This window comes from Shinella lacus (assembly GCF_010994755.1).
GTDB classification, from domain to species: Bacteria; Pseudomonadota; Alphaproteobacteria; order Rhizobiales; family Rhizobiaceae; genus Shinella; species Shinella lacus.
The window spans coordinates 1-52,629 of sequence record NZ_WHSB02000025.1 but is presented as its reverse complement, the minus strand read 5'-3'; the positions used below and the strand labels follow the sequence as shown (position 1 = coordinate 52,629).

The following is a 52,629-nucleotide window of genomic DNA, read 5'->3' as shown; positions in this document are numbered from 1 at the left end:
GATGGCCGGCCTTGCTGCCGCGCTTGATCAGATCGACACCACCACAGCCCGGGCAATCCATCACCTGCCTCCACGCAAATCACCCCCATAGCAGAATCTCAAAAGCGTTCAATGTAAACACTCCCCTCAAGGGGGGAGATTGGATGGGGTAACCGTTTTGCCAATCATTGACGTCGCAGTGTGAGCAATGCTTCTCCGCTTGCCGATCTCCCCCCTTGAGGGGGAGATGCCCGGCAGGGCAGAGGGGGGAGCGGCGTTCTCCGGCTATGATGCCCTTCGGCGCTTGTACTTCAGCGTCTCGAATCTTGCAGCAAGCCCGTCATAGAGCATCAGGCGGCCGACCAGGGGCTCGCCGGCGCCGGTGACGAGCTTGATCACCTCCATCGCCATCAGCGTGCCGACGACGCCCGTCAGGGCGCCGACGATGCCGGCCTCGGCGCAGGCGGGCACGACGCCCGGGGGCGGGGCGGACGGGAAGAGGTCGCGGTAGCCGGGGTTGAGCGTGCCGTCCGGGCCGGGCTCGTAGGGTTTCAGCACAGTCAGCGAGCCATCGAAACGGCCGACGGCACCGGTGACCAGCGGGATGCGCGCGACTTCAGCGGCGTCCGCCGAGGCGTAACGCGTGTCGAAATTGTCCGAGCCGTCGACGAGCATGTCATAACCGGCGAGCAACGAAGCGGCGTTGTCCGCGCTCAGCCGCTCCGCGATGCCGGAAAAGCGCACATGCGGGTTGAGGCGGGCGACGGCGGCTTCGGCGCTGGCGATCTTCTGCGTGCCAAGGCCGGCGGTGTCGTGGATCACCTGGCGCTGGAGATTGGAGAGAGAGACCGTGTCATCGTCCAGCACGCCGATATGGCCGATGCCGGCGGCGGCGAGGTACTGGATGACGGGTGCGCCGAGGCCACCGGCGCCGATGATCAGCACGTTGGCCTGTTTCAGCTTCTGCTGGCCCGCACCGCCGATTTCCGCCAGCACGATATGGCGGCGGTAGCGGTCGATCTCTTCAGGGCTGAGCGGATCGGTCATGTCACGATGCCTCCGTTCGAGACGGTGAGAAACTGGGCGCGATCGCCGAGCGCGTCGAACATCGCACGGTCGGTGCCGGTCATGAAGGCCTGGCCGCCGAGCGCATCGACCCGGTCGAAGAGGGCGGCGCGGCGGCCCTCGTCGAGATGGGCGGCGATTTCGTCGAGCAGCAGCACCGGCGCATGGCCGGTCATGCTGGCGACGAGGCCGGCGTGGGCGAGGATGAGGCCGACGAGCAGCGCCTTCTGCTCGCCCGTCGAGCAACGCTCGGCCTCCATGTCTTTCTCGCGATGGCGGATCAAAAGATCGGCGCGGTGCGGGCCGTCCAGCGTGCGGCCGGCGGCGGCGTCGCGGTAGCGGCCATCCTGCAGCATGCCGAGATAGATCTCCTCGATCTCATAGGCGGGGCGCTGCCATTCCCCGTCGAGGAAGCCGGAGAGCCGCATGGTGGCGGATGGAAACGGGCCGTCGTCGCGCGCGGCTTCCACGAGGCCGGAGATGAGGCCGACGAGCTCGTGGCGGGCGTGCGCCATGGCGATGCCGAGTTCGGCCATCTGCTTTTCCAACGCCGTCAGCCAGGCGGGATCCTGCCGCGGCTCGGAGAGCAGACGGTTGCGGCCGCGCATAGCCTTTTCGAAATCCACCGCGCGGCGGCCGTGTTCGGGATCGAGCGACAGGACAAGCCGGTCGAGGAAGCGGCGACGGTCCGCGGAGGGGCCGGTGAAGAGCCCGTCCATTGCGGGCGTCAGCCAGAGCACGCGAAGGTGATCGAGCAATTCATCGACGGTGCGGGCCGGCGTGCCGTTCAGCCGGAGTTTTCGCGTCTGGCCTTCGTCGCCGCCCTCCGTGCCGGTGCCGATATCCACCTCGTCCAGCATGCCGTCAAGCGTTGCGAAGACGGAGAAGCCGGCCTCGGCCCCCGCGCGCGCGACATCGCCATAGGCCGCCCGGCGCAGGCCTCGGCCGGGCGAGAGGAAGGAGACGGCTTCCATGAGGTTGGTCTTGCCGGCGCCGTTCTGCCCCGTCAGCACGACATGCCGGCCGTCGAGCGCTAGCGACAGGCCCGCATAGTTGCGGAAATCCGTGAGCTTGAGGCGGGAGAGGGAAACCTTATGCGGCATGGGGTGAGAGCTAGAGCATTTTTTGCGCGAGTGGAATCACTTGAAGCCGCATAAATGCGGCAACAACAGAAAGATCGAACGCCGATCGTCGGCTCGTCCCCTAGATAGGGTTTTGCCGGACCGATGCAAAGGACTGCGCACACGATGGCGTGAGGGCGGTTGCCTGTCCGGGCGCAAGGGGGTAATCGAAAGGCCCGCCCATGCGTTGCATCCTCCCCTCCCAGCTCCCACAGGTTTTCGCCTTGCCCTCTTCCGCCCGTCCCGTCTTCGATCGCCCGTTTTCCGCCTTCCTGTTCGACATGGACGGCACGATCATCAACTCCATCCCGGCGACGGAGCGGGTCTGGACCCGGTGGGCGCTGAAACACGGCCTAGACGTCGCGACCTTCCTGCCGATCATGCACGGCGTGCGCGGCATCGACACGATCACCCGCCTCGGCCTGCCGGGCGTCGATCCCGTCGCTGAGGCCAAGGAGGTCGAGCGCGAGGAGATGGAGGATGTCGACGGCGTCGTCGCGATTCCCGGCGCGATCGCCTTCCTGACCTCGCTGCCGGCCGGACGCTGGGGCATCGTCACCTCGGCACCGGTGGCGCTCGCCCGCCGTCGTCTCGCGGCCGCCGGCATCCCGCTGCCCGAGGTGATCGTGACGGCGGACGACGTGACGAAGGGCAAGCCGGCGCCGGATGGCTACAAGCTGGGCGCCTCGCGCCTCGGCGTCGATCCGGCCGATTGCCTGGTCTTCGAAGATGTGCCCGCGGGCATTCTTGCCGGTGAGAGTGCCGGCGCCGGCGTCGTGGTCATCACCGCGACGCACCACCACCCGATCGAAACGAGCCATCCGTTGCTGAACAGCTATGAAGGCGTCGCGGCCAAACAGGATGGCGACGGCAAGTTGACGCTGGTCCGCATCGCGAACTGACGGCTGACGGCGGCTCAGGCCGCCGGTTTCGTCAGGATACCGCCAATCACCGTATCGACGACAGCCTCGACCTCGGCTTCGGAAACATCCAGCCGCTCGGTCAACAGCCGGCCCCAGGCGAAGCTCGACAGGATTTCCGTGACGAGTTCGGCTTTGACGTCCGGGCGAACCTCGCCTCGCTCCTGCGCCTTCTCTACGATCTTGCCGCTCTGGCAGCGGCGGTCCGCCATATAGGCCGAGAGGGCCGCGAGCGCTGCCGGCTCTTCCTGCGCTCTTGCCACCACGCAGCGGAAGACTTCGCCGCTCGTGCCATCCCGCCAGGTCTTTAGAATGCCGGTGAGATAGGCGCGCAGGTCATCGCGGATATTGCCCCGGTCGGGGAAGATGAAATTGATCCGCTTGTGGCTGTGGTAGACGTCGAGCAGCAGGGCTGCCTGCGACGGCCACCAGCGATAGATCGTCGGCTTGCCGGCGCGCGCGCGCCGCGCCACCGCCTCGATGGAAAAGCCGGCGAGCCCGTTTTCCAGCAGCACCGCCTCCGCCGCCGCCAGGATCGCCTCCTGGCTCGCGGGATTGCGCGTGGCGCCGATCGAGCGGCGGGCGGGCTTCAACTCTGCCTCGGTCATCTGGCTTTTCCTTTTTTCGTTCTTCTAGCACGGAAGGCACTTGAACGGAACGTATCGTTTCTATATAAACGAAACGTTCCGTTCTATAAAGGCTCCTCCCAATGACCACGCCCGCTCCTGCCCGCAAACTCTCGAAACTGCACTTCGCGCTCGCCATGCTGGTGCCCGTCTATCCGCTGATCACCACGATCCTCTACATCGTGCTGCCGCTCACCGAAGGCTGGACCATCTGGCAGCGCACGGCGGTGATCGCGCCGATCATGGTGTTCGCCATCGTCTTCTTCGTCTCGCCCTTCGTGCAGAAGCGGTTTTCGAACTTCATCCTGCGCGCCGCATAAAAAAAGCCGGGGTGTTTCCACCCCGGCTTTTGACAGGTTTCGCCCCCTCGCGCGTCATCCTCGGGCTTGACCCGAGGATCCATCGGCGGGGTGTGGCGTGGATGGTCGGGTCAAGCCCGACCATGACGGAGGAGAGGTCCGAAGTCTTCCGTGCAAGCTATCAGCCCTCGAAGAATTCCTTCATCCGCGCGAAGAAGCCCGCGGATTCCGGGTTGTTTTCCTTCGAGGAAATCTCCTCGAATTCCTTGAGCAGTTCGCGCTGGCGCTTGGTCAGCTTCTGCGGCGTCTCGATCTGGATCTGGATGTAGAGATCGCCGACCTGCGCGGAGCGCAGCACCGGCATGCCCTTGCCCTTCAGCCGGAACTGGCGGCCGGCCTGCGTGCCTTCCGGCACCGTCACGCGCGACTTGGTGGCATCGAGCGTCGCCACGTCGAAGGTGCCGCCGAGGGCGGCCGTCGTCATCGAGATCGGCACGGTGCAATAGAGGTCCGCGCCGTCGCGCTGGAAGAACTCGTGCGGCTTCACCGACAGGAAGATGTAGAGATCGCCCGCCGGTCCACCACGTACGCCCGCCTCACCTTCGCCGGACAGCCGGATACGCGTGCCGTCCTCGATACCGGCCGGAATGTTGACCGAGAGCGAACGCTCTTCCGTCACGCGGCCATGGCCGTGGCACTTAGTGCAGGGATCGCTGATCGTCTGGCCGCGGCCGTGGCAGGTCGGGCAGGTGCGCTCGATCGAGAAGAAGCCCTGTGCGGCGCGCACGCGGCCGGAACCCTGGCAGGTGGCGCAGGTCTTCGGGCTGGTGCCGGGTTTCGCGCCCGAGCCGGAACAGACGTCGCAGGTGATCGACGTCGGCACGCGGATCTGCGCGGTCTTGCCGGCATAGGCCTCTTCCAGCGAGATTTCCATGTTGTAGCGCAGATCGCCGCCGCGCTCGCGCCCGCCGGAGGACCGCCGCTGGCGCCCGCCGCCCATCATCTCGCCAAAGATGTCTTCGAAGATGTCGGAGAAGCCGCCGCCCTGGAAGCCGGCACCGCCACCACCGCCCATGCCGCCCTGCTCGAAGGCAGCGTGGCCGTAACGGTCGTAGGCCGCGCGCTTCTGCGGGTCCTTCAGCGTCTCATAGGCCTCGTTGACGTTCTTGAACGTCTGCTCGGCCGTGGCATCGCCAGGATTCTTGTCCGGGTGATACTTCATCGCCATCTTGCGGAAGGCGCTCTTCAGCTCCTTCTCGTCGGCGGTCTTGGAGACACCCAGCGTCTCGTAAAAATCAGCTTTAGCCATTCGGGTTCACGTCCGTTTCAGTGGAACGGTCTTCTTGTTATGGATGAACAAGCTTGCCTTCAGCCTGCACTGGAAACCGGACACGCAAAAAGGCGGGAGCCGGAGCGAAGGAAAGACCAGGACATCGTCACCGCTTGCAACGGGAGTGATCATCTTGGCCTTGTTCCCTTCGCGCTGACTTCCGCCCTTTTGCTATCCGTTGCACCGGCCGCTTGTGGCGGCCGGTTTTTCAGGAGGCTCAGGCCGACTTCTTGCGGTCGTCCTCGTCCTTGACTTCTTCGTAGTCCGCATCGACGACATTGTCGCCGGCTTCACCGGAAGACGCGTTCTCTTCGGCCTGCTGGGCCTCGTAGATTGCCTGACCGAGCTTCATGGAGACTTCCATGAGCGTGTTGGTCTTCGCCTTGATGTCGTCGGCATCGGGCTCCGAGGCTTCGACGGCGGTCTTCAGCGAGGCGATGGCGTCCTCGATGGCCTTGCGGTCGGTTTCCGTGACCTTGTCGCCATATTCCTTGAGCGACTTTTCCGACGAATGGATCAGGCTTTCGGCCTGGTTCTTCGCCTCGACGCCTTCACGGCGCTTCTTGTCGGCTTCGGCATTGGCTTCGGCGTCCTTCACCATCTTCTCGATGTCGGCGTCGGAGAGGCCACCGGAGGCCTGGATGCGAATCTGGTGCTCCTTGCCGGTGCCCTTGTCCTTAGCCGAAACCTGCACGATGCCGTTGGCGTCGATGTCGAAGGTGACTTCGATCTGCGGCATGCCGCGCGGTGCCGGCGGAATGCCGACGAGGTCGAATTGGCCGAGCAGCTTGTTGTCCGCAGCCATTTCGCGCTCGCCCTGCGAGACGCGGATGGTCACGGCCGACTGGTTGTCTTCGGCAGTCGAGAAGGTCTGCGACTTCTTCGTCGGGATCGTCGTGTTGCGCTCGATCAGACGGGTGAAGACGCCACCCAGCGTTTCGATGCCGAGAGACAGCGGGGTCACGTCGAGGAGCAGGACGTCCTTGACGTCGCCCTGGAGAACGCCGGCCTGGATGGCGGCGCCCATGGCGACCACTTCATCCGGGTTGACGCCCTTGTGCGGCTCCTTGCCGAACAGCTGCTTGACGACTTCCTGCACCTTCGGCATGCGGCTCATGCCGCCGACGAGAACGACTTCGTCGATCTCGGCCGCCGTGACGCCGGCATCCTTGAGGGCTGCCTTGCAGGGCGCGACGGTGCGCTGGACGAGATCGTCGACCAGGCTTTCGAACTTGGCGCGCGACAGCTTCATCGTCAGATGCTTCGGGCCGGAGGCATCCGCCGTGATGAACGGCAGGTTGATTTCGGTCTGCTGCGAGGAGGACAGCTCGATCTTGGCCTTTTCGGCGGCTTCCTTGAGGCGCTGAAGGGCGAGCTTGTCGTTCTTCAGGTCGATGCCCTGGTCCTTCTTGAACTCGGCTGCGAGATATTCGACGAGACGCATGTCGAAGTCTTCACCGCCGAGGAAGGTGTCGCCGTTGGTCGACTTCACTTCGAAGACGCCGTCGCCGATTTCCAGGACCGAGATGTCGAACGTGCCGCCGCCAAGGTCGTAGACGGCGATGGTCTTGCCGTCCTTCTTGTCGAGGCCGTAGGCGAGTGCCGCAGCCGTCGGCTCGTTGATGATGCGCAGGACTTCAAGGCCCGCGATCTTGCCGGCATCCTTGGTTGCCTGGCGCTGCGCGTCGTTGAAGTAGGCGGGAACCGTGATGACGGCCTGCGTGACCTTTTCACCAAGGTAGGATTCGGCGGTTTCCTTCATCTTCTGAAGGATCATCGCGGAGATCTGCGAGGGGGAATAGCCGGTGCCATGGGCCTGGACCCACGCGTCGCCATTGTCGCCCTTGACGATCTTGTAGGGAACGAGACCCTTGTCCTTCTCGACGAGCTTGTCGTCGTAGCGGCGGCCGATGAGGCGCTTCACTGCGAACAGGGTGTTTTCCGGGTTGGTGACGGCCTGGCGCTTTGCCGGCTGGCCGGTCAGGCGCTCGCCATCATCGTTGAAGGCGACGATCGACGGGGTCGTGCGCGCGCCTTCGGCATTCTCGATCACTTTCGCGTCCTTGCCGTCCATGACGGAAACGCAGGAATTGGTCGTTCCGAGGTCGATACCGATTACTTTAGCCATGTCATTCTCTCCTTGAAGCGAACTGCCGGAACCCATTCAGGCATTCTTTTGGCAGCCCCTAATGGTATGGTCTTCTCGAAAGCTTGAGCCTGAGCCGAAGCCTTGCGGCGTATATAAGGAGCAGTCCAGACGACTGCAAGACATCGTGCGGCCGCAAAGCTCGCAAAATCAGCGCCATGAGAAGGGTGAACCGTCTGTAAGACGCAATGTGGTGAGGTTCCTTGCGGGCGTCAAGCCAAAGGGCGCGATCAACCGCCGGTGAGGATGTCGAGAAGCGTCGTGCGCCTTGTGCCCGTCTGCTGCTGCTGGCCGACATCGGCAGGCGGCACGAGCCCGTCGTCGAGCGGCACGGCGCCCGTCTGTTCACTCGCGATCGCCTGCCCGTCATTGCCGGAGCCGCGATCGGTGCCGAGCGTGCGGGAGATGATGTCGAAGAGCTGGTCGCCGCCTTCTTCGGGGACGGGCTGCGTGCCGTCCACCACCGGCTGGTCGCCGCCGGCCGTGCCGAAGAGCGGGGACGGGCTGAGGCCCTCGTGGGCTGCGGTCATGAAGCTGCTCCAGGCTTTGGCGGGGAGCCCGCCGCCCGTGACCTTCTTCATCGACTTGCCGTCGTCATTGCCGAACCAGACGCCGGTCGTGAGGTTGCTTGTGTAGCCGACGAAGAGCGCGTCGCGGAAGGACTGGGTCGTGCCGGACTTGCCGGCGGCCTGCCAGCCGGGAATGCGGGCGTTCTTGCCGGTGCCCTCGGTGATGACGCGCATCATCATGCCGTTCATCATGGAGACGATGTTCGGCTCCAGCACGCGGGGCGGGTTGTCATAGGTGTTTTCGTAGAGCACCCGGCCGTCGGCGGTCGAGATGCGGCGGATGATATGCGGTGTGGCCTTGTAGCCGCCGTTCATGAAGGGGGCGTAGGCGGCCGTCAGCTCGACGAGCGTCACTTCCGACGTGCCGAGCGCGATCGAGGCATTCGATTGTAGCTCCGATTCGATGCCGAGCCTGCGGGCGAGTTTGATCACCTCGTCCGGGCCGACTTCCATGACGAGCTGGGCGGCGATCGTGTTCAGCGAATTGGCGAGCGCGGAGGACAGCGTTACCTCGCCGCGATATTTCTGGTCGTAGTTCTCCGGCGTCCATTTGCCGATCCGCACCGGCGCGTCGTTGCGCACCGAGAGCGGCGAGCGGCCGGCCTCAAGCGCTGCGGCGTAGACGAAGGGCTTGAAGGCGGAGCCGGGCTGGCGCTTGGCCTTGGAAGCGCGGTCGAACTGGCTTTCCGCATAGTCGCGCCCGCCGACCAATGCGCGGATCGCGCCCGTGCCGTCGATCGAGACGAGAGCGGCCTGCGAGGCGGCGGATTTCGCGCCTTCCTTGTCGAGAAGCGTGGTGAGGGCCTCGTCGGCCTTCTTTTCGAGGTCGAGGTCGATCGTCGTGTCGATGACGAGGTCTTCGGTAATGTCGCCAATCATGCCGGGAAGCTGCGCCATGACCATGTCGGCGGCGTAGTGCTGGGCACCCGACCAATAGCTCTTTGCGCGCGCCGGCGTTTGCGACATCGCGGTCTTGATCTCGGTGTCGGTGACGAAACCTTCTTCGCGCATGGCGCCGAGCACGACCTGGGCGCGGGCTTCCGCCGCTTCCGGATCACGCGCCGGCGAAAGGCGCGAGGGCGCCTTCAGCAGACCAGCGAGAAGGGCGGCCTCGCCGAGGTTCACATCGCGCGCCGACTTGTTGAAGTAGCGCCGCGAGGCCGCCTCGACGCCGTAGGAATTCGAGCCGAAGAACACGCGGTTGAGATACATCGCAAGGATCTGGTCCTTGGAATATTTGTGCTCCAGCCAGAAGGCGAGCAGCACTTCCTGCACCTTGCGCTCCAGCGTGCGCTCCGGCGAGAGGAACATGTTCTTCGCGAGCTGCTGCGTCAGCGTCGAGCCGCCCTGCACCATGCGGCCGGTGGTGACATTGGTGAACATCGCCCGGGCAAGGCCGAGCGGATCGATGCCGAAATGCGAATAGAAGCGCCGGTCCTCGATGGCGATGACGGCCTGCGGGATATAGGGCGACATGTTTTCGAGCGACAGCGCCTCGCCGCCGGTGAGGCCGCGATTGGCGATGGCATCGCCGCTGACGGCGAGGATCTTGATGTTCGGAGGCCGGTCGGGGATCGACCAGCTGGTGGCGCTCGGCATGCGCGCGCCGTAATAGAGCACGAGCCCGCCGACGCCGATGGCGCCCCAGATGCCGAGCACGACGCACCAGTAGAAGAGCCTGCGGAACAGACCGAAGATGCCGCCGCCGGAGGCCTGCCGGCGCCCGCGCGCACCACGCCGCGGCCGCTCGGCCTTTGGCGGCTTGCCGCGACCCTTGCGGCCGCCGCTACCCACCACGCGATCCCCCGCGCCGACGTGAAAATCGTCGTCGTCGTTGCGGCCACCCGACCCTTGAAAGGACGGTTCGATGCGCTGGGATTTGCGATTGGCTGCCATAAGCGGTCGGGTACACCCTCAAAAATATCGCCGTCGGGTGAACCTTAAATGCGGCGATTTAAGGGGTGGTTAAGAAATCGGAAACGGAAAGCCCCAATTTCTCAATCGTTTGCGCGGGGCATGGGGTGCAGTGCCGCCGGGGTTGTCATGCCGCCATCGGCGGTTACAACTAACGCCCGTCACAGAAGGTGGAGTGCCAGATGGCCGAATTTGCGGAAGCCTCGTCGACGGAAAGCCCCCGCAAGAAGCGCGAAGCCGTGCGCACATTCCTCGTCGCGGACCGGACCCCGATGTGGTTCACGACGCTTGCGCTCATGGTCGGCGGCATCGGCACCTATTATTTGGCCCCCCAGGTGAACGCCACCTTCGAGGAGCAGAAGATCAAGACGGATTTCGTGATCCGCAACTACAGCGACCTGCGCCAGAAAATGGAGGACTTCCAGGGTCTCTACGCGGTCGTCACGCAAAAGCAGGCGGCCGGGCTTGATATCCAGGACCAGGTGTTCAAGCTGCAGGAGATCGTGAGCCGCGTCAGCGCGCAGAACCTGTCGATGATGCCCATGTTCACCACGGCGGAAGGCCCGAAGGCGGCCGCGCAGGTGAATGCCGCCATGAACGGGATGATCGTCATGATCTTCGCCAATGCGGGCAAGACGATCGAGGCGGAGGCGGACGTCAAGGCCTATAACGAGGCGGTCGCCAAGGCGTCGCAAGCCCTCGTTCCGCCGCTGCTGCAACTCTATGTGAGCATCGGCGAGGTCGGCCGCCTTCGCCCTACCGCCGTGACGACGGATCTGCCGGAGAAGTAACAGCCGAAAAGACTTCGAGCGGCCCTTTGGACCGCCCGAGAAAAGGCCTCAATAGTAAGGCGAGAGGCACTGGCGGCGGCCGCCATAGTTCGGCTGGTACGTGTTGTCGTAATCACGATACGAGCGATAGCGCGCATAGCACCATTCGGTGTGGCGCGGGTTGATGCCTTCGTAGCGCGGCTGGGAATAGCCGTCATTGGCGATCGCGCCACCGATGATCGCACCGGCGCCGAAGGCAGCCAGCGGATACCACCAGCCATCCGAATGACGGCGATAGCCGCGGCGCTCGTAACGATAGCCGCGATGGCCGCCGTACCAGCCACGGCGTTCGCGGCGATATTGAACCTGTTCGACGTCGGATGCCTGCGACGCGCCGACCTTCGGCATCGGCATGGCGAAGGCCGGCGCCGTTACGAAGGTCGTGGCAAACATGGCGACGGCCATGGCAGCGGCAATGCCGCCCTTGATCGTTGTCTTCATGTCGGTCTCCCTTGGATAGTCACTGTTGTACAGTGATCAAGACGGATGACAGCATGAAACAATTCGACTGAATACGAGATGAACCGAAACTCTCCGCCGCTTCAATCGTCGCCATTGCTCGGGCGGGCCAGAAAACGCTGCCTTTCGAAGATGAGCACGACCACCAGCGCCATGATGAACGGGATGATCAGGTAGAACAGCCGGAAGACCGCAAGGGCCGCCAGCACCGTTGCCGGGTCCATGTCCGGCAGGCCGGCGATGAAGACCAGTTCCAGCACGCCGATGCCGCCCGGCGCATGCGAAAGCAGCGCCACGGAGAAGGAGGCGAGGAAGATGCCGAGCACGACGAAGAAGCCCGGATTGCCTTCCGCCGGCAGCACGAAATAGATGATCGCGGCCGCCCCAATGAGCTCGATCGGCGCGATGAAGAGCTGGCGGAACACCAGCGAGGGTTTGGGATATTCCAGCCGCAGCCAGCGTGTATGGACCGGCCGGAAGCCGACGAGGCTTCCAACGACATAGAGCGCCACCAGTGCGAGGATCAGCCAGCCGGTCGACAGCGCCGCCTCGATCGGCAGGAACGCGGCGAAACGCTCGATGATCGCGGGTTCCAGCACCAGCACCAGCCCGAACAGCATGAAGGTGCCGAGCGCGAAGGTGAAGGAGCAGAAGGCGACGAGGACGCCCACCTCCGACCCGGTCAGGCCCTTCGACGTATAGGCGCGGTAGCGCACCAGCGCGCCGGAAAACACCGAGGCGCCGATCGTGTGCGACAGGGCATAGGTGGTGAACGAGGTGATGGTGATGAACCACAGCGAGATGCGGTGGCCGAGATGTTCCAGCGCCAGGTGATCGTAAGCGGCCAGCGCCGCATAGGCGACGAGCGTAGCGACGCTCGCGAGGATCCAGCCGGAAACCGGAATGGCATGAACGCTCGCCATGAACTCCGCAAGCGACAGGCCGCGCAGGTCCTTGTAGAGGATGTAGATCGACAGGATGATCGCGGCGGTGCTGACGAGCGGCCAGAAGAATTTTTTCAGCCGCTTCATCCTGCCTTATCCCCTGCCCCCGGCGCCCCATCGCCTGAGCAGCAAGGCTCTCTCGCAATCCATCCGTCTACCGCCATTCCGTTCCTTCCCCATTGTGTGGACCTGTCATCGCCTGTCCGCGATGCGGTCCTTGTTTAACCAGTTGACCAGCATATCCGTTCCGTCCGGTTAACGCCGGTCAACCGTGCCATCACATCTTGGTCAGCGCGCCGCGAGCGCCGAGAGGATGCGCACCCAGGAGCGGATGCCCTTCTCGAAAGAGCGCAGCTCGTATTTCTCGTTCGGCGAATGGATGCGGTCGTCCGACAGCGCAAAGCCGACGAGCAAGGATTCCATGCCGAGCATTTTTTGGAAATCGCCAACGATCGGGATGGAGCCGCCCATGCCGATGACGACGGCGGGCTTCGGCCATTCGTCGGAAAGCGCGTTTTTCGCCTTGCCGAGCAGCGCGGAATCATAGGGAAGCTGGATCGCCGGCGAGCCGCCATGGGCATGGAACGCCACCGAGCAATCGGCCGGGATTTTTGCCCGCACATAGGCGCGGAAGGCGTCGCGGATCTTTGCCGGGTCCTGCTTGCCGACCAGACGGAAGGAGACCTTCGCCGAGGCTTCCGCCGCGATGACCGTCTTGAAACCCTCGCCGGTGTAGCCGCCGGTGATGCCGTTCACTTCCGCGGTCGGACGTGCCCAGGTGAGTTCCAGCACCGAGCGGCCCTTTTCGCCCGACGGGATCGACAGGCCGATCTCGCCCAAAAAGCTTTCGGAGGAGCTGCCGAGCTTTTCCCAGGCTGCCTTGATCTGCGTCGGGGTCTCCTCGACGCCATCGTAAAAACCGTCCAGCGTCACGCGGCCGGTCTCGTCGTGCAGGCCGGCGAGGATGTTCGAAAGGATATGGATGGGGTTTGCGGCGGCACCGCCGAAATAGCCGGAATGCAGGTCGCGATCGGCTGCCTTGACCACCACTTCCTCGCCGACGAGGCCGCGCAGGCCCGCGGAAATCGCCGGCGTATCGGCGTCCCACATGCTGGTATCGCAGACGAGGGCGAAATCCGCCTTGAGCTCCGCCGCATTGGCTTCGAGGAAGGGTTTCAGCGAGGGCGAACCGGATTCCTCCTCGCCTTCGAAGAGGATGGTGACGCGGCAGGGCAGCGCGCCCGCCGTTTCCTTGTAGGCGCGGCAGGCTTCCACGAAGGTCAGGAGCTGGCCCTTGTCGTCGGAGGTGCCGCGGCCGGTGATGATGCGGCGCCCGCCGCCGGCATCACGCACGGCGGGCTCGAAGGGATCGTGGTCCCACAGGTTCAGCGGATCGACCGGCTGGACGTCGTAGTGACCATAGAACAGCACATGCGGCGCATCGGGCTTCGCGCCGTCATGATGGGCGACGACCATCGGATGGCCGGGCGTATCGCGCACCGTCGCGTCGAAGCCGAGCGTGCGCAGCTCCGTCACCAGCCATTCGGCCGCCCGGCGGCACTCCGCCTTGTAGGCCGGATCGGTGGAGATGGACTTGATGCGCACGAGTTCGAACATGCGTTCGAGGCTCGCCGGAATGCCGGCGCTGGCGTGGTCGAGGACGGGCAGAATATTGGTCATGGTCGAATCCTTGCGAAACTCGGCGCGACATTAGACCGATCGCGTCGGGGAGGGCAAATCGTATGACGATTCTGGTGTTCTCAGATCCGCGGTTCGCGGCCGAGATTGGCCAGCACCATGCGCATATATTCCAGCAGCAGCTCCCGCTCGAAGCGGCGGAAGCCGTGGAAGAGCGCGTCTTCCGTGGCGCTTGCCGCCTCCATCGCCGTCTCGCGCAGCGCCTTGCCGCGCTCGGTCAGGAAGACCAGTTGCGCGCGCCTGTCCTTGGGATGGCGGCGGCGTGAGATGAGGCCGTCGCGCTGCATGCGGGCGAGCGTGTTGGCCATCGTCGCCTGTTCGATGTCGAGGCGGTCGAGAAGTTCGCGCTGAGTGAGGCCGTCGCCGTTCCAAAGCTCCAGCAGGACCGGGAACTGGCCGGGCGCAAAGCCGGCCCCGTCCGCCCGCGCCTGAAGGGTGCGGGACGCCGCCTTCGCCAGGAGATTGGCGAGATATGCTGCCGACTCCGTCCGGTCAAAGTCCATGACCGGAAGCTATGCCGGTTTTCAACGGAAGACAATCAAGGATCACGGGCAAGACAATTGCCTGAAACCGAGAAGCCGCCGACGACAGGAGGCTTGTCGCGGCGGCTTCTTCGAATGATGGACAAAGGCCCGGAGAGGGGGATAAGGCCTTTGTCCTTTGTCTGGCGCGGCGGGGGACAGGCCGGTTGCCAGACAACGGCTTGATCAGGTGCCGTTGGATAATATTTGTGGGTCCGAATGTGGCTTTTCAAGGGTTTCAGGCGGCAGCGAAAATTACAAATTGGTAACGTTCGCGTGACCCTTTCCGACGCCTTGAAACGCCCCGGAAACCGCAATGAGAGATAGACGCGGAAAGCCGCCCGCGCTATCCATTCACCCCATGAAAAAAGGTGATCATCTCTTCCTCGTCGACGGCTCCGGCTTCATCTTCCGCGCCTTCCACGCCATCCCGCCGCTCAACCGCAAATCGGACGGGTTGCCGGTCAATGCCGTCTCCGGTTTCTGCAACATGCTGTGGAAGCTGCTCAAGGATGCGCGCAACACCGACGTGGGCGTGACGCCGACCCATTTTGCCGTCATCTTCGACTATTCCTCGAAGACCTTCCGCAACGAGCTCTACGATCTCTACAAGGCGAACCGCACCGCGCCGCCGGAAGACCTGATCCCGCAGTTCGGCCTGATCCGCCATGCGACCCGCGCCTTCAACCTGCCCTGCATCGAGAAGGAAGGCTATGAGGCGGACGACCTGATCGCCACCTATGCCCGCCTTGCGGAAGCCGACGGTGCCGACGTCACCATCGTCTCCTCCGACAAGGACCTCATGCAGCTCGTGACGGCCAATGTCTCGATGTATGACAGCATGAAGGACAAGCAGATCTCCATTCCCGAGGTCATCGAGAAATGGGGCGTGCCGCCGGAAAAGATGATCGACCTCCAGTCGCTGACCGGGGACAGCACCGACAACGTGCCGGGCGTTCCCGGCATCGGCCCCAAGACCGCCGCGCAGCTTCTCGAAGAGTATGGCGACCTCGATACGCTGCTCGCCCGCGCGGACGAGATCAAGCAGGTCAAGCGCCGCGAGAACATCGTGGCGAACCGCGAGCTCGTGCTGCTTTCCCGCCAGCTTGTGACGCTCAAGACCGACACGCCGCTCGACACGGTGCTGGACGAGCTGGTGCTGCATCCGCAGGACGGGCCGAAGCTGATCGCCTTCCTCAAGGCCATGGAATTCACCACGCTGACGCGGCGCGTCGCCGAAGCCTGCAACTGCGATGCCGGCGCCATCGACGCCGCTGACGTTCCCGTCGAATGGGGCGCGGAAGCGCGCGGCCCGGACCTCGACAAGGGCGAGGTGGCCGGTCCCGCGCTCGTGCTCGACGGCGGCGAGACGGCGGCGGAGGCGGCCTCCACGCTGCTGCCCACAGCCAGCCCCGGCGACGCCACGCCGGCCGCACTCGCGAGAGCCCGGGCGGAGCGCTTCTCAGCCGCGCCGATCGACCATTCCACCTACGAGACGGTGCGCGACCTGGATGCGCTCGACCGCTGGATTGCGGATGCCCGCGAGACCGGCCTTGTCGGCTTCGACACGGAGACGACCTCGCTCGATCCCATGCAGGCGGAGCTTTGCGGCTTCTCGCTGGCGATCGCGAGCAATGCCAAAGACCCGACGGGCACCACCATCCGCGCCTGCTACGTGCCGCTGAACCACAAGACCGGCGTCGGCGACCTTCTGGGCGGCGGGCTTGCCGAGGGGCAGATCCCGATCCGCACCGCGCTGGAAAGGCTGAAAGGCCTGCTGGAAGACCCTTCCGTCCTGAAGGTCGCGCAGAACCTCAAATACGACTATCTCGTCATGCGCCGCCACGGCATCACCGTGCAAGGTTTCGACGATACGATGCTGATGTCCTATGCGCTCGACGCGGGCGCCGGCACGCACGGCATGGACACGCTGTCCGAGCGCTGGCTCGGACACAAGCCGATCTCCTATAAAGACGTCGCCGGCTCCGGCAAGGGCGCGCAGACCTTCGACATGGTCGATATCTCCCGCGCCACGGCCTATGCGGCGGAAGATGCCGACGTGACGCTGCGGCTCTGGCATGTGCTGAAGCCTCGGCTTGCCGCCAATCGCATGACCACCGTCTATGAGCGGCTGGAGCGCCCGCTGGTGCCGGTGCTCGCGCGCATGGAAGAGCGCGGCATCACCATCGACCGGCAGGTGCTCTCGCGCCTTTCCGGCGAACTGGCGCAGGGTGCCGCCGGCCTCGAAGAGGAAATCTACGAGCTTGCCGGCGAGCGCTTCAACATCGGCTCGCCGAAGCAGCTCGGCGATATCCTGTTCGGCAAGATGGGCCTGCCCGGCGCCTCGAAGACCAAGACCGGCCAATGGTCGACCTCCGCGCAGGTGCTGGAGGACCTCGCCGCGCAGGGCCTTCCGCTGCCCCGGAAAATCGTCGACTGGCGCCAGCTCACCAAGCTGAAATCCACCTATACCGACGCGCTACCCGGCTTCGTGCATCCGGAGACGAAACGCGTGCACACGTCCTACGCGCTCGCCGCCACGACGACCGGCCGCCTTTCCTCCTCCGACCCGAACCTGCAAAACATTCCGGTGCGCACGGCGGAAGGCCGCAAGATCCGCACGGCCTTCATCTCGACGCCCGGCAACAAGCTGGTCTCGGCCGACTACAGCCAGATCGAGCTGCGCGTGCTCGCCCATGTCGCCGACATCCCGCAGCTGAAACAGGCCTTTGCCGACGGCGTCGACATCCACGCGATGACGGCGTCCGAAATGTTCGGCGTGCCGGTGGAAGGCATGCCGTCGGAAGTGCGCCGCCGCGCCAAGGCGATCAACTTCGGCATCATCTACGGCATCTCCGCCTTCGGCCTCGCCAACCAGCTCTCCATCGAGCGTTCGGAAGCCGGCGACTACATCAGGAAATATTTCGAGCGCTTCCCGGGCATCAAGGACTACATGGATTCCACCAAGGCCTTTGCCCGCGAGAACGGCTATGTCGAAACCATCTTCGGCCGCCGCGCGCATTACCCGGAAATCAAGTCGTCCAACCCGTCGGTGCGCGCCTTCAACGAACGCGCCTCGATCAACGCGCCGATCCAAGGCTCCGCCGCCGACATCATCCGCCGCGCCATGATCAAGATCGAACCGGCGCTGGAAGAAGCCGGCCTCTCCGCCCGCATGCTGCTGCAGGTGCATGACGAACTGATCTTCGAGGTCGAGGACGGCGAAGTGGAGAAAGCGATCCCGCTCATCGTCGACATCATGGAGAATGCATCCATGCCGGCGCTCTCGATGAAGGTGCCGCTGAAGGTGGATGCGCGGGCCGCGCACAATTGGGACGAGGCGCACTGAAGATTGGGCGTCCAGCCCCCTCATCCGCCCTTCGGGCACCTTCTCCCCGCTGGGGAGAAGAAATGTTGCACCGGCTTTCCTTCAACAGGCGGATGGTGAGGGAGGACTGAGCAACCCCCTTCTCCCCAGCAGGGAGAAGGTGCCCGAAGGGCGGATGAGCGGGTCTGTCCTTGAGAATTCAGACCGTCTCGTTCATCTCCGCATGCCCCGTCTGGATATTCCACAGCGTGCGGTAAAGCCCCGGGCACTCCACCAGCCTGTCATGCGACCCGGACTGGATGATCCGCCCCGCCTCCATCACATGGATCGCATCGGCATGCACGACCGTGCTGAGCCGGTGGGCGACGAGGATCACGGTGCGCTTGCCCTTCATTTTCGCCAGCGAGCGCTGGATCGCCGCTTCCGTCTCGTTGTCCACCGCGCTCGTCGCCTCGTCGAGGATGAGGATCGCGGGGTCGATCAGCAGTGCGCGAGCAAGCGCGATGCGCTGGCGCTGGCCGCCGGAGAGTTTTTGGCCGTATTCGCCGATCTGGCTTTCATAACCGTCCGGCAGCTCGCGGATGAAGCCATCGGCCTCCGCCATGCGCGCGGCCGCCTCGATCTCGTCGCGGCTGGCACCCGGCCGGCCATAGGCGATGTTGTCGGCGATCGAGCCGGAAAACAGCGTCACCTCCTGCGGCACCCAGGCCATGTTCTTCCTCAGACACTCGCCCGACCAGTCGGCGAGCGGCACATTGTCGAGCAGGATGCGGCCCTTCTGCGGACGGATAAAGAGGCCGAGCAGTTTGATGAGCGTCGACTTGCCGCTGCCGGTCGGGCCGACCAGCGCGACCGTCTCGCCCGCCCTTATGGCGAGGTTGATGTCGGTCACGCCGCCGGGGCTTGTCGCGTAGCGGAAGCCGACATGGTCGATCTCGAAGCGGCCGGAGACCTTGGCCTCATGGGTGCCGTGCGGTTCGCCGCGCGGCTCGTCAAGCAGGCGCAGGATGCGGCGCGTCGAGGCCATGGCACGCTCGTAGAGGTCGGCGATCTCGGCAAGGCCCGTCATCGGCCAGAGCAGGCGCTGCGTCAGGAAGACGAGCAGGCCGTAGGCGCCGACCTGCATCTGGCCGGTCAGCGTCAGCCAGCCGCCGATGAGGAACGTGGCGAGAAAACCCGACAGGATCGCCATGCGGATGATCGGGATGAAGGCGGAGGAGACGCGGATCGCCGCCCGGTTCGCCTCGACATAGCCCAAACTTTCCTTGGTCAGCGCCGCCGTCTCGCGCGCCTCGGCCCCGAAGGCGCGAATGGTCTGGAGGCCTTGCAGGTTGGTCGTGAGCCGCGCGCCCAGACCGCCCGCCCGCGCCCGCACCGCGTCATAGCGGGCCTGCGCGCGGCGCTGGAACCAGAAGGCGCCGGCAATGATCGCCGGCACAGGCGTGAAGGCGATGACCGCGATCAACGGGCTGACGATGAAGAACACCGCGCCGACGAGAATGACGGCGGCGAAGGTCTGGATCAGCTCGTTGGCGCCGCGATCCAGAAACCGTTCGAGCTGGTTGATGTCGTCGTTCAGCACCGCGACGAGATCGCCGGAGCGGTTTTCCTCATAAAAACTCGTCGGAAGGTGCTGGGCGTGGTCATAACAGAGGATGCGCAGGCGGTGCTGCACGTCCTGCGCCAGGCCGCGCCAGAGGATCTGGTAGAAATATTCGAAGAGGGATTCGCCGAACCAGATGAGGAAGGTCGCGATGCCGAGCAAAGTGAGCTGGTGCACCGGATCGGTGATGCCGACCTGCGCCACGAAGGAATCCTTGCCGCGCACCACCACGTCGAGCGCGATGCCGATCAGGATTTCCGGCATGACATCGAAGATCTTGTTGATGATCGACGAGGCGACCGCCCGCACCACGCGGCCCTTCTCTTCGCGCACGAGAGAAAACAGCACCCGCAGCGGATGGCGGGTGCCGGCGGAATGAGGAGCGGATTGTTCGGACGCAGTCATGAAACGGGACCTGTTGTCGGACCGGGAGAGGCCAGCGGGCATTGCCTTCGCCTCTAGCCGGGTGGACCAGCGCTTGCAATCTCTTAATCCTGTTCGCCAAAGAAGCGCTGCCTTAACGCTGCCTTAAGATCGTCGGAGTCTTGATCGGCGCGAATGGGCGCAACGCCCTATCGCGGGACGAACCGGTGCGACAGCCGGCACGGAGACAAGGCATGCGATCCTCATCCGGCGCGGTAATATTTTTTCGGGCGGTGGCGGCCATGGTGGCGATAGCGGTTCCCGTTACGGCGAGCGCGGGCTGCCTGCGCGGCGTCAATCTCGCCGGCGCCGAATTCGGCGAGGGGCGCGGCACCTTCGACAAGGACTATACCTATCCCTCGAAGGAGACGATCGCCTATTTCGCCGGCAAAGGATTCAATGCGGTGCGCCTGCCCTTCAAGTGGGAACGGCTGCAACCGCGCCTCAACCGCGGCTTCGACAAGGCGGAGCGCAAGCGGCTGGCCGGCACTGTGAAGGCCCTGCGCGCTGCCGGCATGACCGTCATCCTCGACCCGCACAACTATGCTTATTACGGCGACAAGCAGATCGGCTCGACCGAGGTGCCGGACAGCGCGTTTGCCGATTTCTGGCAGCGGCTTGCCGAGGACTACAAGGATGACGACGGCGTGCAGTTCGGCCTGATGAACGAACCGCACGACGTGCCGGCCACGCAATGGCTCGCCTCCGCCAATGCCGCCGTCGCCGCCATCCGCGAGACAGGCGCGAAAAACCTCGTGCTGGTGCCCGGCACGGCCTGGACCGGCGCACACAGCTGGGAGGAAGAGCGCGAGGGCGGCGCGAACGGCACCGTCATGCTTGGCATCGCGGACCCGGCTGATAACCACGCCTACGAGGTGCACCAGTACCTGGACGGCGACTTTTCCGGAAAAGCAACGACCTGCGAACGCGCCGACGATGCCGTGAAAGCGCTGGAGCGCTTTACGGACTGGCTGAAGCGCAACGGCAAGCGCGGCTTCCTCGGCGAGTTCGGCGGCTCGGCCGACCAGACCTGCCTGGATGGCCTTGCCCGAATGACGGCGCTTGTCGGCAAGGAACAGGACGTCTGGACCGGCTGGACCTATTGGGCCGGCGGCGACTGGTGGCCGGCCACCGAGCCGCTCAACATCCAGCCGACCGCCGACGGCGACCGTCCGCAGCTTGCGGCCCTTGTCGCCGGCGGCGAACTGCCGGCCAAGCCCGGAAGCTGCCCTGCGCTGCCCTGACCCATTCCGCCAGCCTGAATTTCGCCTTGTCCCACACGCTTTGCGATTATGGCTAACAGAGCTTCAACAGCGCCGAAGCGTGCCGTTCTAGAACACCGCCCCTCCCGCGCAATGCACTGCAAAACCGGGGCTCTTCGATCTTCCTTCATGAAGCTTCACAATGGGTCGCCTCACCTTGATGCAGCCCTCCGGCGCGCTTCACGAAATCTTATCCATGTCCTTTCAGCCGATATTATCAACCGTCGGTTATGCCTTTTGGGAAGAATACGCCAAGAGCCCGCTGTCCGGCCGGCACATGAAAACGATGGAGAAAGCGACATGAAGCAGAAGATCCGTGACATCCTGGCAAAACACGGCGCCCTCCCGGTTCCGGTCGATCAGCTTGCGGAAGATTCCGATCTCTATGCGGCCGGCCTTTCCTCCTTCGCTTCCGTGCAGGTGATGCTCGGCATCGAGGAAGCCTTCGACGTCGAGTTCCCCGACAATCTCCTGAACCGCAAGTCCTTCCAGAGCATCGCCGCGATCACGCGGGCGGTCGAAGGCCTGACCGGCAGCGCGGAGGCCGCCGAATGACCATGACCGTCGGTACGAGCTTCGCGGAACGCGCCCAGCGGGTCTCCGCCGTGGCCGCAGTGCATGCCGACGACGTGGACGCCAGGGGCCGCTTCCCGCGGGAAGCCGTCGACGCGATGATCGCCGAACGGCTGCTGTCGATCCAGATCCCTACCAGCCTCGGCGGCGAGGATGCGAGCGTCTCCGAGATCGCCGAGGCCTGTTCGCTTCTCGGCCAGAGCTGCTCGGCCGCCGCCATGGTTTTCGCCATGCACCACATCAAGCTTTCGAGCCTCGTCACGCATGGCGCCGACAGCGCCTGGCATTCCGCCTTCATGCGCCGCGTCGCGGACGAACAGCTGCTGCTCGCCTCGGCGACGACCGAAGGCGGCATCGGCGGCAATCTGCGCAACAGCATCTGCGCCATCGAGATAGACGGCGACACCTGCCGGCTCACCAAGGACGCGACCGTCATCTCCTATGGTGCACATGCCGACGCGATCCTCATCACGTCGCGCGCCCATGCCGACGCCGCCTCGACCGATCAGGTCATGACCGTCTTCACGAAGGACCAGTATACGCTGGAGCAGACCCATGTCTGGGACACGCTCGGCATGCGCGGCACCTGCTCGGACGGCTGGCTGTTCAAGGGCGAGGCGCCGAAAGAACAGATCCTTCCCAAACCCTTTGCCGAGATCGCCGCGCAGTCGATGCTCGCCACATCGCACCTGTTGTGGAGCGGTGTGTGGTACGGCATCGCGGTCAACGCCGTCGCCCGCGCTCAGGCCTTCGTGCGTGCCGCCGCCCGCAAGAGCCCCGGTGTGGCACCGCCCGGCGCATTACGCCTTGCGGAAGCCTCGAACCTGCTCCAGCTCGTCAAGTCGAACACGATCGCCGGGCTCAAGGAATATGAAGCCGCCAAGGCCGATCCGGACAAGCTGTCCTCCATGGGCTTTGCGGTGGCGATGAACAACGTGAAGATCGCCTCTTCGGAAACGGTCCTCACGATCATCAACCAGGCGATGCTGATCTGCGGCATCATGGGCTACAAAAACGGTACGCCCTTCAGCCTCGGCCGGCACCTGCGCGATGCGCATTCGGCCCAGCTCATGATCTCCAACGACCGCATTCTCGGCAATACGTCGAACCTGCTGCTCGTTCACAAACAAGACACCAGCCTGACGGGGTGAAACCGATGGACATGCAAACCTCTCTTCTCGACAGGCTCTTCTCAACCGGCCTGCTCATCGATACCGGCGTGGAAGGCCTCTATGGCCGCAGCGGCGCCTTCGAGGACGTCATCGCCCGCTTCGAGCGGCTGATCGATGCCTATGGCGGCGCCGACGGCGCGGAGGCCATGCGCTTTCCGCCGGGCATGAACCGCGCGCATTTCGAGACGTCCGGCTACATGAAGAGCTTTCCGCAGCTCGCCGGCACCGTGCACAGCTTCTGCGGCGGCGAACTCGACCATATGAGCCTGCTGCAATGCATGGAAGTCGGCGGCGACTGGATGAAGGATCAGAAGCCGACCGATATCGTGCTGACGCCGGCCGCCTGCTATCCGCTTTATCCGACGATCGCCAAGCGCGGCCGTTTGCCGGCTAAGGGTGGCCTCTACGACCTGCAATCCTACTGCTTCCGCCACGAGCCCTCGAACGATCCGGCCCGCCAGCAGCTTTTCCGCATGCGCGAATATGTCTGCATGGGCACGCAGGATCATGTGACGGAGTTCCGCCAGACCTGGATGGACCGTGGCCTCGAAATGATGGCCAAGGTCGGCCTCGACGTGACGATGGATGTCGCGAACGACCCGTTCTTCGGCCGCGCCGGCCGCATGCTCGCCAACAACCAGCGCGACCAGAACCTGAAGTTCGAGCTGCTGATCCCCGTGACGTCAGCCGCCAAGCCGACGGCCTGCATGAGCTTCAACTACCATCAGGACGCATTTGGCGCCAAGTGGGGCCTGAACCTCGAAAACGGCGACGTCGCGCACACCGCCTGCGTCGGCTTCGGCCTGGAACGCATCGCGCTCGCGCTCTTCGCCCGCCATGGCCTCGATATCGCCCTTTGGCCGGCCGAGGTCCGCAAGGTGCTGGGATACCAGGACTGAGCATGGCCGCCGTCTTCGCCGGGGCCGATCCCGAGACCTACCGGCCGCACGCGCTGCACGATGCGGAGCGCATGTGGCCGGAGACCAACTGCTATGTCGATCTCTGGATCGAGGTGCTGAACGCCTTCGGCACCACGCCGGAGGCGATGCTCGGGTTTTCCGTGACCCAGGACTTCGAGGGCGACCAGTTCACCTTCTTCAAGGTGCCGCTGGAAGACCTCGAAAGCCTCTACGGCATCCGCGCGACGGAACTCGCCATCTTCGACAGGGTTGAGACACACGTCGCGACCCAGATCGCGCGCGGCCGCCTCTGCCTCGTCGAGATGGACAGTTTTTACATGCCCGATACCCGCGGCGTCGCCTATGGCCAGGAGCATGGCAAGACGACGGTGGCGATCAACCGGCTGGACCTTGAGAACAAGCGGCTCGACTATTTCCACAATGCCGGCTTCTTCCGGCTGGAGGGTGCGGATTTCGACGGCCTGTTCCATTTGAACGACGGCCCGGACGAGCTGCCCTTCCTGCCCTATACGGAATTCGCCAAATTCCCGGACAAACGGCCTGACGAGGCGCATCTCCGCCGTGAAGCCAGGCGCCTGCTCGCCGTCCATTTCGCCCGGCGCCCGGCGGCAAACCCGGTCGCGGCTTTCGCGAGCGTCTTCCCGCACCAGGTGGAAGCGGTGGCGGATCGCCCCTTCGGCTTCTTCCACAAATACGCCTTCAACACGCTGCGCCAGCTCGGCGCGAATTTCGAGCTTGCCGGCAGCCACCTCGACTGGATCGCGCCCGATGGCAGCCTCACTGAGGCCGCCGAGGCCGCGCGGAAAATATCCGAGACGGCGAAATCCGTGCAGTTCCAGATCGCCCGCGCCGTGACCCGCCGCAAGTTCGAACCGCTGGCAACCGCGCTCGATCCGGCGATCGAAGCCTGGGACAGGCTGATGGCGACGCTTGCCGCCCGCATCTGCTGACGGAGGATGTCCTTGACCGGAAACGATCTTTCGAGCGGCTGGCGCATGATCCTGACGCCCGCCGGCGCCGCCGCGGAGCCTGCGGCGCTCGAAGCCTTTTCCGATGTCATCGATGCTCCCGTACCCGGCACCGTCGCCGGTGCGCTGGAACGCGCCGGCCGCTTCGACCGGACGGCACCCGCGCCGCTCGATCATCTCGACGCCTGGTATGTGCTCGACCTCGCCGAGGCACCGGGAGCGGCTGTCCTGCATTTCGACGGCCTCGCCACGATCGCCGAAGTCTGGTGGAACGATGCGCTGGTGCTGTCCTCCGACAGCATGTTCGTCCGTCACGACCTGCCCGTCACGCTCACCGGCAACGACCGCCTTGCCCTCTGCTTCCGCGCGCTGAAACCGCATCTGGAGAAACGCGCCCCCCGCGCCCGCTGGCGGCCGCAGATGATCACGCCGCAGGGCCTGCGCCTCGTGCGCACCACGCTGCTGGGCCGCATGCCGGGCTGGTGCCCCGAAGTTCATGCAGCCGGCCCCTGGCGTCCCGTGCGCCTCTCGCGGCCCACGCCCGCCGTTCCTGCTGATATCCGGATTTCCGCGCGGCTCGATGAGGATGGCACCGGGCGGCTCGACGTTCGCTTCAGCTTCGACAACGCCACGCCGCCGACGGTGGAATGCGCGGGCGAAACTGCTGTCGCCGTGCCCGATGGCGAAGGCGTTTTCAGCGCCAGCCTCACGATTCCCGACGTCGCAGCCTGGTGGCCGCGCACGCATGGCAAGCCCGTTCTGCATGACGTCTCCCTCGTCGCGGACGGCATGCGCCACACGATCGGCCGCACCGGCTTCCGCCGCATCGCAATCGACCGCGGCTCGGATGGGCGGGATTTTGCGCTCCTCGTCAACGGCGTAAAAGTCTTCTGCCGCGGCGCCGTTTGGACGACCACCGATATCGTCGATCTTCCCGGTAATCGCGAGCGCTACGAACCGCTGCTGAAACTTGCCGCGGACGCCAACATGAACATGCTGCGCATTGGCGGCACCATGGCCTATGAGACGCCGGCCTTCTTTGCGCTGTGCGACGAACTCGGGCTGATGGTCTGGCAGGATTTCCAGTTCGCCAATTTCGATTACCCGGCAAACGATCCCGCCTTTATGGAGAACGTGCGCAAGGAGGTATCCCAGTTACTCGACGCGACCGCCGCGTCGCCATCGCTCGCCGTGCTGTGCGGCGGCAGCGAGATCGACCAGCAGGCGGCGATGCTCGGCCTGCCGGAAGCGTCGTGGGCCGGGCCGCTGACCCGCGAAATCCTGCCCTCGCTGGTGGTCAAGCATCGCCCCGACGTGCCCTATGTCGAAAACTCGCCGAGCGGCGGCGCGATGCCTTTTTCGCCGAATGCCGGCGTGACGCATTATTACGGCGTCGGCGCCTATTGCCGGCCGCTGGAGGATGCGCGGCGCGCAGAAGTGCGCTTCTCCGCCGAAAGCCTCGCCTTCGCCAATGTGCCGGAGCAGCAGACGCTCGACGCCCATTTGCCCGTGCCCGCCGTGCACGATCCGCGCTGGAAGGCCCGCGTGCCGCGCGACCGGGGTGCCTCATGGGATTTCGAGGATGTGCGCGACCACTATCTCGGCCTGCTCTACGGCCATGACCCGGCGCGCCTGCGCCGAGAGGACCCCGCCCGCTATCTCGATCTCTCACGCGCCGTCGTGGCCGAGGTCATTGAGGCGACCTTTGCCGAATGGCGCCGGTCGCAATCCACCTGCAACGGCGCGCTGGTCTGGACCTTCCAGGACCTGCTGCCCGGCGCCGGCTGGGGCATCGTGGATGTAACCGGCCTACCGAAATCCGCCTGGCATGCGCTGCGCCGCGCCTTCCGTCCGGTGCAGGTCGTGCTTTCCGACGAGGGCACCAACGGGCTGGACGTGCACGTCATCAACGACAGTGCGGATGAAAAACATCTTGTGCTGGAGCTTTCCTGCCTGCGCCATGGCCGCCAGGCTGTCGTCAGCGGACGGCGCGCGATCACGCTTGCCCCGCATTCGGCCGAAACGCTGCCAGCAACCGACCTCTTCGGCGCCTTCTTCGACACGACCTATGCCTTCCGCTTCGGCCCGCCCTCCCACGACGTGACCGTCGGACGGCTAAGCGATGCCGATGGAACGGTTGTTTCGGAAGCGTTTCATTTCCCGCGCGACCGGGCGGAGGCCCTGTTTTCCGCTGCCGCGACGGCGGCGCTGCGGCAGGATGCGGAAGGCTGGGTTCTGGATGTTTCGGCGGATCGTTTCGCCCAGTCCATCGCAATCGAGGCCGAAGGCTTCGTGTCATCGGACAACTGGTTCCACCTGGCGCCCGGCGCCCTGAAAACCATCCGCCTTGCGCCCCGCGCCGCCACCGATCCGGCGGCAAAACCCGTGGGAGAAATCCGCGGCCTCGGCCTGGAGGCCGTCGTCAGTTTTTGAGCTTTATGCGGGACGTCGAAGACCGGACCACAGGAAATCACCGATGATTTTCTGTAGTCGGCCCGTGCTTCAGAAGAAAACGTGCAACGGCCACTGCACCGGGCGGCGGGAATAGGAAAGCCGGCTGCCTTCGAGCGGAAGCCTGTCCTGCTCGCCGGAATCAACCGTCTCTTCGACCTCGCGGGCTTCTTCGGTCTTCGGCTGGAAGCCGACCGGATAGAGGTTGAAGTAACCGAGCGTCACGCCACCGAGATACATCATGCCATCGCTTCCGTTGCTGTTACGATCCGGTCAACATCATGGCAAAATCGTGGCATCTGTCAATAGTCCATAAAATTGGTGCTCTATTCGACCCTTGATTGCACGGCGCCCGTGGGGGTACGAGGCATATCCACGCCACCGGATCGACCCCTTGTACACGCTGGACCAGACCGAGACTTTCGAGCAGGACATCCGCAAGAGCCGGTTCCGCGCGATCGCCTGTCCGGTCGAGAGCGAGGCGGAGGCGAAGGCCCGGCTGGCGGAGGTTTCCGACACGGTGGCCACCCACAATTGCTGGGCCTGGCGGATCGGCCAGGCCTACCGCTTCAGCGATGACGGCGAGCCGAGCGGGACGGCGGGAAAGCCGATCCTGCAGGCAATCGACGGGCAGGCGCTCGATCGCACGCTCGTCGTCGTTACGCGCTGGTTCGGCGGCATTCTTCTGGGCAGCGGCGGGCTGATCCGCGCCTATGGCGGCACGGCAGCCCTCTGCCTGCGCGCCGCCGCCAAGACCGAATATGTCCAGCGGGTCGCGCTCTCCGTCTCGCTCGGCTTTTCCGATCTCGCCCTGGTGAAGGCGCGGCTTGCCGCGCTGCCGGGGCTGGTGATGGACGACGAGGCCTATCACGATACGGGCGCGCGCCTCTCCTTCCGCGTGCCGGCGGACAAGGCGGAGGAGACCGGCCGACTGATCGTGGATCTCACCAGCGGGCGGGCCGAAATCGGCGATTGAGGCCAGATTCACCCCGCCCGCCAAAATAAAATCCCCTTCCATTTCGCGCCCTTTCCGGAGAACGGTTTGGCGCGGCGGCGAAGCAACGCCGAATGCCGTGTTGCGAGGGGCGGGATAGACGCAAAGATGCGCTCCCGGCCTCTCCGGCAGCGACGGCTTGCCGCTATAGGCAAGGCGGAATTTTCGTTCTACACCCGCCGGGATATATTCTCGCGGGCCGTTTGCCTGCGATCCCGCACGACAGAGAGGACGAGACCCATGAGCCTGCGCATCAACGACATCGCTCCGGACTTCACCGCCGAAACCACCGCCGGCACGATCGGCTTCCATGAGTGGATCGGCGACGGCTGGGCCGTGCTCTTCTCGCACCCCAAGAATTTTACCCCGGTCTGCACCACCGAGCTCGGCGCCATGGCCGGCCTTGAAGGCGAATTCCGCAAGCGCGGCGTCAAGATCATCGGCATCTCGGTCGATCCGGTCGAAAGCCACGGCAAGTGGAAGAACGACATCCGCACCGCCACCGGCTTCGACGTGGAATATCCGCTGATCGGCGACAAGGACCTCGCGGTCGCAAAACTCTACGACATGCTGCCGGCCGCCGCCGGTGAGACGTCCGAAGGCCGCACGCCCGCCGACAATGCCACGGTGCGCTCGGTCTTCGTCATCGGCCCGGACAAGAAGATCAAGCTGATCCTCACCTACCCGATGACGACCGGCCGCAATTTCGCGGAAATCCTGCGCGCGATCGATTCGATCCAGCTCACCAGCAAGCACCAGGTGGCAACGCCCGCCAACTGGCAGCAGGGCGAGGACGTCATCATCACCGCCGCCGTTTCCAACGAGGACGCCATCACCCGCTTCGGCGCCTTCGACACGGTGCTGCCGTATCTGCGCAAGACCAAGCAGCCGGCCGCCTGATCCGGCACCGGCCAGAGAGCGCCAACCTCTCCTGTGTCATGCTCGGGCTTGACCCGAGCATCCACCGCCTCTCCGCTGCATGGATCCTCGGCTCAAGGCCGAGGATGACGTTGGTGGGGAGGAGGGCGACGAAACAGAACAGCCCCGGCTTGCCGGGGCTGTTTTCATTTACTGGATGAGGATGGCGCGGAAATCGTTGACGTTGGTGCCGGTCGGGCCGGGCACGAAGAGGTCGCCGAGCGCGTCGAAGGCGGTCCAGCTGTCGTTGCGGCCGAGATAGTCGGCGGCGTCCTTGCCCTTGCCGGCGAGGCGCGCGACGGTGGTGCCGTCGGCGAAGGCGCCGGCATTGTCTTCCGAACCGTCGATGCCGTCCGTATCGGCGGCGAGCGCGGAAAGGCCGTCGAGGCCGTCGGTGGCGCAGGCGAAGGACAGCAGGAACTCGCCGTTGCGGCCGCCCTTGCCCTTGCCCTTGATGGTCACGGTCGTTTCACCGCCGGAGAGCACGACGACGGGTTTCTGGAACGGCCGGTCGCGGCGCACCACTTCGGCGGCGATCGCGGCATGCACGCGACCGACTTCGGCGGCCTCGCCCTCGATGGCATCGGAGAGGATGACGGCCTCGACGCCGGCCTTGCGCGCAACGTCCGCGGCGGCCTCCAGCGAGACGGCGGCCGAGGCGACGAGCTTCACCTCGTTGCGGGCGAAGCAGGCATCGGACGGTAGCGGCGGCTCGTCCTGGCCGTCGCGGATATGGCGCATCACGGCTTCGGGCAGGTCGAGGCGGTAGCGTTCGATGAAGCGCAGCGCGTCGGCGCGGGTGGTGGCGTCGGCGATGGTCGGGCCGGAGGCGACGAGGGCGGGGTTGTCGCCGGGAATATCGGAGACGACGAGGGAGACGACGCGGGCTGGATGGGCGAGGGCGGCAAGACGGCCGCCCTTGATGCGCGAGACCTGCTTGCGCACGGCATTCATGGCGCTGATCGGCGCGCCGGAGGCGAGCAGGGCGCGGTTGACGGCGATTTCGTCCGCGAGCGTCAGGTCGCCGGCGGGTGCGGGCAGCAGGGCGGAGCCGCCGCCGCAGATCAGCGCCACGACGAGATCGTCTTCGGTGAGGCCGCGCACGGCGGCCATCAGCCGGCCGGAGGCGAGCAGGCCGCTGTCATCCGGCACCGGATGGGCGGCTTCGAGCACTTCGATGCGCTCGCAGGGAACGGCATAGCCATAGCGCGTGACGATCACGCCGGTCAGCGGCGCATCCCACAGGCGCTCGAAGGCGCGGGCCATCTGCGCGGCACCCTTGCCGGCGCCGATCACCACCGTGCGGCCCTTCGGTTTTTCCGGCAGGTTGGCGGCCAGCACCTTTTCCGGATCGGCGGCGGCGACCGCGGCGTGAAAGAGCGTTTCGAGAAAGGCGCGCGGATCGGCGATATCAGGCATGGGGTTCCTCCAAGTCTGCGGAATGCTGGTCTTATGAACACGAAGCCCCTCATCCGCAAGCCTGCGTCACCTCCCGAATGAAGATGATGCGGCGGGATGAGGGGCTCGTATTTCCTCCTCCAGGATGGGTGACCGGGCGGGGCTCCCCTCCCCGCCCGGTCAGGCCGTCATGCGACGGCGTGGTTCGCCATGCGCTCCAGCGCCGTGACGAGACCTGAGTGATCGAGGCCGGCATCGCCGTGGGCGGCGCACTGGTTGAAGAGTTCCTGCGTTGAGGCGGTGTTGGGCAGCGAAACGCCCAGCGCCTTGGCGCCCTGGAGGGCCAGGTTCAGGTCCTTCTGGTGCAGCGAGATGCGGAAGCCCGGATCGAATGTACGCTTGACCATGCGCTCGCCATGCACTTCGAGAATGCGCGAGGAGGCGAAGCCGCCCATCAGCGCGGCACGCACGCGGGCCGGATCGGCACCGGCCTTCGAGGCGAAGACGAGCGCTTCGGCAACGGCCTCGATGGTCAGCGCCACGATGATCTGGTTGGCGACCTTGGTCACCTGGCCGTCACCGCAATCGCCGACGAGCGTGATGTTCTTGCCCATCAGCTGGAACAGCGGCAGCGCCCGGTCGAAACTTTCCTGCGAGCCGCCGGCCATGATGGAGAGCGTGGCGTTCTTGGCGCCCACTTCGCCGCCGGAAACCGGACCGTCGACATATTCGGCGCCGGTCGCGCGGATCTTCTTGGCGAATTCCTTGGTTTCGATCGGCGAGATCGAGCTCATGTCGATGACGAGCTTGCCGGCGGACAGCCCATAGGAGACGCCGTTTTCGCCGAACAGCACATCCTGCACTTCCGGGGTGTCCGGCAGCATGAGGATGATCGTGTCGACGGTCTCGGCCAGCGCCTTCGGGCTGTCGACGATCTTCAGGCCGTTGTCGAGGAGTTCCTGACGCGGCGCGATCGCGAATTTCGAGGTGATGATCGTGTGACCGGCGTCCTGAAGGTGACGCGCCATGGGCGTGCCCATGATGCCGAGGCCGATGAAACCGATATTTGCCATGATGCTAACTCCCAGTCTTGAAAATGTTTGGTGGCTCAGCGGCCGACTTCGGCCAGCCAGCCGAGGCCTTCCTGCGTGGTGGCGGCCGGCTTGTATTCGCAGCCGATCCAGCCGTCGTAGCCGAGCGCGTCGAGCGTCTTGAACACGAAGGGATAGGCGATCTCGCCGGTGCCCGGTTCATTTCGGCCCGGATTGTCGGCAAGCTGCACATGGGCGATTTTCGCCTGGTGCTTCTTGAAGGTGCCGATCAGTTCGCCCTCGGTGCGCTGCTGGTGGTAGAGGTCGTACTGGATGAACAGGTTGTCGCTACCGACTTCCGCGATGATCGAGGCCGCCTGATCGGGCGTGTTGAGGTAGAATCCCGGAATGTCGAAGCGGTTGATCGGCTCGATCAACAGCCGGATTCCGTGTTTGCCGAGTTCGGCGGCCGCGAGCTTCAGGTTGGCGACGAAGGTCGAGCGCAGCACTTCGTCGGAAGCGCCGACCGGGGCGATGCCGGACAGGCAGTTGACCTGCTTGCAGCCGAGCGCCGTCGCATAGTCGATGGCGGACGCCACGCCACGGCGGAACTCGTCGACGCGGTCCGGCAGGATGGCTATGCCGCGCTCGCCGCCGGCCCAGTTGCCGGCCGGCAGGTTGTGCAGCACCTGCGTCAACCCATGGAGATCAAGGGCGGCGCGCAGCGCTTCCTTGTCGAAATCATAGGGGAAGAGGTATTCCACACCCTCGAAGCCGGCCTTCGCGGCCAGCGCGAAGCGTTCGAGGAACGGCGCCTCGTTGAAGAGCATGGTCAGATTGGCCGCAAATTTCGGCATTTTTTTCTCCTTAGTCCAGCAGTGCCATCGTGGCCGTCGGGGCATCTTCGCCGCGTTCGGCAAGCTCCTCGAACTCGACGACGGCATTGATGTCGGCGCCCATGGCGATGTTGGTGATGCGCTCCAGGATGAACTCGATGACGACGGGAACCTGGTGCTCCTTCATCAGCGTCTGTGCCGTGTTGAAGGCTTCCTGGAATTCGTTCGGGCTGCGGACCCGGATCGCCTTGCAGCCAAGACCCTCGGCGACCGCGACATGGTCGACACCGTAGCCCGGCTCCGCATCGTCCGATGCATTGACGTTGTCGAAGGCGAGCGAGACTTCGAAGTCCATGTTGAAGCCGCGCTGGGCCTGGCGGATGAGGCCGAGATAGGAATTGTTCACGACCACATGCAGGTAGGGCAGCTTGTGCTGGGCACCGACCGCAAGCTCCTCGATGAGGAACTGGAAGTCATAGTCGCCGGACAGCGCCACGATCGGGCGGTCCGGATCGGCGGCACGCACGCCGAGCGCTGCCGGCAGCGTCCAGCCGAGCGGGCCGGCCTGGCCGCAATTGATCCAGTTGCGCGGCTTGTAGACATGCAGGAACTGCGCGCCGGCGATCTGCGAAAGGCCGATGGTCGAGACGTAGCAGGTGTCGCGGTCGAAGGCCTTGTTCATTTCCTCGTAGACGCGCTGCGGCTTGAGCGGCGTCTGGTCGAAATGGGTCTTGCGCAGCATGGTGCGCTTGCGCTCGCGGCATTCCTCGGCCCAACCGGACCAGTCGCGCAGCTTGCCGGCGACCTTCCACTCGGTCGCAACGTCGAGGAAGAGTTTAAGCGCGGCGCCGGCATCCGACACGATGCCGAAATCGGGCGTGAAGACGCGGCCGATCTGGGTCGGTTCGATGTCGACATGGACGAAGGTGCGACCCTCCGTATAGGTCGGGATATTGCCGGTGTGGCGGTTGGCCCAGCGGTTGCCGACGCCGAGAACGAAGTCGGAGGCGAGCATGGTCGCATTGCCGTAGCGGTGCGAGGTCTGCAGGCCGCACATGCCGGCCATCAGCGGATGGTCGTCCGGGATCGTGCCCCAGCCCATCAGCGTCGGGATGACCGGGACGCCGACGATCTCGGCGAATTCGACCAGGAGATCGGAGGCATCCGCATTGATGATGCCGCCGCCGGCGACGATCAGCGGCCGCTCGGATGCGTTCAGCATGGCGAGCGCCTTTTCCGCCTGGGCGCGGGTTGCGGCCGGCTTGTAGGGTTCGAGCGGCGCATAGGCGTCGATGTCGAATTCGATCTCGGCGAGCTGGACGTCGATCGGCAGGTCGATCAGGACCGGGCCGGGACGGCCCGAGCGCATGGTGTGGAACGCCTTCTGGAAGACATAGGGAACCAGGCCCGGCTCCATGACGGTGACGGCCCATTTGGTGACGGGGGCCGCGATCTTCGCGATGTCGACGGCCTGGAAATCCTCCTTGTCGAGGCGGGCGCGCGGCGCCTGGCCGGTGATGCAGAGGATCGGGATCGAGTCGGCCGAGGCCGAATAGAGGCCGGTGATCATGTCGGTGCCGGCGGGACCCGAGGTGCCGATGCACAGGCCGATATTGCCGGCGCGGGCACGGGTGTAACCTTCCGCCATGTGGCTTGCGCCCTCGACGTGGCGGGCGAGAACGTGGCGGACCGTGCCGCGCGCCCTCAGCGCCGAATAGAAGGGATTGATCGCAGCGCCCGGGACGCCGAAGGCACAATCAATGCCTTCCTTTTCCAGAACCAGGACCGCTGCATCGACAGCACGCATTTTTGCCATGGGAATTTCCTCCGTCTCTCGAGTTGGAAGGTAACCCATTTCCGATGGCGCGCAATCATAAAATGGAAATCAATCCCATCATGTGGAAATAAACATTTTCAACGAAACTGGAACAATCGATCCGGGCCAGCTATGTCATGACGTCGGCGGACAGGAGAAAACGACATGGCGGACCATCAGGAAAAGACGCGGGCCAAACCGGGCCGCAAGGCGGGCGAGAATGCGGCGCCCTCTTCGGTGCAGGTGCTCGACCGCAGCCTGAAACTGCTGGAACTGGTCGCGCAGGCCGATGGTGCCGGCCTGACCGAGCTTGCCGACCAGTCGGCGATGGCACCCTCCACCGTGCACCGGCTGCTCACCTCGCTTGCCCAGCACGGCATGGTCACCCACGACAACGAGACCGGCGCCTGGACGATCGGCGTGAAGGCCTTCGAGATCGGCACCGCGTATCTGCGCTTCCGCAAGCTCGGCACGATCAGCCGGCCCTTCCTGAAACAGCTGATGGAGGGCTGCGGCGAGACCGCCAACATCGCCATCGAGGATGACGGCGACGTGGTCTTCATCTCGCAGGTGGAAAGTCATGCGCCCATGCGCGCCTTCTTCCGCCCCGGCCGGCGCGGGCCGATCCATGCGTCCGGCATCGGCAAGGCGATCCTGTCGACCTGGCCGGATTCCCGCATCGAGGCGCTGCTCGCCGGCCGCACCTTGCAGCACTTTACCGACAAGACCCGTGACAGCGTGGCGATGCTTCTGGAGGATATCGCAAAGATCCGCATCCGCGGCTGGTCGATCGACGACGAGGAGCACACGCTCGGCATGCGCTGCGTGGCGGCACCGATCTTCGACGAATATGGCGAGGCCGTTGCGGGGATCTCGGTCTCGGGACCGGCGGTGCGCCTGCCGGACGAGAAGGTCGGCGCCTTCGGGCCGGTCGTGCGCGCGGCTGCGGAAGAGTTAACCAAGGCGATGGGTGGGCGGTCGAAGCGCGCTTGACTTTGCCGGCGAAGGGCTCAGTTTTGCCCGGTGAAAATCACGAGAGGATTTCCCGATGCGCATCGTCCGCCCCGCCGTTGCCACCGCCTTCGCGCTGCTTGCCGCAAGCCCGGCCTTTGCAAAGATCCCGCTCGTCAACGCCACCTGCCCCGGCAAGATCGAGGTCCATGCCGACGAAGGCGGGCCGATCTACATCAACGGCAAGGAAGCCAAGCTGCACGTCTTCAACGACAACTATTACGAGGCCAAGGGTGGCGGCGTGACGATCTCGCTCACCATCCGGCCGGACGGCTCGCCCGACGTGTCCTATACCGGACACGGCGGCGCGAACGGCGTTTGCACCGTCAAATAATCAGGCCGTTTCGAGAACGCGCTTTTCGACGGCCTTGCCCTTCCCCTTCATCGCCTTGCCGGCGACATAGACCTCGGCGACGCAGCGGTCGTCGCCCATGGTCTGGAGGATGAACAGCTCTTCGAGCAGCGAGGTCGCGGTGCGCATGCGATATTCCATCGCCGACTTGGCGTTGGAATCGAGCACGACGATGTCCGCATCCGCGCCGGAATGCAGCGAACCGATGTGGTTTTCCAGCCCGACCGCGCGGGCATTGCCGAGCGTCATGCGGTAGAACGAGCTGAACGGCGTCAGCCGCTGGCCCTGCAGGTGCAGCACCTTGTAGGCCTCGTCCATGGTTTCCAGCATGGAGAAGCTGGTGCCGCCGCCGACATCGGTGGCGACCGACCAGCGCGCGCCGAGCCTGTCGAAACGATCGCGGTCGAACAGGCCCGAGCCGAGGAAGAGGTTCGACGTCGGGCAGAAGACGCCGACGGCGCCGGTCTCCGCCAGAACCGAAACCTCCCGGTCGCTCAGGTAGATGCAATGGCCGAGCAGCATGCGGTCGTTCAGCAGGCCGTAGCGGGCGTAGATATCCGTATAGTCCTTCGCTTCCGGATAGAGCGAGGTGGCGAAGGCGATCTCGTCGCGGTTTTCCGAAAGGTGCGTCTGGACGTAGCAGGAGGGATGTTCGGCGACGAGTGCCTGGCTCATCTCCAGCTGCTCCGGCGTGGACGTGATGGCGAAGCGCGGGCTAATCGCATAATGCGCGCGGCCGCGGCCATGCCACTTCTCGATCAGCCGCTTGGTCTCGTCATAGCCCTGCTGCGGCGTGTCGCGCAGCGCGTCCGGCGCATTGCGGTCCATCATCACCTTGCCGCCGATCATGCGCATGCCGCGCGCTTCGGCCGCCGAGAAATAGGCGTCGACACTTTCGGGATGCACCGAGCAATAGGCGACGGCGGTCGTCGTGCCGTTCGAGAGCAGCTCGTCCATGAAACGATCGGCGACGGCCGCCGCATGGGCGGGACGCGAAAACTTCTGCTCCTCGACGAAGACATAGGTGTTCAGCCATTCGAGCAGCTGCGCGCCGTAGGAGGCGATCGCCTGGGTCTGCGGGAAATGCAGGTGCGTGTCGATGAGGCCGGGCAGGACGAGGTTCGGGCGGTGGTCGGCGACCTCGACCTCGGCACCGGCGAGCTTGCGGATATCGGCATAGTTGCCGGTCTCGACCACCTTGCCACCCCGCACGAAGACGGCGCCGTCCTCGAAATAGCGGTAGGAGGCGGTGTCATCGATGCCCTGCGGCTCGGCGACGAAGGTGAGCACGCGGCCCCGGATCAGACGTTCGCTCATTGGATTTTCTCCCCGCTCACGGCGCTTTCGTACCAGGAGACGAGGAGGCGGCGCTCCTCGTCGGAAATCTGCGTCAGGTTTGCCGGCGGCATGGCGTGGCTGCGGCCGGCCTGCAGATAGATCTCGCGGGCATGGGCGGCGATTTCGCCATCCGTTTCCAGCACCACGCCCTTCGGCGGGGCGATGATGCCTTCCCAGCCGGGTTCCTTGGCATGGCACATGGAACAGCGGCCGAGCACGGTGTCGCGGACCTTCGGGAAGGCTTCCGCCGTGATGAAGGACTGCTGCACCGCCGAGACCTTGGCATCCGCCGTCTCGCCGGTCAGCACCTTCGGCACCGTGGAGAGCCACATGATAAGGACGAAGAGCAGCGCGGTTGCAAGCCAGGTCCAGGTCGGGTTGCCGGCGTTGGCGTGGGTCGTGTTGAAATAGTGGCGGATGGTGACGCCCATCAGGAAGACCAGCGAGGCGATGATCCAGTTGAACTCCGTGCCGAAGGCCAGCGGATAGTGGTTCGACAGCATGAGGAACAGCACGGGCAGCGTCAGGTAGTTGTTGTGCGTGGAGCGCTGCTTGGCGATCTTGCCGTATTTCGGATCGGGCGTGCGGCCGGCGATGAGGTCGGCGACGACGACGCGCTGGTTCGGCATGATGATGAAGAACACGTTCGCCGACATGATCGTCGCCGTGAAGGCACCGAGATGCAGGAAGGCGGCGCGGCCAGTGAAGAGCTGGGTGTAGCCCCAGGCCACCGCGACCAGGATGAAATAGAGCGCCACCATCAGCCGCGTATTGTCGTTGCCGAAGGGCGACTTGCAGATGAGGTCGTAGATGATCCAGCCGAAGGCGAGCGAGGCCAGCGAAATGGCGATCGCCACGGGCTTGGAGACGTCGAGCACGTTCGGGTCGATCAGGTAGAGGTCGGCGCCCGCATAATAGACGAGACAGAGCATGCCGAAGCCGGAGAGCCAGGTGACGTAGCTTTCCCACTTGAACCAGACGAGGTGCTCGGGCATCGAGGCCGGCGCCACCAGGTATTTCTGGATGTGGTAGAAACCACCGCCATGCACCTGCCACTCCTCGCCATGCGCGCCCGGCGGCAGCGCGGGGTGCTTCTTCAGGCCCAGGTCGAGCGCGACGAAATAGAACGACGAGCCGATCCAGGCGATCGCCGTGATCACGTGCAGCCAGCGCACGGCAAACATCAGCCAATCCCAGGCTATGGCATATTCGTACATAGGGACCTCCACCCACTTTTCATGGGCTTGTTTGCCATCAAGCGATTTTCTCGGAAATCCCGGTGAATCCCCAACACTTTCAAAAAAATCTATAAGATGGCCCCCACTTTGCTCTGCACGCCAATGTGGTAGAAGGAATCCATGTCCTATCTCGATAATGTGCGCGTCTTCGTTCGCGTGGTCGAACTCGGTACTCTTTCAGCGGCAGGGCGCGACCAGCGTGTCACCCCGGCGGTCGCCAGCAATCGCATCAAGGAACTGGAGCGCCATCTCGGCGTGCGCCTCTTCAACCGCACGACGCGAAAGCTCTCGCCGACCGAACACGGCCGCGTCTTCTACGACGGCGCCGTCAAGATCATCGAGGCGGTGAACGAGGCGGAGGCGGCGATCGCCGACCTCTCGCGCAATCCGAAGGGATCGCTCCGCATCACCGCGCCGCTCGGCATCGGCCGGCGGCTGATCGCGTCGGGCATTCCGGAATTCCACGACAAGTACCCGGATATCGAAGTGCGGGTGCGCCTGTCGGACCACAATGTCGATATCCTTGCCGAAGGCGTCGATGTCGCCTTCAAGCTCGGCGTTCTGGAGGATTCGAACCTGCGCATGCGCGGCATCCTCAATTGCGAGCGCGTGCTCTGTGCGTCGCCGGCCTATCTCGCGCGGCGCGGCCTGCCGGCAAACGCGGATGCGCTGATTGCCGACAAACACGACTGTCTGCTGCTGCGCTATCCCGGTTCGAAGGAATATTTCTGGACGCTGGTGACCGCCGAGGGCCCGCGCAAATTCGAAGTCGCCGGCCCCTATGACAGCGACGACGGCGATGTCTTGACCCAATGGGCACTGGAGGACCGCGGCATCATCAACAAGCCGCTGTTCGAGGTGAAGGCGCACCTGAAGGAAGGCCGGCTGGTCGAAATCCTGAAAGACTCGCCGCCCGCCTCCGTGCAGCTCGCCGCGATCTACCCGCACAAGCGGTTTCAGGACCCGAAGGTCCGCCTGATGATCGACTTCATGGCCGAGCGATGTCAGCGGCTGATCGGCAAGCTGCTCGGTGACGCGCCTGCCGACGAAACCGCTAGCGGCTGACGGCCCGCAATCTATTGACCCGGCTATCGGTCCAGCTCAGCGCCGCCGTCATGATCTCGGCGGCGGCAAGCGTGGCGATGACGGCGGGGCGCTTGTCCTTCAGCGTGGTGCCGCCGATCGGGCAGATTAGGTTTTCGAACAGGCCCGGCTGGCCGAATTCGCGCGACAGCCAGTTGCGGAAGGTCGTGCGTTTCGTCTTCGAGCCGATCATGCCGACATAGGCGGCGTCGGCGCGCTTCAGCGCCTCGGCGGTGATGAGGAAATCGAGCGCGTGATCGTGGGTGAGGATGACGAAGCTGCTGCCGGCCGGCGCATCGCGCACCACCGCTTCCGGCATGGCCGTCAGGCAGGTCTCGATGCGCGGCACGGTGGATGCCATGAGCTCGTCCTCCCGCGTATCGACCAGCACCACGCGCAAGGGCGCCAGCGACAGCGCCATCGCAAGCGCATCGCCGACATGGCCGGCGCCGAAGACGTAGACATGCGGGCGCGCCGCCATTTCGCGGTCGCTGCGAGAAATCAGGTTCTTGGCGAGCGCCGGGTTCATGGCGGTGAAGGAAAGCCCGACCCGGCCGCCGCAGCACTGGCCGATCTCCGGGCCGAGCGGCACGTTCATCGGCTCGGCCGCAAGCCCGGAGCGGAGCGCACGCCGCGCCTGGTCGATCGCCATATATTCGAGCTGCCCGCCGCCGATCGTCGCGAAGATCGCCCGGTCCGACACCAGCATCCAGGCATCGGTGTCGCGCGGCGTGGAGCCCGCGGCACCCGTCACCTCGACCAGGATCGACACCGGTTCGCGGCGCAGAAAATCCCGGATGTCTTCGCGCAGGGCGGGCATGACGTCACCCCTTCTTCTGAGCCTTGAGCCGCTCGATCGCCATCAGCACGCATTCCGGCGTTGCCGGTGCATCGAGGCGCGGGCAGATCTTGTGGTCCGCGACACTCGCCACCGCGTCCGACAACGCATGCAGCACGGCAAGGCCGAGCGGCAGCGGCGGCTCGCCCACGGCCTTGGAGCGGTGGATCGTCGGCTCATAGGCCTCCGACCAGTCGGTGAGCGCCACATTGAAGATTTTCGGGCGGTCGGAGGCGAGCGGGATCTTGTAGGTGGAGGGCGCGTGGGTGCGCAGCCGCCCCTTGCCGTCCCACCACAGTTCCTCCGTCGTCAGCCATCCCATGCCCTGGATGAAGCCGCCCTCGATCTGGCCGATATCGATGATCCTGTTCAGCGAACGGCCGGTATCGTGCAGGATATCGGTGCGTTCGACCACATATTCGCCGGTCAGCGTATCGACGGACACTTCGGAACAGGCCGCGCCATAGGCGTAATAGTAGAAGGCGTGGCCGCGGCCCTTGGAGCGATCCCAGTGGATCTTCGGTGTCTTGTAGAAGCCGGCCGCCGAGAGCTGGACGCGCGCCATATAGGCCTTCTTGACGAGATCGTTAAAGGAGATCTCGGCATTGCCGATACGCACCCGGTTGGGCAGGAACACCACCTGCTCGCGCGGAACCTGGTGGGTTTCCGCGGCGAAATCGATGAGCCGGTCCTTGATCTGGCGGGCGGCATCCTGCGCCGCCATGCCGTTCAAATCGGCGCCCGAGGAGGCGGCGGTCGGGGAGGTGTTCGGCACCTTGGCGGTCGTCGTCGCGGTGATCTTCACGCGGTCGAGATCGATCTGGAACTCTTCCGCGACGACCTGCGCGACCTTGAGATGCAGGCCCTGGCCCATCTCGGTGCCGCCATGGTTCATGTGCACCGAGCCGTCCGTATAGACATGCACCAGCGCGCCCGCCTGGTTCGATTCCGTCTTGGTGAAGGAAATGCCGAACTTGACGGGCGTCAGCGCCAGGCCGCGCTTGACGATGCGGCTTTTCGCGTTGAATTCCGCAATCGCCTTGCGTCGGCCGGCATAGTCGGCGCTTTCCTCCAACTCGGCGACGATGCGCTGGATGATGCAGTCTTCCACCTTCTGGTGGTAGGGCGTGACGTTGCGCGTGCCCTCCACGCCCATCGCGTCGTAGAAATTCAGCTTGCGGATATCGAGCGGGTCCTTGCCGACGGCGAAAGCCACCTCGTCGATGACGCGCTCGGCGCCCACCATGCCCTGCGGGCCACCGAAACCGCGAAACGCCGTGTTGGAGACCGTGTTGGTGTAGAGCGGCGCGGACTTGGCATGCACATGCGGGAAGAAATAGGCATTGTCGCAGTGGAACAGCGCGCGGTCGCCCACCGGGCCGGACAGGTCCGCCGAAAAACCGGCCCGGAGAGCGAAGGTGTAGTCGATGCCGAGGATGCGGCCTTCGTCGTCGAAGCCGACATCATAGTCGATGGCGAAATCGTGCCGCTTGCCTGTCGCGGCCATGTCCTCGTCGCGGTCGAGCCGGACTTTCACGGCGCGGTTCAGCTTCTTGGCGGCAATCGCCGCGAGTGCCGCGCACTGGTTCGCCTGCGTTTCCTTGCCGCCGAAACCGCCGCCCATGCGGCGCACTTCCACCGTCACGGCATGGCTCGGCACGCCGAGCGCGTGCGCGACCATGTGCTGCGTCTCGCTTGGCCCCTGGGTCGAGCAATAGACGAGCACCTCGTCGTCCTCGCCCGGCACGGCGAGCGAGACCTGGCCTTCGAGATAAAAGTGATCCTGTCCGCCAAGCCGCATGCGGCCCTTGATGCGGCGCGGGGCGCTTTCGAGGGCGGCGGCGGCATCGCCGCGCTTCAGCGTCAGCGGGGTGACGACCTGCCGGTGGGTTTTGACGTCGAGGTCCCAGATGTCGATATCGGCCGGCAGTTCCTCATACTCGATCTTGGCGAGCCGCGCGGCGCGGCGGGCCTCCTCGCGCGTCTCGGCGATCACGCAGAAGATCGGCTGGCCGTGGAACTCGACCTTGCCGTTTGCCAGCACCGGATCGTCGTTCATGTAGGAGGGCGAGATGTCGTTAACGCCGGGCACGTCCTCATGGGTCAGCACGTCGATGACGCCGGGCGCGGCGCGCACGGCCGAAAGATCGACGGACTTCAGGATACCATGCGCGACGGTCGAGAGGCCGAGGCCGGCATGCAGCGTGCCGGCGGGTTCGGTGATGTCGTCGATATAGACGGCGGTGCCGGCGACATGTTTGTGCGCCGAATCGTGGCGCACGCTGGAATGCACGCCGCCGGCGATCTTTTCGGCCTTGAGGTCAGGGGTGTGCTTGTTCATGGCTCACGCAGCCTCGTATCTGGACACCTGCACCGGTGCCTCGCTGGACGTCGTTTCCATATAGAAACGCAGGAGAAGGTTTTTGGCCACCAGAGCGCGATAATCCGCGGTGGCGCGCATATCGGTCAGCGGTGAAAAGTCCTCGGCATATTTTTCCATCGCCGCTTCCACCGTCGCTTCCGTCCACGGCTGGCCCAGAAGGGCTGCCTCCACCGCGGCGGCACGCTTCGGCGTCGCCGCCATGCCGCCATAGGCGATGCGGATTTCGGCCACCCTGCCATCGTCGGCCAGCACCAGCCGGAAGGCGCCGAGCGTTGCCGTGATGTCCTCGTCGCGCCGCTTGGTGACCTTGTAGACGGCGAATTTTTCCGTCGCCGCGGGAATGGGCACCTGCACGGCTTCGACGAATTCGCCGGGCTGGCGGTCCTGCTTGCCATAGGCGATGAAGTAGTCTTCGAGCCGGATGGTGCGCCGCTCCGCACCCTTGCGCAAGGTGAGCGATGCATCCAGCGCGATCAGTGCCGGCGGCGTGTCGCCGATCGGCGAGCCGTTGGCGATGTTGCCGCCGATCGTGCCCATGTTGCGCACCTGCTGGCCGCCGATGCGGGTGATGAGCGGCCCGAGTGCCGGGATATGGTGCGACAGCGTGGCGATCGCCTCGGAATAGGTGACGCCGGCGCCGAAGGAGACGACGCCGTCCTGCACGGAAATCGCCTTCAATTCATCGAGCCCGGCGATGAAGACCGGCGTGATGGCGCGCATGTGCTTGGTGACCCACAGGCCGACATCGGTGGAGCCGGCGACCACGGTCGCGGTCGGCGATGCCTCCAGCACGGCGGCGAAATCGTCGAGATTCGCCGGCACGATCCAGCGGTGCTTGCCCTCGCCGATCTCGACGCGGGCGCCGTCGCGCAAGGCTTTCAGGCGCGCGATCATGGTTGCGCGCTCGGTGAGCAGCGGGTCCTTGTCTGTGTTGCCGTAGCTCGAAATGGCGCGCGCGGCGCGCAGGATCGGCTCGTAGCCGGTGCAGCGACAGAGATTGCCCTGGAGCGCCGTTTCGATCTGCTGGTCGCTCGGGTTCGGCGACTGCATCCACAGCGCATAGAGCGACATGACGAAGCCCGGCGTGCAGAAGCCGCATTGCGAGCCGTGGTAATCGACCATCGCCTGCTGCACGGGATGCAGATGGCCGTCGCTTGCAGCAACATGCTCGACGGTCACCACATGGCAGCCGTCCAGCGATCCGAGGAAACGGATGCAGGCATTGACGCCTTCATAGACGAGGCCGCCCGAAGGCGTGAGGCGTCCGACCAGCACCGTGCAGGCGCCGCAGTCGCCCTCCGCGCAGCCTTCCTTGGTGCCCTTGAGCAGGCGGGAAAGGCGCAGCCAGTCGAGCAGCGTGTGGTCCGGCGCCACATCGCGCAGCGCCACGTCACGGCCGTTGAGGATGAAGCGCAGCTCGGAGCGGATCTCGACAGGCATGGTTCAGCTCCCGCGGTAGGTGGAGTAGCTAAAGGGCGAGACGAGCAGCGGCACGTGATAATGCGCGCCCTCGTCGGCAAGGCCGAAGCGGATGGGGATGATGTCGAGGAACATCGGGCCGTCGCCCGCGCGGCCGAGATAATCGCCGGCGTGGAAGCGCAGCTCGTAGGTGCCGGCCTTCATGGTCTCGCCGGCAAGCAGCGGCGCGTCGCAGCGGCCGTCATCGTTCGTCTCGGTCGTCTTCAGCAGATGGAAGGCATCGCCCTCGACCCGGAAGAGTTCGATGCGCAGCCCCTCCGCCGGTTTGCCGCGGGCGGTATCCAGGACGTGGGTCGTGAGCCGGCCGGCCGGCTGCGAATGTGACTGCATGATCTTCCTCCGCGTACACAGTGCTCCTCTCTCCACTATCCGTCAGCCCCTACCCCCTGAAAAGCGGCGGGATCGTTCGAGACTTTCAAAATTTCCGGGGGAATGGCCCGCGCGATTTCGGGTTAGAAATTTGCCATGGACAGGGTTTGGAGGAGCGTTCCCATGCGATATTGCCGTGACATGCACGGATACGGACAGACACCGCCGGTGGCCGAGTGGCCGGGCGAGGCGCGCGTCGCCGTGCTGTTCGTGCTGAACTATGAAGAGGGCGGCGAGAACTGCGTGCTGCATGGCGATGCCGCATCCGAGGCCTTCCTCTCGGAAATCGTCGGCGCCGCCCAATGGCCGGGCCAGCGCCACTGGAACATGGAATCGATTTACGAATATGGCGCACGCGCCGGCTTCTGGCGGCTGCACCGGCTGCTGACGGAAAAGGCCGTGCCGGTTACGGTCTATGGCGTGGCGACCGCCTTGCAGCGTTCGCCGGCCCAGGTCGCCGCCATGCTGGAGGCCGGCTGGGAAATCGCCTCGCACGGCCTGAAATGGGTCGAGCACAAGGACATGCCGGCCGAAGAAGAGCGCGCGGCGATCGCCGAGGCGGTCCGCCTGCACACGCTCGTCACCGGCGAGCGGCCGCGCGGCTGGTATACCGGCCGCTGTTCGGTGAACACCGTCGATCTGGTGGCGGAAGAAGGCGGCTTCGACTATGTCTCCGATACCTATGCGGACGACCTGCCCTATTGGTACGAGCATGGCGGCCGCCAGCAGCTCATCATCCCTTATACGCTCGACGCCAACGACATGCGTTTCGCGACGCCGCAGGGTTTCAACAGCGGCGACCAGTTCTTCAGCTACCTGAAGGATTCCTTCGATGCGCTCTATGCCGAAGGCAAGGCCGGCAGCCCGAAGATGATGAGTATCGGCCTGCATTGCCGGCTGATCGGCCGGCCGGGCCGCGTCATGGCGCTCGCCCGCTTCATCGACTACGTGCAGAGCCACGACAAGGTCTGGATCGCGCGCCGCATCGACATTGCCGAGCACTGGGCGAAGACCCATCCGCCGCAGAAGCAGGCCGAGCGCCCCTCGCAGATGCCGGAAGAGGCTTTCGTCAAACGCTTCGGCGATATTTTCGAGCATTCGTCCTGGGTCGCGCGCCGTGCCTGGGTCGGCGAACTTTCGCCGGCTAACGATACTGCGGTCGGCCTTGCCGCAGCGCTCACCTTCCAGTTCCGCGCGGCAAGCGATGCCGAACGGCTCGGCGTGCTCGTCGCCCACCCGGACCTCGCCGGCAAGCTGGCCGAGGCCAAGCGCCTGACGGCGAGCTCGACCGAAGAGCAGGCGTCGGCCGGCCTCGACGCGCTGACGGACGAGGAGCGGGCGCGCTTCACCGAGCTCAACACGGAGTATGTCCGGAAATTCGGCTTCCCCTTCATCATCGCGGTCAGGGACAACACCAAGGCCAGCATCCTCGCCGCCTTCCAGACACGCATCGGCAATGACCGCGACGTCGAATTCGCTACTGCCTGCAAGCAGGTGGAGCGGATCGGGCTGCTGCGGCTCAAAGCCCTGCTGCCGGCCTGAGAGAGATCATGTCGACCGGCGCCCTGCCTGCGTTCACCCGTGGAACGATCAACCTTGCCGCGGCCAGCCTCGGGGCAAGGGGCATCTTCGCGACGGATGAATTCTTCGGGCCGCTGTCGCGCATGCTGGCCGATGAACCGGCTGTCTTCCACCCCGGCCTCTATGATGAGAACGGCAAGTGGATGGACGGCTGGGAAACGCGGCGGCGGCGCGGGCCGGGCCATGACCACGCGGTCATCGCGCTCGCCACGCCCGGCCGTATCCGCGGCTTTGACGTCGACACCGCTTTTTTCACCGGCAATTTTCCGACGGCCTGCGCCATCGAGGCCTGCCATGCGCCGGAAGGCCCCGATGACCGGACGGCCTGGGTGGAATTGCTTGGACCGAGCCCGCTCGGGCCGAGCGCCCAGCATTTCTTCGATTGCGCCGCAGACGGGCTCTACAGCCATGTGCGGCTTCGCATTTATCCCGATGGTGGGGTGGCGCGGTTGCGGGTCTATGGTATCCCGACGCTCGCCCCTGCCGAAGGGCCGATCGACCTTGCCGCGGCCCTTGCCGGCGGACAGGTCATCGCGCTTTCGAACGGGCACTACGGCCATCAGCGCTTGCTCGCGCCCGGCCGCGGCGTCAATATGGGTGACGGCTGGGAGACCAGCCGGCGCCGCGAGCCCGGCCACGAATGGATCGTGGTGAAGCTCGCCACGCGGGCGACGGTGGAGAGCATCGTCGTCGATACCGCCCATTTCAAGGGCAATTATCCGGATGCCTGTTCCATGCAGGCCGCCGACCTGACGGGCTCGACGGGGGACCTCCCCACCCTTGTCAAAGCCGCGTCGATGTTCTGGCAGGAAATCCTGCCCGAGCAGAAACTGGCCGCCGACCGTATCCACACGTTCGACGGCCATATCGTGAAGCGGGCGGGTGCGGTGACGCATGTCCGCCTCAACATCCATCCGGACGGCGGCGTCAGCCGCCTGCGTGTTTTTGGCCATCCGGCCGAGGGAGGAAAGACATGAAGACCATCGAGATCAGACCGTTGACCCGGGAGGCCTTCGCGCCCTTCGGCCAGGTCATCGAGCAGGACGGGGCGCCGAATTTCCCGATCAATGCGGGCAAATGCACCCGCTTCCACGACCTCGCCCATATCGAGACGACAGGCGAAAAAGCCCGGCCGATGATCAGCCTCTTGCGCGGCGAGCCCTATCCGCTGCCGCTGGAGCTGAAGATGGTCGAGCGCCATCCGCTCGGCAGCCAGGCCTTCATTCCGCTCGGCGAAAGCCCCTTCCTCGTCGTCGTTGCCGAGGAGACGGAGAACGGACCGGCCGAACCGGTCGCGTTTCGCACCGCGCCCGGCCAGGGCGTCAATATCGGCCGCAATGTCTGGCACGGCATCCTGACGCCGCTTGAAACCGTCTCCGATTTCGCCGTGGTCGACCGCGGCGGCGAGGGTGTGAACCTCGAAGAGCACTTCTACGACGAATCCTTCCTGATCCGCTGATCCATCCACCGGGTAGCGGATCCGCCGGCCCGCCTCCACGGGCCGGCACTTTCTCGCCCTCCTTGACAAATTTTCTTGTCAATGAAATCCTGCGGCATGCTCGATCTAGACATCCTCGATACCCCTGCGGCCGCCGCACTCGCCCTCGACCCGATCAAGGCGCGGCTTCTCGCCGAACTTTCGGTTCCCTCCTCCGCAGCCGCGCTTGCCGGCCGCGTCGGCCTGACGCGCCAGAAGGTCAATTACCACCTCAAGGCGCTGGAAGAAGGCAAGCTGGTGGAGCAGACCGAGGCGCGCCACTGGGGCGGCATCACCGAGCGGCTGATGGTGGCAACGGCGCGCTCCTATGTCGTCTCGCCCGCAGCACTCGGCCCGGTCGGCGCCGATCCCGCCCTCAATGGCGACCGGCTCTCCGCGAGCTACCTCATAGCGCTCGCCGCCCGCATCGTGCGCGAGGTCGGCGCGCTCTGGCGCGGTGCGCGGGCTTCGGACAAACGGCTCGCCACGCTCTCGATCGACACGACGATCCGCTTCGCCTCGCCCACCGCGCGCGCCGCCTTTACCACCGATCTCACCGAAGCGGTAGCCGTGCTCGCCGCCCGCTATCACGACGACACGACCCCGGGCGGCCGGCCGCACAGGCTGGTGGTCGCCGCCTATCCCGCACCTCCGGAAACCGAAAGGAAGACTCATGCCGACGAACTTTGACGCCACCGGCAAGCGCTGGGTGGAGATGGAATTTCTGGTGCCCGGCACGCCCGACCAGGTCTGGCAGGCAATCGCGACCGGACCCGGCAACACGGCCTGGTTCACCAAGGCCGAGATCGAGGGGAAGATCGGCGGCCAGATCACCTTCCATTTCATGCCGGGGATCACCTCCGGCGGCACGGTCACCCAATGGGAGCCGCCGCACCGTTTCGGCTATGTGGAGGTGGGCTGGGCCGAAAACGCACCGCCGGTCGCCACCGAGATCAGCATCGTCGCGCGCTCCGGCGACCAGTGCCTGATCCGCATGGTGCATTCCCTCTTCTCTTCGACCGATGACTGGGACAGCCAGATGGAGGGCTTCGAATCCGGCTGGCCCGGTTTCTTCGAGGTGCTGCGGCTCTATCTCCGCCATCATGCCGGTGACACCGCCGCCTCCTTCCAGATCAGCGCCGAAGCGAAGGGCGAGGATCTCGTGGTCTGGCGCAAGCTGCTCGACGGGCTCGGTCACGAAACGGCCGATGCCGGCGAAAACTGGACCGTCGACGCCGGCGAAACATTTTTCGGCGAAGTCGTTCGCGTGCGGCAGGACGAGGAGCAACGCTACGTTCTGGTGCACATTGCCGGCGATGTGCCGGGCGTCGGCCTGTTCGGCATCTATCGCATGGGCGAAGCGGTCCGGCTCAGCGTCTGCCGCTTCTTCTACGGCCCGAAAGCCGCAGAGACCGCCGCTGCGACCGAGCCGACATGGCAGTCCTGGCTCGATGGCATCGCGAAGGCCTGAAACGAAAACGGGCCGCGCTCACCACGCGGCCCTTTTGATGCTTTCGACGAACCTCTCCTCCGTCATGCTCGGGCTTGACCCGAGCATCCACAACCGCGGGTGCCGCGTGGATCCTCGGGTCAAGCCCGAGGATGACGATGGAGTTTGTGACATGGTCCAACCAAACAATCGGCCCCTTATTACTCCGCGAAGAAGGCGAAGCGTATGACGAAGAGGACCGCGACGATGGCCGTCGCCGGGTGGATATCCTTCCACTTGCCGGTGAAGAGCTTCAGCACGACATAGCTGATGAAGCCGAAGGCAAGGCCGTTGGCGATCGAATAGGTGAAGGGCATGGCGAGCGCGGTGAGTGCCGCGGGTGCCGCCTCCGTCAGGTCTTCCCATTCGATTTCCGTCAGTTCGCGCATCATCAGGCCTGCCACGTACAGCAAGGCCGGCGCCGTCGCATAGGTCGGCACGGAGGCGGCGAGCGGCGAGATGAAGAGGGCGGCAAGGAACAGGATGGCGACGGTGAAGGCGGTGAGGCCCGTGCGGCCGCCGGCCTGCACGCCGGACGCGCTTTCCACGTAAGCCGTCGTGCTGCTGGTGCCGATCAGGGAGCCGGCGACGATCGCCGTGCTGTCGGCGAGAAGCGCGCGGCCGAGGCGGCTCGGCTTGTTTTCCTGGATGAGGTTGGCGCGCTTGGCGACGCCGATCAGCGTGCCGGTCGCGTCAAAGACTTCGACGAGCACGAAGACCAGGATGACATGGATGAGGCCGCCATGCAGCGCGCCCATGATGTCGAGCTGCAGGAAGGTCGGCATGATCGACGGCGGGGCCGAGACGACGCCGCGGAACTCGCTGACCCCGAAAATCCAGGAGAGCACCGTGACGGCGAGAATGCCGATGAGGATCGCGCCCTTGACGCGCAGCGCATCGAGCACCGCGATGACGAAGAAGCCGAGGATCGCCAGAAGTGGGCCGGTTTCCTTCAGGCTGCCGAGGCCGACGAGCGTCGCCGGATTGTCGACGACGATGCCGGCATTCTTCAAGGCGATGATGCCAAGGAAGAGGCCGATACCGGCGGCAATCGCGCTGCGCAGCGAATGCGGGATGCCGGCGATCAGCCAGCTGCGCACGCCGGTCACCGTCAGGATGACGAAGATGATGCCGGAGATGAACACCGCGCCCAGCGCCTGCTGCCAGGTGAAGCCCAGCGCCGCCACGACGGTGAAGGCGAAGAAGGCGTTGAGGCCCATGCCGGGCGCCATGCCGATCGGCCAGTTAGCGACGAGCGCCATGACCAGCGAGCCGAGAGCCGCTGCAAGACAGGTCGCGACGAAGACCGCGTCCCGGTCCATGCCCGTCGTCGACAGGATGTCCGGGTTGACGAAGATGATATAGGACATGGTGAGGAAGGTCGTGAGACCCGCGATCACCTCTGTGCGCACGGACGTGCCGTGCTCACTCAGCTTGAAAAGCCGTTCAAACATGTTTTCTCCCCCTGGCGCTGCCTGAGGCGCGCCGTGCGAAACTTCCGGGTCAAAGCTCCTCCAGCCACCCGGCCCTGACCGACGCTTCGCGCTGCGAACCGCCGCCCCCGCGGATTTCCCGCGCCCGCGCGCCGCTGTCCGCCGGAAGCCGGCCGCGGTTGATCACAGTTTCGTCATATTGCTTGTTTGAGCGCAGTTGCGCCAGCCGGGCATTTCCCCGAATTTGAGCGAAACTCTTTCACGATTCGCCTGATGCGGGGCACGGATTCGCCCGAGCGGCGGCGCGATTTGCCGGATCGGTAGGCGTCTGCGTCACTCGCAGACGTCGACCCACTCGCCCTTGACCAGCGCCGCCATGCGCTCTGGTGCGATGCGCACCGCCGCATTCGTCGCCCCCGCGGCCGGAACCACCTCGTCGAACGGCCGGAGTGACACGTCGCAATAGACCGGCACGGGAGCGGGCAGGCCGAACGGGCAGACACCGCCGACGGGATGGGACGTGATCGCCAGCACCTGTTCCGCATCGAGCATGCGCGGCTTGGCGGCAAAACGATCTTTGAATTTCCGATTGCTGAGCCGTGCCGTGCCGGCGGCGACGAGCAGCACGATCTCCTCGCCGATGCGCAGGCAGATCGTCTTGGCGATCTGTTCCGGCGCCACCCCATGGGCTTCGGCGGCCAGCGTCACCGTCGCCGAACTCTGCTCGGTGACGAGCACCGCGACATCGGGAGCGTTTTCGGAAAAGAAACTGCGGACGGATTCGAGAGACATGCCCATGTTCATAGCCAGTCCGGCGGCCTCCTTGCAAGAGGCCACCGAAAAGCAACGTATACTATGCTTTTACGCGTAGATGCCGCCGGTCGGGATCGTGCCGGCCGTCGAGCCCGGCAGGAAGGTCGCCGCCTTGCCGAAGGTGTTGATGACGCCGTTCGTTTCGGCGATGTAGCGGCTGCCGGTGGCCGTGCCGACGATCGTCGGATTGGAGAGCGCCACGGTGCCGCAGCTGCTCGTGGCGATGAACTGCGTGAAGGCGGGCGTGCCCGTCAGCGTGAAGGTGCGGTTCACGCCCGTGAGATAGCCCATAGCAATGTTCATATGCCGCCGCGCGCCGCCATTGATGGTGTAATTGTCCTCCAGCACGATCTGGCAGGGACTGTCGGCGAAGATGTGGTCGGCATTGGCGCCGACCACGCCGAACTCCATCTTGCCGAGGCGGAGTGTGACGCCATTGCTGACCGACAGCGCATGGATGAGATCCGTGCCGATGGCGATGCGAAGGCCGCTGACACGGACCTGCGCCCCGTTGCGGAAGCTGAGCCCCGAGGACAGCACGACAGACGCCGGCGTCGTCTCGTTGCCCTTGATGAAGAGCGTGCCGCCGCCGATCAGCGGCCGCACGACGGACGCGCCGGCATAGGTGCCGTTGGCAAGTTCGATCGTCACGTCGTAGCTAGCGCAGTCGAGCCTATGCGCCTCGTCGATCGCCTTCTGGAGCGTCGAAAAGGGCGTTCCCGCGGACAGGCCGTTGTTGCTGTCGCTTCCGGTCGTCGCGACATAATAGGTAAGATTGCCGGTCAACTGCGGCCGCAGGCCGACGGCGCCGGCTGGAAAGGACACCCTGCCCGTCGCCTGGTCGACCACCATCGCATCGTTGAAGGTCGAACCATCCGCACTCACCTTGACGCGGAACGCATCGCTGCCGGCAAGCCCCATCTCGGCCCGGCCGGACCAGCCCGTCTGGAACAGCAGCGACGCCGTGTCGCCCGCATTGGCCTTGTTGATCTTGACCTGATGCCCGGCACCCTCATTGGTGAAGAGCGAAGCGGGCGAGGCGACCGCCAACCGGTTCGTCGCATCCGCCGTCGTGTTGATACCGACTTCGACCGGAATCGCGACACTGACGGTGGCAAGCCCCCATTCGCCCTCCTCGAAGGTCAGCATGCGGTTTTCGTCCGTCGCATAGGCAAGCCAGCCGTCGCGCGGCGTATAGAAGGTCCAGACCCCATCCTGCCAAGCCGCGACATCCCTCGCCCGCCCCGTCCAGGCCCCCGTCGCGCCGACAGGCACGATGTAACGATCCCCTGCCGCAGGACTTCCCGGCGGGCTCGTCACATTTCGGCTGCCGACCGCCAGATGAAGCAGCGCATCGATCGCCTTGATGGCCTCGTTGTGCGTCACATGCTTCTGGGCCTGTGCGGGGAGGATATAGGGAAGGTTTAGGTTTTCGGATGCGTCCATGTTTCCGGTTCCTGTGTGGGTTTTCCGGAAGTATACGGACGCGAGGAAGGGTGGGGAAAACAGCGGCTGATTTTCCCCACCCCTAGAAACGTCAAAAGCCCTCCATGTTTGGAGGGCTTTTTGTTATGATTTGGTTGCGGGGGCAGGATTTGAACCTGCGGCCTTCAGGTTATGAGCCTGACGAG

General features: G+C 65.0%; 45 protein-coding genes. 20 read left to right on the top strand and 25 right to left on the bottom strand.

Annotated elements, in window-relative coordinates:
• Positions 1-264 precede the first annotated feature (264 nt).
• The gene (locus GB927_RS32915) at positions 265-1,026 is read right to left on the bottom strand and encodes a molybdopterin-synthase adenylyltransferase MoeB (protein ID WP_256121375.1); all 762 of its coding nucleotides are present in this window, start codon (positions 1,024-1,026) and stop codon (positions 265-267) included.
• Positions 1,023-2,147 carry a DNA replication/repair protein RecF gene (recF, locus tag GB927_RS32910; protein ID WP_256121374.1) on the bottom strand — a complete coding sequence of 375 codons (1,125 nt, stop codon included), beginning with the start codon at positions 2,145-2,147 and terminating at the stop codon, positions 1,023-1,025. The genes GB927_RS32915 and recF overlap by 4 nt, the downstream gene beginning before the upstream one ends.
• A gap of 200 nt (positions 2,148-2,347) precedes the next feature.
• Here recF and GB927_RS32905 point away from each other — a divergent pair, with 200 nt between their 5' ends.
• Positions 2,348-3,067 (top strand): HAD-IA family hydrolase, encoded by a 720-nt coding sequence (locus GB927_RS32905; RefSeq protein ID WP_369431772.1) that lies wholly within the window; start codon positions 2,348-2,350, stop codon positions 3,065-3,067.
• A 14-nt stretch (positions 3,068-3,081) separates the two neighbouring features.
• Here the strand turns inward: GB927_RS32905 and GB927_RS32900 are convergent, their stop codons facing one another.
• Positions 3,082-3,693 (bottom strand): TetR/AcrR family transcriptional regulator, encoded by a 612-nt coding sequence (locus GB927_RS32900; protein WP_256121373.1) that lies wholly within the window; start codon positions 3,691-3,693, stop codon positions 3,082-3,084.
• 101 nt (positions 3,694-3,794) lie between these two features.
• Between GB927_RS32900 and GB927_RS32895 the strand changes: the two genes are divergently transcribed.
• A complete protein-coding gene (locus GB927_RS32895; RefSeq protein ID WP_256121372.1) occupies positions 3,795-4,031 on the top strand; it encodes a putative antibiotic biosynthesis monooxygenase in 237 nt (78 codons plus the stop codon).
• A gap of 160 nt (positions 4,032-4,191) precedes the next feature.
• On the opposite strand, the gene dnaJ is transcribed toward GB927_RS32895, so the two are convergent.
• The 3 genes from dnaJ to GB927_RS32880 all read right to left on the bottom strand — a co-directional run bounded on the left by dnaJ (position 4,192) and on the right by GB927_RS32880 (position 9,951).
• Positions 4,192-5,319, bottom strand: a complete 1,128-nt coding sequence (dnaJ, locus tag GB927_RS32890) for a molecular chaperone DnaJ (protein ID WP_256121371.1) — start codon at positions 5,317-5,319, stop codon at positions 4,192-4,194.
• Between the two features lie 238 nt (positions 5,320-5,557).
• Complete coding sequence (gene dnaK, locus GB927_RS32885) at positions 5,558-7,468, bottom strand: molecular chaperone DnaK (RefSeq protein ID WP_256121370.1); 1,911 nt, start codon at positions 7,466-7,468, stop codon at positions 5,558-5,560.
• Between the two features lie 248 nt (positions 7,469-7,716).
• Entirely contained in the window at positions 7,717-9,951 is a 2,235-nt protein-coding gene (locus GB927_RS32880; protein ID WP_256121369.1) for a transglycosylase domain-containing protein, read from the bottom strand.
• Between the two features lie 200 nt (positions 9,952-10,151).
• Between GB927_RS32880 and GB927_RS32875 the strand changes: the two genes are divergently transcribed.
• Positions 10,152-10,760: a hypothetical protein gene (locus GB927_RS32875; RefSeq protein WP_256121368.1), complete on the top strand. Its 609-nt coding sequence runs from the start codon at positions 10,152-10,154 to the stop codon at positions 10,758-10,760.
• Positions 10,761-10,808: 48 nt separating this feature from the next.
• On the opposite strand, the gene GB927_RS32870 is transcribed toward GB927_RS32875, so the two are convergent.
• The 4 genes from GB927_RS32870 to GB927_RS32855 all read right to left on the bottom strand — a co-directional run bounded on the left by GB927_RS32870 (position 10,809) and on the right by GB927_RS32855 (position 14,403).
• On the bottom strand, positions 10,809-11,240 hold the full coding sequence (locus GB927_RS32870; protein ID WP_435266906.1) for a BA14K family protein: 432 nt from the start codon (positions 11,238-11,240) through the stop codon (positions 10,809-10,811).
• Positions 11,241-11,341: 101 nt separating this feature from the next.
• The gene (locus tag GB927_RS32865; RefSeq protein WP_256121367.1) at positions 11,342-12,289 is read right to left on the bottom strand and encodes a lysylphosphatidylglycerol synthase domain-containing protein; all 948 of its coding nucleotides are present in this window, start codon (positions 12,287-12,289) and stop codon (positions 11,342-11,344) included.
• A 201-nt stretch (positions 12,290-12,490) separates the two neighbouring features.
• Positions 12,491-13,882, bottom strand: a complete 1,392-nt coding sequence (locus GB927_RS32860; RefSeq protein ID WP_256121366.1) for a dipeptidase — start codon at positions 13,880-13,882, stop codon at positions 12,491-12,493.
• An 80-nt stretch (positions 13,883-13,962) separates the two neighbouring features.
• Positions 13,963-14,403, bottom strand: coding sequence for a MarR family winged helix-turn-helix transcriptional regulator (locus GB927_RS32855; protein WP_256121365.1), 441 nt, complete (start codon positions 14,401-14,403; stop codon positions 13,963-13,965).
• Between the two features lie 379 nt (positions 14,404-14,782).
• On the opposite strand from GB927_RS32855, the gene polA reads away from it, so the two are divergent.
• Positions 14,783-17,770, top strand: a complete 2,988-nt coding sequence (polA, locus tag GB927_RS32850; protein ID WP_256121364.1) for a DNA polymerase I — start codon at positions 14,783-14,785, stop codon at positions 17,768-17,770.
• Between the two features lie 178 nt (positions 17,771-17,948).
• On the opposite strand, the gene GB927_RS32845 is transcribed toward polA, so the two are convergent.
• Positions 17,949-19,757 carry an ABC transporter ATP-binding protein gene (locus tag GB927_RS32845; protein WP_256121363.1) on the bottom strand — a complete coding sequence of 603 codons (1,809 nt, stop codon included), beginning with the start codon at positions 19,755-19,757 and terminating at the stop codon, positions 17,949-17,951.
• A gap of 260 nt (positions 19,758-20,017) precedes the next feature.
• On the opposite strand from GB927_RS32845, the gene GB927_RS32840 reads away from it, so the two are divergent.
• The 6 genes from GB927_RS32840 (at position 20,018) to GB927_RS32815 (ending at position 27,103) form a co-directional block, all read left to right on the top strand.
• Positions 20,018-21,019: a glycoside hydrolase family 5 protein gene (locus GB927_RS32840; RefSeq protein WP_256121362.1), complete on the top strand. Its 1,002-nt coding sequence runs from the start codon at positions 20,018-20,020 to the stop codon at positions 21,017-21,019.
• A gap of 318 nt (positions 21,020-21,337) precedes the next feature.
• Positions 21,338-21,592, top strand: a complete 255-nt coding sequence (locus GB927_RS32835; RefSeq protein ID WP_256121361.1) for an acyl carrier protein — start codon at positions 21,338-21,340, stop codon at positions 21,590-21,592.
• Positions 21,589-22,761, top strand: coding sequence for an acyl-CoA dehydrogenase family protein (locus tag GB927_RS32830; RefSeq protein WP_256121360.1), 1,173 nt, complete (start codon positions 21,589-21,591; stop codon positions 22,759-22,761). The genes GB927_RS32835 and GB927_RS32830 overlap by 4 nt, the downstream gene beginning before the upstream one ends.
• Positions 22,762-22,766: 5 nt before the next feature.
• The gene (locus GB927_RS32825; protein ID WP_256121359.1) at positions 22,767-23,681 is read left to right on the top strand and encodes an amino acid--[acyl-carrier-protein] ligase; all 915 of its coding nucleotides are present in this window, start codon (positions 22,767-22,769) and stop codon (positions 23,679-23,681) included.
• 2 nt (positions 23,682-23,683) lie between these two features.
• Positions 23,684-24,652: a DUF1839 family protein gene (locus GB927_RS32820; RefSeq protein ID WP_256121358.1), complete on the top strand. Its 969-nt coding sequence runs from the start codon at positions 23,684-23,686 to the stop codon at positions 24,650-24,652.
• Between the two features lie 45 nt (positions 24,653-24,697).
• The gene (locus GB927_RS32815; RefSeq protein WP_256121376.1) at positions 24,698-27,103 is read left to right on the top strand and encodes a glycoside hydrolase family 2 protein; all 2,406 of its coding nucleotides are present in this window, start codon (positions 24,698-24,700) and stop codon (positions 27,101-27,103) included.
• A gap of 69 nt (positions 27,104-27,172) precedes the next feature.
• On the opposite strand, the gene GB927_RS32810 is transcribed toward GB927_RS32815, so the two are convergent.
• Positions 27,173-27,364, bottom strand: coding sequence for a hypothetical protein (locus tag GB927_RS32810; protein ID WP_256121356.1), 192 nt, complete (start codon positions 27,362-27,364; stop codon positions 27,173-27,175).
• A 151-nt stretch (positions 27,365-27,515) separates the two neighbouring features.
• Here GB927_RS32810 and GB927_RS32805 point away from each other — a divergent pair, with 151 nt between their 5' ends.
• Positions 27,516-28,097: an IMPACT family protein gene (locus GB927_RS32805; RefSeq protein ID WP_256121355.1), complete on the top strand. Its 582-nt coding sequence runs from the start codon at positions 27,516-27,518 to the stop codon at positions 28,095-28,097.
• Positions 28,098-28,355: 258 nt separating this feature from the next.
• Positions 28,356-29,015: a peroxiredoxin gene (locus tag GB927_RS32800; RefSeq protein ID WP_256121354.1), complete on the top strand. Its 660-nt coding sequence runs from the start codon at positions 28,356-28,358 to the stop codon at positions 29,013-29,015.
• A gap of 168 nt (positions 29,016-29,183) precedes the next feature.
• On the opposite strand, the gene GB927_RS32795 is transcribed toward GB927_RS32800, so the two are convergent.
• From GB927_RS32795 to gcl, 4 genes are all read right to left on the bottom strand, one after another.
• Positions 29,184-30,452 carry a glycerate kinase type-2 family protein gene (locus tag GB927_RS32795; protein ID WP_256121353.1) on the bottom strand — a complete coding sequence of 423 codons (1,269 nt, stop codon included), beginning with the start codon at positions 30,450-30,452 and terminating at the stop codon, positions 29,184-29,186.
• Positions 30,453-30,619: 167 nt separating this feature from the next.
• Complete coding sequence (locus tag GB927_RS32790) at positions 30,620-31,504, bottom strand: 2-hydroxy-3-oxopropionate reductase (RefSeq protein ID WP_256121352.1); 885 nt, start codon at positions 31,502-31,504, stop codon at positions 30,620-30,622.
• 35 nt (positions 31,505-31,539) lie between these two features.
• Entirely contained in the window at positions 31,540-32,319 is a 780-nt protein-coding gene (gene hyi / locus GB927_RS32785; protein ID WP_256121351.1) for a hydroxypyruvate isomerase, read from the bottom strand.
• Between the two features lie 10 nt (positions 32,320-32,329).
• Positions 32,330-34,114, bottom strand: coding sequence for a glyoxylate carboligase (gene gcl / locus GB927_RS32780; protein WP_256121350.1), 1,785 nt, complete (start codon positions 34,112-34,114; stop codon positions 32,330-32,332).
• A 165-nt stretch (positions 34,115-34,279) separates the two neighbouring features.
• On the opposite strand from gcl, the gene bhcR reads away from it, so the two are divergent.
• A complete protein-coding gene (bhcR, locus tag GB927_RS32775; protein ID WP_256121349.1) occupies positions 34,280-35,107 on the top strand; it encodes an HTH-type transcriptional regulator BhcR in 828 nt (275 codons plus the stop codon).
• Positions 35,108-35,162: 55 nt separating this feature from the next.
• Positions 35,163-35,459, top strand: a complete 297-nt coding sequence (locus GB927_RS32770; protein WP_256121348.1) for a hypothetical protein — start codon at positions 35,163-35,165, stop codon at positions 35,457-35,459.
• On the opposite strand, the gene guaD is transcribed toward GB927_RS32770, so the two are convergent.
• Positions 35,460-36,794: a guanine deaminase gene (gene guaD / locus GB927_RS32765; protein WP_256121347.1), complete on the bottom strand. Its 1,335-nt coding sequence runs from the start codon at positions 36,792-36,794 to the stop codon at positions 35,460-35,462.
• The gene (locus GB927_RS32760; RefSeq protein WP_256121346.1) at positions 36,791-38,032 is read right to left on the bottom strand and encodes a urate hydroxylase PuuD; all 1,242 of its coding nucleotides are present in this window, start codon (positions 38,030-38,032) and stop codon (positions 36,791-36,793) included. Before GB927_RS32760 ends, guaD begins: the two co-directional genes overlap by 4 nt.
• Positions 38,033-38,173: 141 nt before the next feature.
• On the opposite strand from GB927_RS32760, the gene GB927_RS32755 reads away from it, so the two are divergent.
• Complete coding sequence (locus tag GB927_RS32755; RefSeq protein WP_256121345.1) at positions 38,174-39,118, top strand: LysR family transcriptional regulator; 945 nt, start codon at positions 38,174-38,176, stop codon at positions 39,116-39,118.
• Here GB927_RS32755 and xdhC read toward each other — a convergent pair.
• From xdhC to uraH, 4 genes are read right to left on the bottom strand one after another with little or no spacing between them, the layout of a single operon-like run.
• Positions 39,108-39,956 (bottom strand): xanthine dehydrogenase accessory protein XdhC, encoded by an 849-nt coding sequence (gene xdhC, locus GB927_RS32750; protein ID WP_256121344.1) that lies wholly within the window; start codon positions 39,954-39,956, stop codon positions 39,108-39,110. The two genes, GB927_RS32755 and xdhC, sit on opposite strands and share 11 nt — an antisense overlap.
• 4 nt (positions 39,957-39,960) lie before the next feature.
• Positions 39,961-42,315 (bottom strand): xanthine dehydrogenase molybdopterin binding subunit, encoded by a 2,355-nt coding sequence (gene xdhB, locus GB927_RS32745; RefSeq protein WP_256121343.1) that lies wholly within the window; start codon positions 42,313-42,315, stop codon positions 39,961-39,963.
• Positions 42,316-42,318: 3 nt separating this feature from the next.
• Positions 42,319-43,797: a xanthine dehydrogenase small subunit gene (gene xdhA, locus GB927_RS32740; protein ID WP_256121342.1), complete on the bottom strand. Its 1,479-nt coding sequence runs from the start codon at positions 43,795-43,797 to the stop codon at positions 42,319-42,321.
• A gap of 3 nt (positions 43,798-43,800) precedes the next feature.
• Positions 43,801-44,166 carry a hydroxyisourate hydrolase gene (gene uraH / locus GB927_RS32735; RefSeq protein WP_256121341.1) on the bottom strand — a complete coding sequence of 122 codons (366 nt, stop codon included), beginning with the start codon at positions 44,164-44,166 and terminating at the stop codon, positions 43,801-43,803.
• A 162-nt stretch (positions 44,167-44,328) separates the two neighbouring features.
• Here uraH and puuE point away from each other — a divergent pair, with 162 nt between their 5' ends.
• The 5 genes from puuE to GB927_RS32710 all read left to right on the top strand — a co-directional run bounded on the left by puuE (position 44,329) and on the right by GB927_RS32710 (position 48,734).
• Entirely contained in the window at positions 44,329-45,747 is a 1,419-nt protein-coding gene (gene puuE, locus GB927_RS32730; RefSeq protein ID WP_256121340.1) for an allantoinase PuuE, read from the top strand.
• Positions 45,748-45,755: 8 nt separating this feature from the next.
• Positions 45,756-46,763 (top strand): allantoicase, encoded by a 1,008-nt coding sequence (gene alc / locus GB927_RS32725; RefSeq protein WP_256121339.1) that lies wholly within the window; start codon positions 45,756-45,758, stop codon positions 46,761-46,763.
• The gene (locus GB927_RS32720) at positions 46,760-47,245 is read left to right on the top strand and encodes an ureidoglycolate lyase (protein ID WP_256121338.1); all 486 of its coding nucleotides are present in this window, start codon (positions 46,760-46,762) and stop codon (positions 47,243-47,245) included. Before alc ends, GB927_RS32720 begins: the two co-directional genes overlap by 4 nt.
• 96 nt (positions 47,246-47,341) lie before the next feature.
• On the top strand, positions 47,342-47,953 hold the full coding sequence (locus GB927_RS32715) for a winged helix-turn-helix domain-containing protein (protein ID WP_256121337.1): 612 nt from the start codon (positions 47,342-47,344) through the stop codon (positions 47,951-47,953).
• A complete protein-coding gene (locus tag GB927_RS32710) occupies positions 47,937-48,734 on the top strand; it encodes an SRPBCC family protein (RefSeq protein ID WP_256121336.1) in 798 nt (265 codons plus the stop codon). Before GB927_RS32715 ends, GB927_RS32710 begins: the two co-directional genes overlap by 17 nt.
• A 179-nt stretch (positions 48,735-48,913) precedes the next feature.
• Here the strand turns inward: GB927_RS32710 and GB927_RS32705 are convergent, their stop codons facing one another.
• From GB927_RS32705 to GB927_RS32695, 3 genes are all read right to left on the bottom strand, one after another.
• Entirely contained in the window at positions 48,914-50,206 is a 1,293-nt protein-coding gene (locus GB927_RS32705) for an NCS2 family permease (protein ID WP_256121335.1), read from the bottom strand.
• Between the two features lie 312 nt (positions 50,207-50,518).
• A complete protein-coding gene (locus GB927_RS32700; protein ID WP_256121334.1) occupies positions 50,519-50,977 on the bottom strand; it encodes a YbaK/EbsC family protein in 459 nt (152 codons plus the stop codon).
• Positions 50,978-51,046: 69 nt separating this feature from the next.
• On the bottom strand, positions 51,047-52,444 hold the full coding sequence (locus GB927_RS32695) for a DUF2793 domain-containing protein (RefSeq protein WP_256121333.1): 1,398 nt from the start codon (positions 52,442-52,444) through the stop codon (positions 51,047-51,049).
• Positions 52,445-52,629 lie beyond the last annotated feature (185 nt).

Bases quoted from the DNA above. Each gene is read 5' to 3' on its own strand.
- GB927_RS32915 (WP_256121375.1), bottom strand. From the start codon at position 1,026: ATGACCGATCCGCTCAGCCCTGAAGAGATCGACCGCTACCGCCGCCAT.
- recF (WP_256121374.1), bottom strand. From the start codon at position 2,147: ATGCCGCATAAGGTTTCCCTCTCCCGCCTCAAGCTCACGGATTTCCGC.
- GB927_RS32905 (WP_369431772.1), top strand. From the start codon at position 2,348: ATGCGTTGCATCCTCCCCTCCCAGCTCCCACAGGTTTTCGCCTTGCCC.
- GB927_RS32900 (WP_256121373.1), bottom strand. From the start codon at position 3,693: ATGACCGAGGCAGAGTTGAAGCCCGCCCGCCGCTCGATCGGCGCCACG.
- GB927_RS32895 (WP_256121372.1), top strand. From the start codon at position 3,795: ATGACCACGCCCGCTCCTGCCCGCAAACTCTCGAAACTGCACTTCGCG.
- dnaJ (WP_256121371.1), bottom strand. From the start codon at position 5,319: ATGGCTAAAGCTGATTTTTACGAGACGCTGGGTGTCTCCAAGACCGCC.
- dnaK (WP_256121370.1), bottom strand. From the start codon at position 7,468: ATGGCTAAAGTAATCGGTATCGACCTCGGAACGACCAATTCCTGCGTT.
- GB927_RS32880 (WP_256121369.1), bottom strand. From the start codon at position 9,951: ATGGCAGCCAATCGCAAATCCCAGCGCATCGAACCGTCCTTTCAAGGG.
- GB927_RS32875 (WP_256121368.1), top strand. From the start codon at position 10,152: ATGGCCGAATTTGCGGAAGCCTCGTCGACGGAAAGCCCCCGCAAGAAG.
- GB927_RS32870 (WP_435266906.1), bottom strand. From the start codon at position 11,240: ATGAAGACAACGATCAAGGGCGGCATTGCCGCTGCCATGGCCGTCGCC.
- GB927_RS32865 (WP_256121367.1), bottom strand. From the start codon at position 12,289: ATGAAGCGGCTGAAAAAATTCTTCTGGCCGCTCGTCAGCACCGCCGCG.
- GB927_RS32860 (WP_256121366.1), bottom strand. From the start codon at position 13,882: ATGACCAATATTCTGCCCGTCCTCGACCACGCCAGCGCCGGCATTCCG.
- GB927_RS32855 (WP_256121365.1), bottom strand. From the start codon at position 14,403: ATGGACTTTGACCGGACGGAGTCGGCAGCATATCTCGCCAATCTCCTG.
- polA (WP_256121364.1), top strand. From the start codon at position 14,783: ATGAAAAAAGGTGATCATCTCTTCCTCGTCGACGGCTCCGGCTTCATC.
- GB927_RS32845 (WP_256121363.1), bottom strand. From the start codon at position 19,757: ATGACTGCGTCCGAACAATCCGCTCCTCATTCCGCCGGCACCCGCCAT.
- GB927_RS32840 (WP_256121362.1), top strand. From the start codon at position 20,018: ATGGTGGCGATAGCGGTTCCCGTTACGGCGAGCGCGGGCTGCCTGCGC.
- GB927_RS32835 (WP_256121361.1), top strand. From the start codon at position 21,338: ATGAAGCAGAAGATCCGTGACATCCTGGCAAAACACGGCGCCCTCCCG.
- GB927_RS32830 (WP_256121360.1), top strand. From the start codon at position 21,589: ATGACCATGACCGTCGGTACGAGCTTCGCGGAACGCGCCCAGCGGGTC.
- GB927_RS32825 (WP_256121359.1), top strand. From the start codon at position 22,767: ATGGACATGCAAACCTCTCTTCTCGACAGGCTCTTCTCAACCGGCCTG.
- GB927_RS32820 (WP_256121358.1), top strand. From the start codon at position 23,684: ATGGCCGCCGTCTTCGCCGGGGCCGATCCCGAGACCTACCGGCCGCAC.
- GB927_RS32815 (WP_256121376.1), top strand. From the start codon at position 24,698: ATGATCCTGACGCCCGCCGGCGCCGCCGCGGAGCCTGCGGCGCTCGAA.
- GB927_RS32810 (WP_256121356.1), bottom strand. From the start codon at position 27,364: ATGATGTATCTCGGTGGCGTGACGCTCGGTTACTTCAACCTCTATCCG.
- GB927_RS32800 (WP_256121354.1), top strand. From the start codon at position 28,356: ATGAGCCTGCGCATCAACGACATCGCTCCGGACTTCACCGCCGAAACC.
- GB927_RS32795 (WP_256121353.1), bottom strand. From the start codon at position 30,452: ATGCCTGATATCGCCGATCCGCGCGCCTTTCTCGAAACGCTCTTTCAC.
- GB927_RS32790 (WP_256121352.1), bottom strand. From the start codon at position 31,504: ATGGCAAATATCGGTTTCATCGGCCTCGGCATCATGGGCACGCCCATG.
- hyi (WP_256121351.1), bottom strand. From the start codon at position 32,319: ATGCCGAAATTTGCGGCCAATCTGACCATGCTCTTCAACGAGGCGCCG.
- gcl (WP_256121350.1), bottom strand. From the start codon at position 34,114: ATGGCAAAAATGCGTGCTGTCGATGCAGCGGTCCTGGTTCTGGAAAAG.
- bhcR (WP_256121349.1), top strand. From the start codon at position 34,280: ATGGCGGACCATCAGGAAAAGACGCGGGCCAAACCGGGCCGCAAGGCG.
- GB927_RS32770 (WP_256121348.1), top strand. From the start codon at position 35,163: ATGCGCATCGTCCGCCCCGCCGTTGCCACCGCCTTCGCGCTGCTTGCC.
- guaD (WP_256121347.1), bottom strand. From the start codon at position 36,794: ATGAGCGAACGTCTGATCCGGGGCCGCGTGCTCACCTTCGTCGCCGAG.
- GB927_RS32760 (WP_256121346.1), bottom strand. From the start codon at position 38,032: ATGTACGAATATGCCATAGCCTGGGATTGGCTGATGTTTGCCGTGCGC.
- GB927_RS32755 (WP_256121345.1), top strand. From the start codon at position 38,174: ATGTCCTATCTCGATAATGTGCGCGTCTTCGTTCGCGTGGTCGAACTC.
- xdhC (WP_256121344.1), bottom strand. From the start codon at position 39,956: ATGCCCGCCCTGCGCGAAGACATCCGGGATTTTCTGCGCCGCGAACCG.
- xdhB (WP_256121343.1), bottom strand. From the start codon at position 42,315: ATGAACAAGCACACCCCTGACCTCAAGGCCGAAAAGATCGCCGGCGGC.
- xdhA (WP_256121342.1), bottom strand. From the start codon at position 43,797: ATGCCTGTCGAGATCCGCTCCGAGCTGCGCTTCATCCTCAACGGCCGT.
- uraH (WP_256121341.1), bottom strand. From the start codon at position 44,166: ATGCAGTCACATTCGCAGCCGGCCGGCCGGCTCACGACCCACGTCCTG.
- puuE (WP_256121340.1), top strand. From the start codon at position 44,329: ATGCGATATTGCCGTGACATGCACGGATACGGACAGACACCGCCGGTG.
- alc (WP_256121339.1), top strand. From the start codon at position 45,756: ATGTCGACCGGCGCCCTGCCTGCGTTCACCCGTGGAACGATCAACCTT.
- GB927_RS32720 (WP_256121338.1), top strand. From the start codon at position 46,760: ATGAAGACCATCGAGATCAGACCGTTGACCCGGGAGGCCTTCGCGCCC.
- GB927_RS32715 (WP_256121337.1), top strand. From the start codon at position 47,342: ATGCTCGATCTAGACATCCTCGATACCCCTGCGGCCGCCGCACTCGCC.
- GB927_RS32710 (WP_256121336.1), top strand. From the start codon at position 47,937: ATGCCGACGAACTTTGACGCCACCGGCAAGCGCTGGGTGGAGATGGAA.
- GB927_RS32705 (WP_256121335.1), bottom strand. From the start codon at position 50,206: ATGTTTGAACGGCTTTTCAAGCTGAGTGAGCACGGCACGTCCGTGCGC.
- GB927_RS32700 (WP_256121334.1), bottom strand. From the start codon at position 50,977: ATGTCTCTCGAATCCGTCCGCAGTTTCTTTTCCGAAAACGCTCCCGAT.
- GB927_RS32695 (WP_256121333.1), bottom strand. From the start codon at position 52,444: ATGGACGCATCCGAAAACCTAAACCTTCCCTATATCCTCCCCGCACAG.